At 64.6% G+C, this 45,750-nt stretch carries 48 protein-coding genes; 27 read left to right on the forward strand and 21 right to left on the reverse strand.

The features are described from left to right. Together pdxR and PMI42_RS03780 are read left to right on the forward strand one after the other, a co-directional pair. On the forward strand, positions 1-1,157 hold a 1,157-nt coding region (gene pdxR / locus PMI42_RS03775; protein WP_035964421.1), incomplete at its 5' end, for a MocR-like pyridoxine biosynthesis transcription factor PdxR. Between the two features lie 74 nt (positions 1,158-1,231). After that, on the forward strand, positions 1,232-1,861 hold the full coding sequence (locus tag PMI42_RS03780) for an FMN-binding negative transcriptional regulator (RefSeq protein ID WP_008130735.1): 630 nt from the start codon (positions 1,232-1,234) through the stop codon (positions 1,859-1,861). Here PMI42_RS03780 and nhaA read toward each other — a convergent pair. Next, the gene (gene nhaA / locus PMI42_RS03785; RefSeq protein ID WP_035964429.1) at positions 1,858-3,093 is read right to left on the reverse strand and encodes a Na+/H+ antiporter NhaA; all 1,236 of its coding nucleotides are present in this window, start codon (positions 3,091-3,093) and stop codon (positions 1,858-1,860) included. The two genes, PMI42_RS03780 and nhaA, sit on opposite strands and share 4 nt — an antisense overlap. A gap of 196 nt (positions 3,094-3,289) precedes the next feature. Between nhaA and PMI42_RS03790 the strand changes: the two genes are divergently transcribed. From PMI42_RS03790 to PMI42_RS03805, 4 genes are all read left to right on the forward strand, one after another. Then, positions 3,290-4,117: a class II glutamine amidotransferase gene (locus PMI42_RS03790; RefSeq protein WP_008130737.1), complete on the forward strand. Its 828-nt coding sequence runs from the start codon at positions 3,290-3,292 to the stop codon at positions 4,115-4,117. 17 nt (positions 4,118-4,134) lie between these two features. After that, the gene (locus PMI42_RS03795) at positions 4,135-5,364 is read left to right on the forward strand and encodes a carboxylate-amine ligase (RefSeq protein WP_008130742.1); all 1,230 of its coding nucleotides are present in this window, start codon (positions 4,135-4,137) and stop codon (positions 5,362-5,364) included. Between the two features lie 62 nt (positions 5,365-5,426). Continuing rightward, entirely contained in the window at positions 5,427-5,612 is a 186-nt protein-coding gene (locus PMI42_RS03800) for a hypothetical protein (protein WP_008130743.1), read from the forward strand. Between the two features lie 349 nt (positions 5,613-5,961). Further along, complete coding sequence (locus PMI42_RS03805) at positions 5,962-7,101, forward strand: hypothetical protein (RefSeq protein ID WP_008130744.1); 1,140 nt, start codon at positions 5,962-5,964, stop codon at positions 7,099-7,101. 57 nt (positions 7,102-7,158) lie between these two features. Here the strand turns inward: PMI42_RS03805 and PMI42_RS03810 are convergent, their stop codons facing one another. From PMI42_RS03810 to PMI42_RS39950, 3 genes are all read right to left on the reverse strand, one after another. Continuing rightward, on the reverse strand, positions 7,159-7,779 hold the full coding sequence (locus PMI42_RS03810) for a general stress protein (protein ID WP_008130745.1): 621 nt from the start codon (positions 7,777-7,779) through the stop codon (positions 7,159-7,161). A gap of 36 nt (positions 7,780-7,815) precedes the next feature. After that, on the reverse strand, positions 7,816-8,151 hold the full coding sequence (locus PMI42_RS03815; protein WP_008130746.1) for a hypothetical protein: 336 nt from the start codon (positions 8,149-8,151) through the stop codon (positions 7,816-7,818). 72 nt (positions 8,152-8,223) lie between these two features. Beyond that, a complete protein-coding gene (locus PMI42_RS39950) occupies positions 8,224-8,382 on the reverse strand; it encodes a hypothetical protein (protein ID WP_008130748.1) in 159 nt (52 codons plus the stop codon). Between the two features lie 348 nt (positions 8,383-8,730). On the opposite strand from PMI42_RS39950, the gene PMI42_RS03820 reads away from it, so the two are divergent. Together PMI42_RS03820 and PMI42_RS03825 are read left to right on the forward strand one after the other, a co-directional pair. Beyond that, positions 8,731-9,738: an alpha/beta fold hydrolase gene (locus tag PMI42_RS03820; protein ID WP_008130749.1), complete on the forward strand. Its 1,008-nt coding sequence runs from the start codon at positions 8,731-8,733 to the stop codon at positions 9,736-9,738. A 109-nt stretch (positions 9,739-9,847) separates the two neighbouring features. Next, a complete protein-coding gene (locus tag PMI42_RS03825; RefSeq protein ID WP_008130750.1) occupies positions 9,848-11,140 on the forward strand; it encodes a DUF892 family protein in 1,293 nt (430 codons plus the stop codon). 272 nt (positions 11,141-11,412) lie between these two features. Here the strand turns inward: PMI42_RS03825 and PMI42_RS03830 are convergent, their stop codons facing one another. Further along, complete coding sequence (locus PMI42_RS03830; protein WP_008130752.1) at positions 11,413-11,643, reverse strand: DUF6894 family protein; 231 nt, start codon at positions 11,641-11,643, stop codon at positions 11,413-11,415. Positions 11,644-11,833: 190 nt separating this feature from the next. On the opposite strand from PMI42_RS03830, the gene PMI42_RS03835 reads away from it, so the two are divergent. Continuing rightward, positions 11,834-12,082, forward strand: a complete 249-nt coding sequence (locus tag PMI42_RS03835) for a hypothetical protein (protein WP_008130753.1) — start codon at positions 11,834-11,836, stop codon at positions 12,080-12,082. A gap of 27 nt (positions 12,083-12,109) precedes the next feature. Here the strand turns inward: PMI42_RS03835 and gor are convergent, their stop codons facing one another. From gor to rpiA, 3 genes are read right to left on the reverse strand one after another with little or no spacing between them, the layout of a single operon-like run. Then, positions 12,110-13,498, reverse strand: a complete 1,389-nt coding sequence (gene gor / locus PMI42_RS03840) for a glutathione-disulfide reductase (protein WP_008130754.1) — start codon at positions 13,496-13,498, stop codon at positions 12,110-12,112. A 52-nt stretch (positions 13,499-13,550) separates the two neighbouring features. Then, entirely contained in the window at positions 13,551-14,099 is a 549-nt protein-coding gene (locus PMI42_RS03845) for a DUF2059 domain-containing protein (protein ID WP_008130755.1), read from the reverse strand. Next, positions 14,096-14,827: a ribose-5-phosphate isomerase RpiA gene (rpiA, locus tag PMI42_RS03850; RefSeq protein WP_035964422.1), complete on the reverse strand. Its 732-nt coding sequence runs from the start codon at positions 14,825-14,827 to the stop codon at positions 14,096-14,098. Before rpiA ends, PMI42_RS03845 begins: the two co-directional genes overlap by 4 nt. A 154-nt stretch (positions 14,828-14,981) precedes the next feature. Between rpiA and PMI42_RS03855 the strand changes: the two genes are divergently transcribed. The 4 genes from PMI42_RS03855 (at position 14,982) to PMI42_RS03870 (ending at position 17,697) form a co-directional block, all read left to right on the forward strand. After that, positions 14,982-15,656 carry an HAD-IA family hydrolase gene (locus tag PMI42_RS03855; protein ID WP_008130757.1) on the forward strand — a complete coding sequence of 225 codons (675 nt, stop codon included), beginning with the start codon at positions 14,982-14,984 and terminating at the stop codon, positions 15,654-15,656. 153 nt (positions 15,657-15,809) lie between these two features. Beyond that, positions 15,810-16,283 (forward strand): hypothetical protein, encoded by a 474-nt coding sequence (locus PMI42_RS03860; RefSeq protein WP_008130758.1) that lies wholly within the window; start codon positions 15,810-15,812, stop codon positions 16,281-16,283. Between the two features lie 130 nt (positions 16,284-16,413). Then, positions 16,414-17,466: a GTP 3',8-cyclase MoaA gene (moaA, locus tag PMI42_RS03865; protein ID WP_008130760.1), complete on the forward strand. Its 1,053-nt coding sequence runs from the start codon at positions 16,414-16,416 to the stop codon at positions 17,464-17,466. A 48-nt stretch (positions 17,467-17,514) separates the two neighbouring features. After that, positions 17,515-17,697, forward strand: a complete 183-nt coding sequence (locus PMI42_RS03870; RefSeq protein WP_008130762.1) for a hypothetical protein — start codon at positions 17,515-17,517, stop codon at positions 17,695-17,697. A gap of 18 nt (positions 17,698-17,715) precedes the next feature. On the opposite strand, the gene PMI42_RS03875 is transcribed toward PMI42_RS03870, so the two are convergent. From PMI42_RS03875 to PMI42_RS03885, 3 genes are all read right to left on the reverse strand, one after another. Beyond that, the gene (locus tag PMI42_RS03875; protein ID WP_008130763.1) at positions 17,716-18,021 is read right to left on the reverse strand and encodes a hypothetical protein; all 306 of its coding nucleotides are present in this window, start codon (positions 18,019-18,021) and stop codon (positions 17,716-17,718) included. 268 nt (positions 18,022-18,289) lie between these two features. Then, a complete protein-coding gene (locus PMI42_RS03880; RefSeq protein ID WP_008130767.1) occupies positions 18,290-19,819 on the reverse strand; it encodes an aldehyde dehydrogenase family protein in 1,530 nt (509 codons plus the stop codon). 8 nt (positions 19,820-19,827) lie between these two features. Continuing rightward, positions 19,828-20,700: an NAD(P)-dependent oxidoreductase gene (locus PMI42_RS03885; protein ID WP_008130769.1), complete on the reverse strand. Its 873-nt coding sequence runs from the start codon at positions 20,698-20,700 to the stop codon at positions 19,828-19,830. Positions 20,701-20,807: 107 nt separating this feature from the next. Here PMI42_RS03885 and PMI42_RS03890 point away from each other — a divergent pair, with 107 nt between their 5' ends. The 4 genes from PMI42_RS03890 to PMI42_RS03905 all read left to right on the forward strand — a co-directional run bounded on the left by PMI42_RS03890 (position 20,808) and on the right by PMI42_RS03905 (position 25,549). After that, a complete protein-coding gene (locus PMI42_RS03890; RefSeq protein WP_008130771.1) occupies positions 20,808-21,752 on the forward strand; it encodes a LysR family transcriptional regulator in 945 nt (314 codons plus the stop codon). A 263-nt stretch (positions 21,753-22,015) separates the two neighbouring features. Continuing rightward, positions 22,016-22,555 (forward strand): TRAP transporter small permease subunit, encoded by a 540-nt coding sequence (locus PMI42_RS03895; RefSeq protein WP_008130773.1) that lies wholly within the window; start codon positions 22,016-22,018, stop codon positions 22,553-22,555. Continuing rightward, a complete protein-coding gene (locus tag PMI42_RS03900) occupies positions 22,552-24,153 on the forward strand; it encodes a TRAP transporter large permease (RefSeq protein WP_008130775.1) in 1,602 nt (533 codons plus the stop codon). Before PMI42_RS03895 ends, PMI42_RS03900 begins: the two co-directional genes overlap by 4 nt. Before the next feature lie 121 nt (positions 24,154-24,274). Then, positions 24,275-25,549 (forward strand): M20/M25/M40 family metallo-hydrolase, encoded by a 1,275-nt coding sequence (locus tag PMI42_RS03905; RefSeq protein WP_008130776.1) that lies wholly within the window; start codon positions 24,275-24,277, stop codon positions 25,547-25,549. Positions 25,550-25,663: 114 nt separating this feature from the next. Here the strand turns inward: PMI42_RS03905 and PMI42_RS03910 are convergent, their stop codons facing one another. Both PMI42_RS03910 and PMI42_RS03915 read right to left on the reverse strand, forming a co-directional pair. After that, on the reverse strand, positions 25,664-27,127 hold the full coding sequence (locus PMI42_RS03910; RefSeq protein ID WP_008130778.1) for a sensor histidine kinase: 1,464 nt from the start codon (positions 27,125-27,127) through the stop codon (positions 25,664-25,666). Between the two features lies 1 nt (position 27,128). Next, complete coding sequence (locus PMI42_RS03915; protein WP_008130781.1) at positions 27,129-27,803, reverse strand: response regulator transcription factor; 675 nt, start codon at positions 27,801-27,803, stop codon at positions 27,129-27,131. 413 nt (positions 27,804-28,216) lie between these two features. Between PMI42_RS03915 and PMI42_RS03920 the strand changes: the two genes are divergently transcribed. Then, the gene (locus PMI42_RS03920) at positions 28,217-29,746 is read left to right on the forward strand and encodes an FAD-dependent monooxygenase (protein ID WP_008130783.1); all 1,530 of its coding nucleotides are present in this window, start codon (positions 28,217-28,219) and stop codon (positions 29,744-29,746) included. Here the strand turns inward: PMI42_RS03920 and PMI42_RS03925 are convergent. Beyond that, positions 29,743-30,066: a hypothetical protein gene (locus PMI42_RS03925; protein ID WP_008130784.1), complete on the reverse strand. Its 324-nt coding sequence runs from the start codon at positions 30,064-30,066 to the stop codon at positions 29,743-29,745. The two genes, PMI42_RS03920 and PMI42_RS03925, sit on opposite strands and share 4 nt — an antisense overlap. A gap of 117 nt (positions 30,067-30,183) precedes the next feature. Here PMI42_RS03925 and plsY point away from each other — a divergent pair, with 117 nt between their 5' ends. Together plsY and PMI42_RS03935 are read left to right on the forward strand one after the other, a co-directional pair. Next, complete coding sequence (gene plsY / locus PMI42_RS03930) at positions 30,184-30,858, forward strand: glycerol-3-phosphate 1-O-acyltransferase PlsY (protein ID WP_008130785.1); 675 nt, start codon at positions 30,184-30,186, stop codon at positions 30,856-30,858. 124 nt (positions 30,859-30,982) lie between these two features. After that, entirely contained in the window at positions 30,983-32,143 is a 1,161-nt protein-coding gene (locus tag PMI42_RS03935; RefSeq protein WP_008130786.1) for an acyl-CoA dehydrogenase family protein, read from the forward strand. Positions 32,144-32,271: 128 nt separating this feature from the next. On the opposite strand, the gene PMI42_RS03940 is transcribed toward PMI42_RS03935, so the two are convergent. The 5 genes from PMI42_RS03940 to PMI42_RS03960 all read right to left on the reverse strand — a co-directional run bounded on the left by PMI42_RS03940 (position 32,272) and on the right by PMI42_RS03960 (position 37,068). After that, positions 32,272-32,898: a glyoxalase superfamily protein gene (locus PMI42_RS03940; protein ID WP_008130787.1), complete on the reverse strand. Its 627-nt coding sequence runs from the start codon at positions 32,896-32,898 to the stop codon at positions 32,272-32,274. Positions 32,899-33,252: 354 nt separating this feature from the next. Next, positions 33,253-33,603 (reverse strand): YunG family protein, encoded by a 351-nt coding sequence (locus PMI42_RS03945; RefSeq protein WP_008130789.1) that lies wholly within the window; start codon positions 33,601-33,603, stop codon positions 33,253-33,255. Between the two features lie 531 nt (positions 33,604-34,134). Then, complete coding sequence (locus tag PMI42_RS03950; protein WP_008130790.1) at positions 34,135-35,226, reverse strand: TRAP transporter substrate-binding protein; 1,092 nt, start codon at positions 35,224-35,226, stop codon at positions 34,135-34,137. 196 nt (positions 35,227-35,422) lie between these two features. Then, positions 35,423-36,565 (reverse strand): Mrp/NBP35 family ATP-binding protein, encoded by a 1,143-nt coding sequence (locus tag PMI42_RS03955; RefSeq protein ID WP_008130796.1) that lies wholly within the window; start codon positions 36,563-36,565, stop codon positions 35,423-35,425. A gap of 53 nt (positions 36,566-36,618) precedes the next feature. Continuing rightward, positions 36,619-37,068, reverse strand: a complete 450-nt coding sequence (locus PMI42_RS03960; RefSeq protein ID WP_008130799.1) for a VOC family protein — start codon at positions 37,066-37,068, stop codon at positions 36,619-36,621. A 185-nt stretch (positions 37,069-37,253) separates the two neighbouring features. Here PMI42_RS03960 and PMI42_RS03965 point away from each other — a divergent pair, with 185 nt between their 5' ends. The 5 genes from PMI42_RS03965 (at position 37,254) to PMI42_RS03985 (ending at position 41,983) form a co-directional block, all read left to right on the forward strand. Continuing rightward, positions 37,254-38,126, forward strand: coding sequence for an NAD(P)-dependent oxidoreductase (locus tag PMI42_RS03965; RefSeq protein WP_008130800.1), 873 nt, complete (start codon positions 37,254-37,256; stop codon positions 38,124-38,126). A gap of 22 nt (positions 38,127-38,148) precedes the next feature. Next, complete coding sequence (gene nhaD / locus PMI42_RS03970) at positions 38,149-39,426, forward strand: sodium:proton antiporter NhaD (RefSeq protein WP_008130801.1); 1,278 nt, start codon at positions 38,149-38,151, stop codon at positions 39,424-39,426. A 139-nt stretch (positions 39,427-39,565) separates the two neighbouring features. After that, complete coding sequence (locus PMI42_RS03975; RefSeq protein WP_008130802.1) at positions 39,566-41,152, forward strand: sensor histidine kinase; 1,587 nt, start codon at positions 39,566-39,568, stop codon at positions 41,150-41,152. A gap of 44 nt (positions 41,153-41,196) precedes the next feature. Further along, positions 41,197-41,400 carry a DUF1289 domain-containing protein gene (locus PMI42_RS03980; protein WP_008130803.1) on the forward strand — a complete coding sequence of 68 codons (204 nt, stop codon included), beginning with the start codon at positions 41,197-41,199 and terminating at the stop codon, positions 41,398-41,400. A 28-nt stretch (positions 41,401-41,428) separates the two neighbouring features. After that, positions 41,429-41,983: a TIGR02281 family clan AA aspartic protease gene (locus PMI42_RS03985; protein WP_008130804.1), complete on the forward strand. Its 555-nt coding sequence runs from the start codon at positions 41,429-41,431 to the stop codon at positions 41,981-41,983. A gap of 4 nt (positions 41,984-41,987) precedes the next feature. Here PMI42_RS03985 and speB read toward each other — a convergent pair whose 3' ends face one another. Next, a complete protein-coding gene (gene speB, locus PMI42_RS03990) occupies positions 41,988-42,950 on the reverse strand; it encodes an agmatinase (protein ID WP_008130805.1) in 963 nt (320 codons plus the stop codon). Between the two features lie 187 nt (positions 42,951-43,137). Between speB and PMI42_RS03995 the strand changes: the two genes are divergently transcribed. After that, a complete protein-coding gene (locus PMI42_RS03995; protein ID WP_008130807.1) occupies positions 43,138-44,052 on the forward strand; it encodes a polysaccharide deacetylase family protein in 915 nt (304 codons plus the stop codon). A gap of 124 nt (positions 44,053-44,176) precedes the next feature. Further along, on the forward strand, positions 44,177-44,839 hold the full coding sequence (locus PMI42_RS04000) for an outer membrane protein (RefSeq protein WP_008130808.1): 663 nt from the start codon (positions 44,177-44,179) through the stop codon (positions 44,837-44,839). Between the two features lie 54 nt (positions 44,840-44,893). On the opposite strand, the gene dusA is transcribed toward PMI42_RS04000, so the two are convergent. Beyond that, a partial coding sequence (dusA, locus tag PMI42_RS04005; RefSeq protein ID WP_008130809.1) for a tRNA dihydrouridine(20/20a) synthase DusA occupies positions 44,894-45,750 on the reverse strand: 857 nt, incomplete at its 5' end.

Genomic DNA, 45,750 nt, shown 5'->3' on the forward strand with positions numbered 1-45,750 from the left:
GGCTGCGGCAGAACCCGCCGCAATGGACCGGGCCGCCGCGCGGCCTCGTTGCGAATTTCCGTTATGGCGAGCTCTCGCCCTCGGATTTCCCGGTGCAGGCCTGGAAGAAGGCGGTGACGGGCGCCATGGCGCGCAAGCCCGAGCGTCTCGCCTATGACGATCCGTGCGGCTCGCAGCGGCTGCGCACCGCGCTCCAGGCCTATCTGTGGCGATCACGCAGCGTCCGCTGCGACACGGACCAGATCGTCGTCGTGAACGGCTCGCAGCAGGGTCTCGATATCTGCGCCCGCCTGCTGCTCGATTCCGGCGACCGCTTTGTCATGGAAGATCCCGGCTACCAGATGGCGCGGCATAATTTTGCTGCGACGGGAGCCGAAACTGTGCCGATCCCGGTCGACGCAGAAGGCCTGCAGACCGAGCGGCTCGACGGCGTCGCGGCCCGCCTCGCTTATGTGACGCCGTCGCATCAATATCCACTCGGCGGCGTCATGCCGATCGGACGCCGGCACCAATTGCTGGCCTGGGCGCGCAAGGCCGACGCCTATGTGATCGAGGACGATTACGACAGCGAGTATCGCTACGACACAAAACCGATCCCGCCGCTTCATGCGCTGGAAGGCGGCGACAACGTGATCTATCTCGGCACCGTTTCCAAGACACTCTCCCCGACCTTACGGATCGGCTATCTCGTGGTGCCGTCCGAGCTCCGATCCCTGTTCGCTGCCGCCAAGCAGATCATGGATCGGCACACCCCGCTGGCCGAGCAGGAGGCGCTTGCCGCGATGCTGGAGAGCGGCGCCTATGACAGACATGTCAGGCGCGTGCGCCGGCGCAACGCCGAGCGCCAGGAGGCGCTGCTCGACGCCCTGCATCGCCGGTTCGGCGATCGTATCAGGATCGAGGGCACGGCCGCCGGCCTGCACGTGGTGGCGTGGTTCGACGGCCTGCCGCAGAAGCGCGAGGCCGCCTTGATCGACGCGGCCCGCGCCAGGGGCGTCGGCATCCATCCCGTCTCCGCGCTGTTCGACAGCCGCCCGACCGGCCGCGATCGACCGCGGAAGACGGTGGGCCTCGTCATGGGCTATTCGGCGCTGGAGGTCGCGCAGATCGAACGCGGCTGCAAGCTTCTCGCCCAGGCCATCGACGAACTGGACTGATCAAATCGCCGAAAACTGGCAGTTTCTGACAGGCCAGATTCCGGCTATCTCCTGTCCCGAAACGGAGACACGCCATGTACATTCCCCCCGCCTTCAGGGACGACGACATCGAGAGCATCCGGGCGACCATTCGCGGCGCCCGGCTCGCCAGCCTGGTCACCGCCACCACCGACGGGCCGGTCGCGACGCCGCTGCCGCTCTTCCTTGACGAGAGCGAAGGCGAGCGCGGCGTGCTGTACGGGCATGTGGCGAAGGCCAATCCGCAATGGAAACTGCCGCCGATCGGCGACGCGCTCGCCATCTTCAACGGGCCCGACGCCTATGTGACGCCGTCCTGGTATGCGACCAAGCAGGAAACGGGCAAGGTCGTGCCGACCTGGAACTACGTCGCCGTGCATGCCTATGGCCCGGTCGAATTCTTCCAGGAGCCGGAGCGGCTGCTCGACGCGGTCACACGGCTCACCAACAGGCATGAAGGCGCGCGCGCAAAGCCCTGGGCCGTGGATGACGCACCAGCCGATTTCATCGCCGCGCAGCTGCGCGGGATCGTCGGCGTGCGCATTCCCGTCACGCGGTTCGAAAGCAAGCGGAAGATGAGCCAGAACCGCCCCGAGGCCGACCGCGTCGGTGTCGCGGCCGGGCTTGCGGCGAGCGACAACGCTGGCGATCGCGAGGCCGCGGTCCTGATTCCGATTCCGGTCTAGTTTTCGGTCGCCTTGCGCCGACGCTGGGTATACTCCGCCCCAAAGCCGAGGCCGAGCGTCACGGAGATCAGCGAGCCGAACAGCACGCCGAGCTTGGCCGCATCCAGCAGCTCGTCGTCGGTGAACGCAAGCATGGCGATGAAGATCGCCATGGTGAAGCCGATGCCGGCCAGCAACCCGATGAGACAGACACCGGCCCATGAGACATCAGGAGCCAAGCGGCACCAGCCGGTGCGCACCGCAAACCACGTCGCGCCGATCACGCCGATCGGCTTCCCTGCACAAAGCGCTAGCGCAACGCCAAGCGTCACCAGCTGAGTGCCGCCTGATAGCTCCATGCCTTTGAAGCTGACACCCGCATTCGCCAGCGCAAAGAGCGGCATGATCCCGTAGGCGACCCAGGGATGCAGCGCCGTCTCGACCCGGATGACGGGCGGAACGATGGCGGGATTGGCCGACCGCACCGGCGTCATCAGGCCAAGCACGACGCCCGCGAGCGTCGGATGGACGCCCGCCATGAGGAAGCCCGCCCAGACGATGAACGCCGGTGCGACGTAGGCGTAGGCGGAGCCAAATCCGAGCCGCTGAAAACCGAGCGCGACGAGAACACCGAGCGCCGCGACGGCAAAGCCGCTGGGGTCGAGCCCGCTGGTGTAGAACAGCGCGATGATCAGGACTGCGATGATGTCGTCGATGATGGCAAGCGCCAGCAGAAAGACCCGAACGTTGCTCGGAATGGATTTCCCGAGCAGCGCCAGCACGCCGACGGCGAAGGCAATGTCCGTTGCTGTCGGAATCGCCCAGCCCCGATCGTGCCCCGCAGCGGCGTTGAAGCCTAGATAGATCAGCGCGGGCACAACGACACCGCCCAGAGCTGCCAGCACCGGCAGCACCGCTTGATCGAACCTGCTGAGTGCACCCTCGTGACTCTCGCGGCGGATCTCCATGCCGACGACGAGGAAAAACACGGTCATCAAGGCATCGTTGATCCAGAAGTGCAGCGACCGGGCAAAGACGAACTCGCCGATGCCGAGCGGAACCGGCAGGTTCCAGACATCGTGATACGAGTGGGCGAAGGGCGAGTTGGCCCACAGCAATGCGGCAGCCGCCGCCGCAAGCAGCACCACGCCGCTGACGGCCTCGATATGCAGGAAATGCTGGAGCGTCGAGAGCGCTCGTTCGACGAAAAACGGGGATTTCGGCAGATCCCTGCCGGGCAGCTGATCGTTCACGGGCGCACGCTTTCCGCGTGGCGGCCCGACCATCGCTTGACCTGTCGCTGCACACATGCAGCGAGCACCCGGGAGCTGTTCTACACGGCAACGGCCGCAAGGCAACCCCGGCCCACGGGACAGGGCCTGCGCCTGGAACTCCGATGCGCCGAGGATCGTTGGTGACCCTCAGGACATATCCCCGACAGGAACTCTCATGTGCCGCTGGATCGCATACCGGGGCGAGACCACCTCGTTCGAACCTTACGTCACCGAGCCCGAGCATTCGCTGATCGCGCAGAGCATCCGCTCGCTGCAATCCACTGCGGGCTCGAACGGCGACGGCTTTGGTCTCGGCTGGTATGGCGAGCATCCGGAGCCCGGCCTCTACCGGGAAACGCGCCCCGCCTGGTCGGATGAGAACTTGCGCTACCTCTGCCGCCATTTGCGCTCGCATCTGTTCTTTGCCCACGTGCGTGCCGCGACCGGCACCGCGGTGACGCGGCAGAACTGTCATCCTTTCGCCTGCGGCCAGTGGATGTTCATGCACAACGGATTTGTCGGCAGCTGGAACCGGCTGCGCCGCAAGGTCGAGGCGCTGATCCCCGATGCCTATTATCCCTCGCGGCTGGGCACGACCGATTCCGAAGCCGTGTTCCTGGCCATGATGGGGGCCGGGCTCGACAGCGATCCGCTTCAGGCAACGCAAACCGTGCTGCAAGCGCTCGTCGGCCTCGTCAACGAAGGCGAGCTTCGCGAAAAGCTGCGCTTCACCAGCGCTATCGCCAACGGCCGGGATCTCTACGCGTTTCGCGTCTCGGTCAACGACGCCGCCAACACGCTCTATTTCCGCGAGGCCGGCGGCCAGGTCATCGTCGTCTCCGAACCGTTCGACAAGGAATCAGACTGGACCGAAGTGCCGGCGAATCACGCCCTGATCGCGCGCGCGTCCGAAAGCGTGAAAATTGTTCCGTTCGACGTTGCAATTTCCAGTGGGTCCGGCGCGGAACCCGCCCCTGTCAGACGGATTATTGCCCGCAGGTAACCACTGCCGGGTGGCTCATGACATTTGCTTCGGACGTTCTGAAACTGCTGCGCCTTGATTCATCCGACGACAAGCAGCACCTCGTCATTCGCTCCGCCGGCGGCGGCGGCAAGGCGGCGGAATATTCGTTCGGCATCGAGGAGGAATATTTCCTCGCCGATCGCCGGACATTCGAGGTCGCGATCGAAACGCCCAACGCGCTGTTCGAATCCGCGAACTGGTCCACCGGCGGTCAGGCCATGCGGGAAATGCTGCAATCCCAGCTGGAGGTCGCGACCAACGTCCATATCGACGTCAATGACGCGCGCGAGGAGCTGCGCTTCCTCCGCCGCGAGGTCGCCAACGTCGCCGCGCAATATGGCTTCGTCATCATGGCCTGCGGCACGCATCCGACCGCCGTGTGGCGCATGTCGCAGCCGAGCCCGAAGCCGCGCTACGAGGAGATGATCGAGGATCTGCGAAGCATCGGCCACCGCAACATGATGTGCGGCATGCATGTGCACGTCCAGCTGCCCGATCCCGAGAAACGCATGGCGGTGATGCGGGCAATGCTGCCGCATCTGCCGCTGTTCATCGCGCTGTCGGCGTCCTCCCCGTTCTGGAACGGCCACAAGACCGGCCTGAAGGGCTACCGGCTCGCCGCCTATTCCGAGCTGCCGCGCACCGGCCTGCCCGAACTGTTCGAGAACCGGCAGGATTACGACGAATATATCGGCGCGTTGCAGCGTTCCGGCGTGATCCCCGACGAGAGCCACATCTGGTGGGCGATGCGCCCGTCCATGAAGCATCCGACGCTCGAGCTTCGCGCACCCGACACCTGCACCCTGGTCGATGACGCCGTCGCGATCGCCTCGCTCTACCGCTGCCTGACACGCCACCTCTATTTGCGGCCTCATTTGTCCAGGGAGGTCACCGTCGTCGAACGCGCGCTTGCGGTGGAGAACAAATGGCGCGCCCAGCGCTACGGCACCGACTGCATTTTTGCCTCCAGGAACGGGCCGGTCACGATCTCGGAGATGCTCACCCGCGTGATCGACGACACCGCCGCGGATGCTGCCGCGCTGAATTGCGTCGCCGAGGTCGAGCATTGCCGCACCATCGTGGAGCGGGGCAGCTCGGCCGAATTCCAGCTTCGCGCCTACCGCGAAAACGGCGACGACATCGCAGCCGTGTCACGATGGATTGCTACATCGACGATATCAGGGACCAGCGCTCCCGTCGCACGCAGCGCCCAAGCGCCGTCATAGCGCCCGCGCAAGCTTCGCCGGCGAAGGTGCCGGCCCTCAATTCGATGTTCTCGGAGAAACGCATGAATCACGTCACGTCCTGCACCGGCTGCGGCCACGCGCTTGTCCCGATGCTGACGGCCAAGGGCCGCACCGAGCCGAGCTGCCTCTGGTGCGAAGGCATCGACGCGCGCGCGGTGGACATGGCGAAGTGGGCGGACAGCCCGTCCGGCAAGCCCGAGCGGATCGCCCGTCACTCGTTCGAATGAGCGGTATCGGGCGCTCAGGCTGCCGGCATTTGCCCGGCCGGGCGGCCTCTGCGGTTGCATGTCCTTTGCAGGACATGCCGACAAATTAGACAAGATACCCCCCTCCACCGGACTTGCAGGCACTGCGACGGCGGCACGCAAGCGGGTGAGACGGGTCATCTAACCTCAGGCACAACCTCGATTTTTCTCTCGCCGCGAGCGGCCTCCGAGCCCTCGCGCCGCGCCGCGCGCCGACTGGCCCGGAATTCGCAAGACGGCAACAGGCCTGACGTCCCTGCCCTCCACGACAAGGAGCAGCCAGTTGCGTGCACCCGGCTCCGGGATGAACGGCCCAGAATCGGAGAATGCCATGAACGTGCATGCCGCGGGCGATCTCAAATTCACCGGCCTCACCCGCCCGGATGGTTCACCCCTTCGCCTGAATGACCAGGACTTCGTCGCGATCGATCGCGACAAGAATGCGAAATATGAAGCGACCTATCGGCCGCAGGCGCTCTACAACCGTGCCAACGAAGGCTTCCACGCCAACAACGAAACCTTCCTGCTGCACGAGGTCGCGACCAACCTGCCGATCTACCGCCCCGACACCGGCCCGACCGATTTCCATCTGCATCTGCCGCCGGGCGGCTTCCAGCTCGTGCTGGTCACCTCGGGCGCCTTCACCTTCGACTATGACGGGCGCTGGTACAATGTGGGCCCGGGCGCGGTGATGCTGCAAAGCGCGATCGTGCATCGCCAGCTGTTCTACACCTGGTCGGGACTGTCGACCGAAGAGAATCTGAAGACGCCGCAGACGGTGGTGCCCGATCCGATCTCGATGGGCTATTCCGGCAAATTCCTCGAAGCCTTCATCACCGATCCCACCACCTTTCCGAACCCGACCATCGTCGGCCCGGAGCAGATCAATGAGGACGAAACGCCGCGCGTGGCCTGGAGCCATCCGCTGCATGACCGCCCGGCCGATGCCGGCTTCTGGCTTCAGGATCCGCTCGCGCTGGACGCGCTGTTCAAGCCGCTGGTCGACAGCCCCTTCAAATCGGCCTCGCCCGTTTACGTCCGCGATATCGGCATCGAGATTCCGAGCGGGCATCTCGTTACCGGCCACCTCATTGCGACCGACCCGCGTGGCCACGCGCTCTTGCCGAAGAGCACGTCTGCCGCAGCCGACCCGACCTGCTTTGCCAAGGGCGAAGTCGTGATCTATCGCGTCATTCGCGGCACGGCCGAGTTCAAGAAGAAGTCCGGCGAGAGCTTTGAACTCTCCGCCGGCGACGTGGTGACGGCCGGCAAGAACTCGATCAGCCTCGTCGGCATCGGCGAGAATACCCAGGTCCTCCGCCTCGGCCTGCTCAAGGGCATGAACGATCTTCGGGGCTGGACCCCGACGCAGCGCGACGAGATCGACGGCCTCGCCGGCCAGATCATCACCCACAAGGACGTCCGCCCGGTGCGCACCGAAGGCAAACCGGTCGGATATCTGTACGGGTAGCCGCACAAAAAAGACGGCCCGCCGAAGCGGGCCGTCGCGATCTCATCTCACGCGATGTTAGCGCAGTGATCCACCGTAGAGCTGACGCTCCTTGCGAACCTCTTCGGCGCCGTAAGGCTTGCTGGCGGGATCGAACGACTTCCAGCCGGTCTTTTGCCAGGCCGCGCTGCGATCCCGCAGGTTGACGGACGACTCGTCCAGGACCGCGTCAAGACGGGATCGATCGGCATCCGCGACCCGTGCCGACACGAGCGTGCCGCCGCGACGGACGCCCTCGGCGTAGGAGTCCGCATCCTCCCGCGAAATACCGGCTTCCGTCAGCGCTCCGACCACTCCGCCCGTGGCGGCTCCAGCAGCAGCACCAACCGCAGTCGCGGCAAGCCAGCCGGCGGCGACGACGGGGCCGAGACCCGGGATTGCGAGCAGGCCCAGACCGGCAAGAAGGCCGGCCGTGCCACCCACGCCCGCACCGATGCCGGCGCCCTTCCCGGCGCCTTCGGCGCGATCGTCGACGCCGTCGCGGTCACGATCAACCTTCTTGTCGGTGCCGAACCAGCTGTCCGAATTGTTGGCGACGATGCTGATGTCCGAATGCGGCACGCCGGCCGCCTCGAGACGCTGAACCGCCTGCTGCGCATTGGTGTAGTTGTCGTAGAGGCGAGAAATTGTAACGGTCATTGTGTGTCCTTCTTGCTTATTGGCTTGCTTGTTCGCTTACTTGGCCGAATTGACGTTGCCCTGGAAGTCGACGCTGACTGCGGTGGCCGAACCACCCTTGCTGGCCTGGCCGCGCCAGACGCCCTTGTCGTCCTTCTTCAGTTCGGTGACGTTGGCGTAGCCGGCGTCCTCGATCTTCGACTTGGCTTGTCCTTCGGTGAAACTGTTGCGACCCGCGACAGGCGCGTCGGAGTTGTTCTGGCCGGTCGTATTGACTGCGTTGTTGTTCGGCCCGGACTGCGCCGGCGGATTCTGCGCCGAGGCCGGGGCAGCTGCGAATGCCGTGGCCGCCGCGAACAAGGAAATGCAAACGAGGATCGATGGGCGCTTCATGATGGTCTCCAGTGTGTAAGGAGTGACCCAAGCGCCCGTCAGAGCTTTCGTTCCTATGTCTCGGTCTCTCCTTCAAACGCCGGCTCTGAAGAAAATCATCCACGTGATCGTCAGGATGAGCACTGCAAGTCCAAGACTGACACCCAGCAGCATCAGGACGCTGGGACCGAGCTCGCCTTGGCGCGCTTCGACTGCAGTTTCGACGACGCGTCCGCGCTTGTCGTTGTCCATGACCTTGCTCCCGTGTTCCGAGTGATCAGTTTGACTGCTTGCTTGCGCCATGAGCGCAAGGCGCCACTGCGCGAGCGCCGCAGGCGGGTTGATGCAACTGAAGTCCCAATTGGACCCCGGGAGGTTCGTTCCTATCCGCCTGGAAGCGAGCGAGGCAGGCGGGAACGGGGAATAGGAACATATCTCCGCCGGTCCTGTTGCGTCTGCACGACATGACCCGTGAACGCGCATGCCGTACGGGACATTTTGCGACGGAGCAGCCGGCGTCATCCCGAACGTGACGAGACCGTAACGCTGGACTTCCCTTCCTGCTCTCCAACAGCTGGCTCCGGTCAGCGAAAGCGTGACATGCGCATATTGAAGAAACGTTCGCCGTCGCTGGCGACCACGACCCTCCGTGCTCTTGCAGAACATTCGCTCGTTTCCGCCATCGCCGCCACTGCCGCCTTGATGGCCGTCGCTGCTGTCGTCAATCGGCGACTTGCCGACAAGGCACAGCGCGATAACCCGCCGCAAGGACGCTTCATCGACGTCGACGGCGTTCGCCTGCACTATGTCGAGCGTGGATCCGGACGCCCCCTGGTCCTGCTCCACGGCAACGGCAGCATGATCCAGGACTTCGAATCGAGTGGCCTGATCGACCTCGCGGCCAAGGACTATCGCGTCATCGTCTTCGACCGTCCCGGCTTCGGGCACAGCCAGAGGCCCCGCAATGTCGTGTGGACACCTGCAGCCCAGGCCGACCTCTTCAAGGACGCGCTCGCCCATCTCGGCGTCGACAAGGCGATCGTGCTCGGACATTCCTGGGGCGCATCGGTTGCGGTTGCCCTGGCAAGCAGGCACCCCTCGACGGTCGAGGCGTTGGTACTCGCGTCGGGCTATTATTTCCCGACAGCGCGCACCGACGCGATGATGGCGATGGCCGGGCCGGCGATCCCGGGATTTGGCGACATCCTCAGCCACACGATCTCCCCGATCCTCAGCCGCCTGATGTGGCCGGCAATGTTGCGGCAGCTGTTCGGACCCAAATCCGTCCCGCAGAAGTTCGACGGCTTCCCGAAAGCACTGGCCGTGCGTCCGTCGCAGCTTCGCGCCGGCGCGGCCGAGGCAGCGTTGATGGTCCCTGCGGCAATGATGTCTGCGAAGACCTATGGCGAGCTGGCCATGCCGGTCACCATCCTGGCCGGCGAGGACGATCGCCTCATCGACATCGACGAGCAGTCCGGCCGGCTGCATGACGAGATCAAGCACAGCAAGATGCGCCGCGTCCCCAATGCGGGTCATATGATCCAGCAGTCGGACACCGCCGACCTCATGGCCGCCGTCGACGAGGCCGCCGCGGGAACGCTGCACTAACAGCCCTGATGACGCCGGGACAATCTGAGCGCGGCACGATCCGAATTAGGAACGTCCGATACAAAGCTCCGTTGGCCCGACGTATCTCCTGCCATCAAAGGTCTTTCCCATGTATCATCACGTCAAGAAGCTCATGTTCACAGTCCGGGTCGACGAGCCCGATCCGCGGTTCGGCAACATGCTGCTGGAGCAGTTCGGCGGCGCCAATGGCGAGCTTGCGGCCGCCATGCAGTACTCCATCCAGGGACTCAATTGCGAGGATCCGGACCGCAAGGATCTTCTGATGGACATCGGGACCGAGGAGCTGAGCCACCTCGAGGTTGTCGGATCGCTCGCGCGCCTGCACTTGAAGCCCATGAAGTTCGATCGCGAAGCGGCAGAAGCCGATCCGTTGATCGCGATCGCCGGCGGCGGCGTCAACCTGTTCAACTCGCAGGGCAGCGCCTGGACGGCGGACTATCTCAAGATCACCGGCGAACTCGACGTCGATCTGCGCAGCAACATCGCCGCGGAAGCCCGCGCCAAGATCGTCTACGAGCGGCTGATCAATTTCTGCGATGACGCCGGCACCAAGGACGCCCTGCAGTTCCTGATGACGCGCGAAATCACCCACATGAAGGCGTTCTCGCGTGCCCTCGAAAGCATGAACAAGCCTGCCTTCAGCATCGGCCGCATCGCGCCGACGCCTGGTCTCGTCGACCAGTTCTTCAACGATTCGACGGGCTCCGGCGACAACGGAGAAATCGACACCAGAGGTCCCTGGAACGAAGGCGAAGACTGGATTTTCACGGAATCGCCGGCACTCCAGGGCAGCGAGCCCGGTGCGGCGCCTTCGATCGTTGCCGAGAGTTCGCCGTCCGAGCCTGTCGTCGGCCTTGACGATCTGCTGATCGATCAGCTGCGCGACCTGCTGCATGCGGAGAAGCAGCTGACCAAGGCGCTGCCTCAGATGATCGAGGCTGCACGGTACGACCAGCTCTGCGAACTCTTCACCGTTCATCTGGCCGAAACCGAAGCGCAGATCGAGCGTCTCAACGAGTGCTTCGAACTGCTCGGCAAGAAGCCGCGCGCCAAGGCCTGCAAGGGCATGCAGGGACTCGTCGAAGAAGGCGATGAAGTGATCAAGGAAAGCGCCAAGAAGGACGACGCGGCCGCGGATCTCGCATTGATCGGTGCGGCACAGCGGGTTGAGCATTACGAGATTTCGGGCTACACCACTGCCCGCAATCTGGCGCAGCAGTTGCGTCACGGCGCCGTCGTCGCACTTCTGTCAAAGAACCTGGCCGAGGAAGAGAACGCCGATCAGCTGCTCAATCAGGTCGCGCGCTCCTTGATGTCGGTTGCGAAAATGCCCGCCGCGATCGAGCAGACCTTCGTCGAGGATGAGCCCGCCGGAGGTTAGGTCAGCGCAGACGTATCGACCAACAATTATCACGGTGGCCCCTGTGGGGCCGCCTCTGCGGCACGAAAGGACCCAACATGCCCCCGAAGATCAAAGAGCATACCTGCCCGCTGTGCAAAGGCACAGGCTTCCCCAAATCCATGCAGCCGACCAGGCCGGGCCGCAAGATCTATCCCGTGAAATGCGAGTCCTGCCAGGGCAAAGGCAAGATTTCAGAAAGCGCGTGAGCCTACAATACCAGCTTCCCTGACAGAAGCCGCGATCTAGCGGCCTTACTTCGGTTTCTCGGCACTGATGTGCAAGACGAAGAGTGGGTTCTGAAACTCGTCCGTAACTTCCATCCGCCATTCTCTGTCCGGTTTGAGCCTGCCGTCCAGACCTTGAAGAATCTGCCCTGCTGTAATCGTGGCCTCCTGCCAAGCGGCATGCTTGTCCGGCAATTCCTCGCCCTCATGGTCGAGTTCCTTGCGATCATGAAAGATGTGAAAAAAATACCTGGGCATTGAGGGTAAGCTGCAGCGGTGCAGCTTGTTCCAGCGAAAAACCGTCCGCTCCGACCGGCGATGATGCATCGATCGAGACAGATCATCCCAAGACTCTGACCTGGCTTCTCCTGCTCCGGGCGCGCAGCGATCTGTAGGAACGCAGCTTCTTACGCCACGTTGGTCCCGGGATTCTTACCCCGGAGCATACTTGTCCATTTTGCAACTGAACCCAGCCATTCCAGTCGTGACGCCAAAGGGCGACGGCTACGCTCATGTCCTCATCGACTATGGAGCGGAGTTCAATCTGCTTTGGGTCGTCTTTCTCGACGATTCCGGAGAATGTTGGACCTACGACAATTCGCAAATCCGTGCCCAGAAGAATGTCACGATGGGACGAACTTTCGTTTCGATGCACAAGACGCCTTTGGCGCCTTCCGATGGACTCGCCGGGCGATGAAGCCGGACGGCGCAGAAGGCCCTGTCCCTATTCCGCCGCCTGCCGCACATGGCGCGCGGTCGGCGTGCGCATGGTGACGAGCTCTTCGGCCGCAGTCGGATGCAGCGCGATGGTCGCGTCGAAATCGGCCTTGGTCGCCTTCATCTTCACCGCGATCGCCACCACCTGGGTGACCTCGGCGGCGCAATCGCCGACGATGTGGCAGCCGAGCACGCGGTCGGTCGAACCGTCGACGACGAGCTTCATCAGCACGCGCGTATCGCGGCCCGACATCGTCGCCTTGATCGGACGGAAATTCGTCTTGTAGATGTCGACGTGGCTGAATTGCGCGCGCGCCTCGGTTTCCGTCAGACCGACCGTACCGACCTCCGGCTGCGAGAACACCGCAGTCGGAATATAGGAATGGTCGACCTGCACCTCGCGCTTGCCGAACACGGTGTCGGCGAATGCATGGCCCTCCCGAATCGCGACCGGCGTCAGATTGTGGCGATGAGTGACGTCGCCGATCGCATAGATGCTGTCGACCGAGCTCTTGGAGAAATGGTTGACCGCGATGCCGCCGTTGTTCGGGTTGATGGCAACGCCGGCATTCTCGAGGCCGAGATTGGCGACGGCCGGATGGCGGCCGATCGCGAACATCACCTGGTCGGAGGCAATGCTCGATCCGTTCGACAGATGCGTGGTGAACTCCTCGCCATGGCGATCGACCTTCGCCACCGTGCAGCCGGTGAGGATGGTGATGCCCTGCTTCTCCATCTCGCTGCGGACATGGGCGCGAACGTCCTCGTCGAACCCGCGCAAAATGTTGTCGCCGCGATAGATCACGGTGACGTCGGAGCCGAAGCCGGCAAAAATGCCGGCGAATTCCAGCGCGATGTAGCCGCCGCCCTGGATCACGATCCGCTTCGGCAGCTTCTTGAGGTGAAACGCTTCGTTGGAGGAGATGACGTGCTCGATGCCGGGGATCGCTGCGCCGTGATTGGGCGCGCCGCCGGTCGCGATCAAAATGTATTTCGCCGTGATCTTCCTGTCGTCAGAGAGCAGCCGGACGGTGTGCTTGTCCTCGATCACCGCGCGGCTCTTGACGATCTGCGCGCCCGACTTCTCGACATTGGTCGTGTAGGCCGCCTCCAGCCGCGCGATCTCCTTGTCCTTGTTGGCGATCAGCGTCGGCCAGTCGAAGGTCGCAGGCGGAACGGTCCAGCCGAAACCGGCGGCATCTTCCAGCTCGTGCCGGAAATGCGAGCCGATCACGAACAGCTTCTTCGGCACGCAGCCGCGGATCACGCAGGTGCCGCCCATGCGGTACTCTTCCGCGATCATGACGCGCGCACCGTAGCCCGCCGCGATCCGGCCGGCGCGCACGCCGCCCGAACCGCCACCGATGACAAAGAGGTCGACGTCGAATTCAGCCATTGTCCACTCCGACCCCTAGAGCCTGATCCGGATTCTGATCAGATAGGTACTGTCAGATTTCCTTGCCACGCTTGCGCATCTCGGCGCGGAAGGCCCCCATCACGGTCTCCGAGAAGTTCTGGGCCCAGGAGTTCATGAAGGCCATGCTGAGGCCGATGGCGCGCGGCTCGGCGTCGATCAGCTTCTTGCCGAGCGGCGACTTGTAGAAGGTGACGAGGTCCTTGAGCTCCTGCTCGGTGAACTCGCTGGCATAGATCTGCGCCATGCCGTCGCCGATCTCGTTCTGGCGGCCATTGAGCTGCTGGGCAACGATCTGGGCGACCTCGCCGAGGTCCTTCTGGTAGTTGAGGTTCTGCTGGATCAGCGCGATCTTGGTCTTCTCGACCAGGCCCGGCACGGCGCCTTGATACATCGCGGTGGCGTTCTTGATCTGCAGGATTTCCTTGGCCGCAGCGACAGCCGCGGGCGAGGCCTTCGGCTGGGCCGGCGCGGGAGCAGCCTTCTGGGCCGGTGCCGGCTGCTGCGCGATGGCCGGAGCGGCCGAAAGCGCCACGCCCACAGCGAGGGTCGCGGCCGGCAACAATCTCAAAACACTCTTCATTCCTGGTCTCCTTTCGGCTTACGCCGTTCAATCACGCGAATTCCCTCGCCGCCCGCCAGAACGGCGGAGCTGGCCAAGCCGATGAACAAGCCATGCTCGACGACGCCGGGGATCGTGCTCAACGCCCTGGCGAGGCCGGGCGGGTCCACAATACGTCCGAGCTGGGCATCGAGGATCCAGTGGCCGCCATCGGTGACGAAAACGTGGCCATCCTTGTCCCCGCCCTTGGCTTTGCGGACCGCCATTGGCCCGGAAACGCCGCACGCCGCAAACGCCGTCTCGATCGCCCGGCGCGTCGCGCCAAGCCCGAACGGGATGACCTCGATCGGCAGTGGAAACTTGCCGAGCGTCGGCACCCATTTGCTGTCGTCGGCAATCACGATCATGCGATCCGACGCGGCCGCCACGATCTTCTCGCGCAGCAATGCCCCGCCGCCGCCCTTGATCAGGTTGAAGTCGGGATCGATCTCGTCGGCGCCGTCGACGGTGAGGTCGAGATGGTCGATCTCGTCCAGCGTGGTCAGCTTCACGCCGCAGCGTATCGCATCGAGGCGCGTGGCCTCGGAGGTCGGCACGCCGATCACGTTGAGCCCGGCGGCGACGCGCTCGCCGAGCAGTTCGACGAAATGTTTTGCGGTCGAGCCGGTGCCGAGCCCGAGCTGCATGCCCTCACGGACCTCCTCGAGGGCGCGCGCCGCAGCCTGCCGCTTCAACTGGTCCATGTTCAATTTGCGCCCGCCTCTGAATTCACGACTGTGCCGCCGACAATGGCCGCTTGCGGCGGCCTATGTAGCCTCGTTTTCCGTGCGGGAACAGGCCTATAAGCTGATCTTATGGCGCCACCCCTTGCGTCGATAGGGCCGGGCCGGTAGCGCTTGGGGCATGACCCTCCCCTACACCCTCGTCTTCGATCTCGACGGCACGCTTGTGGATACGGCGCCCGACCTGATCACCGCGCTGAATTACGTGCTCGACCGCGAAGGCCTGCCGCCCGTGCCGATGGCCTCGGCACGCAACATGATCGGCGCCGGCGCCCGCAAGCTGATCGAGCGGGGCCTGGAGGCCGAGGGCCGCAGCGTCACGCCCGCCGACATGGACCGGATGACGGCGGATTTCATCGCCTATTACGCCGAGAACATCGCGGTCGAGTCCCGCCCCTTCGAGGGGCTCCTGGACGCGCTCGACCTGTTTGCGGCGCAGGGCCATCGGCTGGCGGTCTGTACCAACAAGCTGGAATGGCTGTCCAAGCGGCTGCTGGACCAGCTGGACCTGACCCGGCGGTTCGCCGCGATCTGCGGCGCCGATACGTTTGGTGTCCAGAAGCCCGATCCGACCATCTTCCGCGAGACCGTGGCGCGGGCGGGCGGCGAGGTGAAGGCCAGCATCATGGTCGGCGACGCCGGAACCGATGTCGGCGTGGCCCGGCGGGCCGGCGTGCCCGTGATCGGGGTCAGCTTCGGCTACACGGACGTGCCGATCGCCGAGCTGAAGCCGGACCGGCTGATCCACCACATGCGCGACCTGCCGGCCGCGGCGCACAGCCTGATGTCGGCTTAGCGCCGCAAGCCATTGACTGATCTATGTTTTTCTACGGAACCCTGCGTTAACCATCTATTATCTATGCGCCCCGCGCCGGTTGCCTGCCTCCAACGACGCTCCTAAGGTCCGCCCGGGGTATGTGGCGGTTCGTCGCAGTAAAAGTGGATGGTCATGCGTCGTGTCATCGCGATTGCGCTAGCGGGGATGAGCCTGGGTGGCTGCTCCTCGATGTCTTGGGATATGTTCAAATCGGCGCCGCCGACCGTCCAGGTCCGGCTCGAATCCAATCCTCCGGGGGCTGACGCCACGACCTCGCTCGGTCAGGGCTGCAAGACCCCCTGCTCGGTCTCGGTTCCCGCCCCCGACGCGCCGTTCACGGTCGCTTTCGCGCTGCCCAAATACCAAGCGACCAGCGTGCCGGTGAACGTGATCAAGAATCCCGGCGATTTCACCACGCCTGCCTCGGTCACCACCGATCCGAATCCGGTGTTTGCGGAACTCCAGCCGGCGGTGCCGCCCAAGCCGGTGAAGAAGAAGCCGCACCGGCCGAAGAAGCCGAAACCGGCCGCTGCCGCCACGGCGCCCGCCGATGCTGCGCCTGCCGCCGGCTCGCCGTTCCCCGATCCGAACGCAGGAAAGCGCTGATCCAGCGCTGACTTACGTATACCACCCGATTGTCCTGACCGCGTCCGATGCTTAGATTGCTTCCAGAGCACCACTGAAGCAAAGGTGCGCTGTCGCCGTAAGTGACAAGGCATTTGGCAAGGCTGTTGGTATGAACGGATCTTCTGCGAGCCCTCTCGCGCCGGCGAGCCCCCGCGCCGCACTGTCGAGCGCGATGACCGATCCGTTCGGGCGGACCATCTCTTACTTGCGCGTCTCCGTCACCGATCGCTGTGACCTGCGCTGCTTCTACTGCATGTCGGAAGACATGACGTTCCTGCCCAAGGCGGACCTGCTGACGCTGGAGGAGCTCGACCGCCTCTGCTCCGCCTTCATCGCCAAGGGCGTGAAGAAGCTGCGACTCACCGGCGGCGAGCCGCTGGTCCGCCGCAACGTGATGTCGCTGGTGCGCTCGCTGTCGCGGCATCTGACGAGCGGCGCCCTGAACGAGCTGACGCTGACCACCAACGGCACCCAGCTGGCAAAGCATGCGCAAGAGCTTGCCGATTGCGGCGTCCGCCGCATCAACGTCTCGCTCGACACGCTCGATCCGAAGAAATTCCGCGAGATCACCCGCTGGGGCGAGATCGACAAGGTGCTGGAAGGCATCGAGGCCGCGCGCACGGCTGGCCTCGCCGTGAAGATCAACGCCGTGGCGCTCAAGAACCTCAACGAGGACGAGCTTCCCGATTTGATGCGCTGGGCCCACGGCAAGGGCATGGGCCTGACCTTGATCGAGGTCATGCCGATGGGCGAGATCGGCTCGGGCCGCATCGACCAATACCTGCCGCTGTCGTTGGTGCGCGCGCGCCTGTCCCAGCAATTCACGCTGACCGATCTCGCCGACAACACCGGCGGGCCGGCGCGCTATGTGAGCGTCGCCGAAACCGGCGGCAAGCTCGGCTTCATCACGCCGATGACCCACAATTTCTGCGAATCCTGCAACCGTGTCCGCATCACCTGCACCGGCACGCTGCATACCTGCCTCGGCCACGAGGACGCGTCCGATTTGCGCAAGCCGCTGCGCGCCTCCGATGACGACATGTTGCTTGCGGACGCGATCGACCGCGCCATCGGGCTCAAGCCCAAGGGCCACGATTTCATCATCGACCGCCGCCACAACCGGCCCAGCGTCTCCAGGCACATGAGCGTCACCGGCGGCTAAGGCATGCTCCGGCAGCGGCCGAAGAGCGGATATTGTCTGAGATCGCAGATGGGCCAGAAGCGGTCAATCGGATTGCGCAAGTGGGGAGACGACGGCATTCAGTCGTCGAGACAACCGAGCCAATCCGATGGACGCGTGGTCGACATGCAGGTGGGCCTCTTGAATGGCCCGCCGAAGCACGATCTGCAAGGCGTGGTTCAGCGCATCAATTTGCCAACGGCCATGTTTTGAGCGGAATACCGAGGTGGCCTATCGCCTGCAATGCTCATCCAACCAGTCCTTTACCAGATAATAGCCCGGCCTGATTGCGACCTCGCCCAGTTCGTCCGTCGCGAATGTTGGCCGAAGAAGATCCTGCAACACCAACATGTCGGCATAGAACCGAAGTGGCCTATTAAGTCCGCGTATGCGGGTCCAAGCAACGCCGTCGATGAACTCGCGCAGCAACGACATGCACTCTGCATGCTTGGCCTCCTTCGAGATTGGCCGCTCGACAATCAACCGCCACTGATTGACCAACTCGGAGTATGCGCGGACCATTCGCGCTACGGCCATTGATCTCCTCCAAACGACCGGCCTTAAGCCAAACCCTATGCCGCCGATTGCATAATCGTAAAACATCAACCTGCTGCATAGCAGAAGGCAATAATTTTATGCATCCCTACAAGGTCTCCTTCGGGTCATTTGCGGGCCTTCCCAGCCGGGAATGTCACGCCGGCTATGCCTCCGAAAGCGGACAGTCCGGGATTTATGAGTAAACGCCCCGGCGCAAAGTGGGCAGCGATCTTCCGGAAAGATCGTCCTCAGACGACAACCAAAGACATTACTCCCGAATCCCCGGTGCATAGCCGAAGCCCGCGGCCGGCTCGGCCGCGGTCTCGACCCAGACGCTTTTGACCTGGGTGTACTCGAACAGCGTTTCGACACCGCTCGAACGGCCATAGCCGCTCATGCCGAAGCCGCCGAAGGGCGAAGCGACGCTGATCGTCTTGTAGGAATTGATCCAGAACGTCCCGGCCCTCACCTGAGCGGCAACCCGGTGCGCACGCGCGACGTCGCCGGTCCAGACCGCGCCGGCGAGACCAAAATCGCTGTCATTGGCGAGTGCGATCGCCTCCTCCTCGGTATCGAACGGGATCGCGACGACGACGGGTCCAAATATCTCGTCGCGGGCCACCGCCATGCTGTTGCTGACGTCGCGCAGGATTGTCGGCGCGACGAAGTATCCGCCCGGCCTGGAGCTGCCGTCGGTGCCGGTGGCAAGCGTTGCCCCCTCCGCGAGCCCCTGCTTCACCATGGCAAGCACGCGGGCGTGCTGCCGGGCATTGTTGATCGGCCCGACCTCGGTCTCCGCCGCACCGGGCGGGCCGATCTTCAGCTTCGCCGCACCATCGGCCACCATCTTGACGAAGCGGTCATAGACGGAGCGCTCAACCAGCAGCCGCGAGCCCGCGACGCAGCTCTGGCCAGCGCCTGCGAAGATCGCCGACTGCGCGCCGATCGCCGCGCGCGGAAGATCCGCATCGGCGAACACGATATTGGCGGACTTGCCGCCAAGCTCGAGCACGCAGGGCAGCAGCCGCTTGGCGGCGGCTTCCGCGATCAGCCGGCCCGTCGGCACCGACCCGACGAACACGACTTTCTTCACCGCGGGCTGGCCGAGCGCGGCCTGCCCCGTGGTGTGACCGTAACCCGCGAGCACGTTGACGAGACCGACCGGCAATCCGGCTTGTTCTGCGAGCAGCGCCACCGCCATCGAGGTGAGCGGCGTCAATTCCGATGGTTTCAGCAGCACGCCGTTGCCCATGGCGATGGCGGGCGCGACCTGCCAGCCGCAGGTGAAGATTGGCGCATTCCAGGGCGTGATCTGGAGCACGATGCCCATAGCTTCGCGCCGCGTGTAGTTGAGATGGCTCGACGGCACCGGAATGACGTCGCCGTGGAATTTGTCGGCCCAGCCCGCATAGTACTCGAACATCTCGGCGACCTTGGCGACCTCGACGCGGGTGTCGCGGATCGGCTTGCCCGCCGAGAGCGATTCCAGACCCGCCAGCTCCTCCGCCTTGCCTTGAATCGCTCGTGCGATCGCCTGCATGATGCGGCCACGCGCAGCCCCCGTGAGCCGCGACCAGCCGGCTTGCGCCGTGACTGCCGCGGCAGCCGCCTCGGCAACCACGGCCGCGCCGGCATCAGGATAGGCGTAGAGCGGCGCGCCGGTTGCGGGATCGTCGATCGTGATGAGCTCGCCCGTACCGAGAACGATACGTCCCGCGACGTGAGAGCCGATCGCCGCACAGTCTGGCCAGAACGGTGCGAGCGCATCGCGCAGCCGCGTGTCGATGAAGGGGGTCATGGTGTCGCTCACATCCTGCCGAGCTGAGTCTCGACGATCCTGTTGAAATCTTCGCCATCGCCGATCGAAGCGGCGCTGTCCGACCAGATCCGCGCGGCCTCCGCGGCGATCGGCAGATCGAGGCCGAGCCCGGCGATAAGCTGAGTGGCGAGGCGCACGTCCTTGCGCATCAGGGCCATGGTGAAGCCGGAATCGAAGGCGCCGTTCAGCACCCAATTCGGCAGATTGACCTGCGTGACGCCGGAGCGGCCGGAGCCGGCGTTGAGGCCTTCGAGCAGCCGGGCCGGATCGACCTCGGCCGCGCGCGCGATCCGCATCGCCTCGGCGGCCGTGAGCAAATGCGCTGCGCAAAGCAGATTGTTGATGAGTTTGCAGACATGCCCCGCACCAACCGATCCGACATGGACGCGCTTCGCGCTCATGTCGCTAAGGACCGGCTCGACCGCGGCGACGTCGGCATCGGCGCCGCCGATCACCATGGTCATGGTCGCGGTGATGGCGCCCTTCGGACCGCCGCTGACGGGCGCGTCGATCATCGCCATACCGTGCGCGGCAAGCGCCGCGGCGAGGCGGCGGGTCGTATCAGGATTGGAGGTCGAAGTGTCGACCACGCGCAAGCCGGGCCTCGCATGGGCGATGATGCCGTCCTTGCCGGCCACCACGGCCTCGACGATCTCGGCAGTCGGCAGCGACAGGACGAGCAGATCGGCGCGGGCGCAGAGCGGCGCAACGCCCTCGAACACCGCGACGCCCTCCGATGCGAGCGCGCTGCGCGCCTTGTCCGACGCATCGGTCCCAAGCACCTCGTGCCCAGCCCGCTTCAGCGAGAGCGCCATGCCGCACCCCATATTGCCAAGCCCAACGACGCCGACGACCGCCATGTCCCTGCCCCTCGTCCTGATATTGCCGGGCGATCCTAGGGATCCGCACCCGGCCTGGGCATCAGCAGCGCGGTTGCCTAATGTTGCCTCATGGGCAACACTTCAGCATGAGCAATGCACTCGACGAGAACCGGCTGCGCTATCTGTTCGAGGCCACGCGCTACGGCGCCGTCCGCGCCGCGGCCGACGCGCTTGGGGTCAACCCGTCGGTGGTCAGCCGGCAGATCGCCCTGCTGGAGCGGGAGCTCGACACTGCCCTGCTCGACCGGCACAGCCGCGGCGTGCGGCCGACCGAGGCGGGCGCGCTGCTGATCGCGCATTATCGGCGCCACACGGTGGACCGCGACGACACTCTGGCCCGCTTGCGGGAGCTCCAGGGACTGCATCGCGGTCACATCGACCTCGTGCTCGGCGAAGGTTTTGTCGCCGATCTCATGGGCGGCGCGCTCGACGAGTTCTGGCGAAAGCACCCGCGGCTGACCATGTCGCTGGAGCTTGCGGGCACCAGCGAGGTCATGCGCGCCATTGCCGACGACCGCTGCCATATCGGGCTGGTCTATCACCCGCCGCAGGATCCACGCATCCGCTCCTGCGCCGCGATCCGGCAGCCGATTTGCCTGATCGCGCGCCCCGACCATGCGCTCGCGAAGCTGCGCCGCCCGGTCAGGCTGCGCGAGATCGCCGGGCACACGCTCGGGCTCATGCATGCCGGCTACGGCACGCGCCAGTTGCTGACGATGGCGGAAACATCCGAGAGGATCGGCCTGTCGCCCAAGCTGACCACGACCTCGATCAGCATCCTCCGGCATTTCGTCCGCTCCGACCTCGGCGTGACCTTGCTGCCGGCTTTCTCGGTGGCGGCCGACCTCGAGGACGGATCGCTGGTCGCCATTCCCGTCGACAATGTGCTGCTTTCCTCGGCAGAGGCGCACATCGTCACCCGATTGGGCCGCGAACTGCCGAACGCCGCCAGCCAGCTGCTCCGGTTCTTGGGCGGGCGGATGAAGGCGTTCCAGGCCGGCCGCCGCCGCCTCAAGCTTTTGCGCTCTTAAGCTTTTGACCCGGCGTCAATTTGTCCATTTTCCGATTGACGGCAGGTGAAGCCGCTGGTTTGGTGCGACCGCCTTTGCTTGCCCGGCAACATAAGCCGGCCCGCCCGTTGGCGGTCGCGGTCAAGACGGCAAGGCACGAGGGGAGGACTGACGCCGCAATCGCTCCGGACGACGAGCCGTGCGGTCGCGTGCATCTTGCACGCGGGCCGAGCGATGCGTGCTGATGCTCCCGTAAGTGTAGGCCGCGACGGAGAAAAAGTAAGATGCGTCCATTGCTGGCGGTGAGCAACGCCATCGACTTCCTCAATGAGAAGATCGGGTACGTCTGTAACCTGCTCGTACTCCTCGCATGTCTGGTCAGCGCGGCCAATGCCATGATCCGCTACGCCTTCAGCAACTCCTCCAACGGCTGGCTGGAGCTGCAATGGTACATGTTCGCGATCCTGGTGATGTTCGGCGCGTCCTATACGTTCAAGCGCAACGAGCATGTGCGGGTCGAGATCTTCTATCTGACCCTGTCCGAGCGCGGCCAGCTCTGGCTCGACATGATCGGCACGCTCTGCTTCCTGATTCCCTCCTGCCTGCTGCTGGCCTATCTGTCCTGGCCGTTCTTCATGCAGGCCTATAGCGTCGGCGAGATGTCCGGCAATGCCGGCGGCCTGATCCGCTGGCCGATCAAGTTCGTGATCCCCGCCGGCTTCGTCCTGCTGGCGCTCCAGGGTGTTTCCGAAGTCATCAAGCGTATCGCGGCTCTCCAGGGCTATGTGACGATCGACGCCAAGTACGAGAGGCCGACCCAATGATTACGCTGGAGATGATGCCGCCGTTGATGTTCGGCGGCCTGGTTCTGGCGATGCTGATCGGCTTCCCCGTCGCCTTCACGCTGGCGGCGGTCGGCCTGTCCTTCGGCTTCCTCGCCATCCATCTCGGATTCTTCGACCTCAACTTCCTCCAGGCGATCCCGGGCCGCGTGTTCGGCAGCGTGCTCTCCAACGAGCTGCTGCTCGCGATCCCGTTCTTCACCTTCATGGGCTCCATCCTGGAGAGATGCGGGCTCGCCGAGGACATGCTGGATTCGATGGGCCAGCTGTTCGGCCCGGTCCGCGGCGGCCTCGGCTATTCCGTCATCATCGTCGGCTTCATCCTCGGCGCCATCACCGGCACGGTGGCGGCGCAGGTGATCGCCATGGCGCTGATCTCGATGCCGGTGATGATCCGCTACGGCTACAACATGCGCTACATCACCGGCGTGCTGGCGGCCTCCGGCACCATCACGCAGCTAGTGCCGCCCTCGCTGGTGCTGATCGTGCTCGCCGACCAGCTCGGCAAGTCGGTCGGCGACATGTATCTCGGCGCCTGGGGCCCCTCGGTGTTCCAGATCATGCTGTTCGCCGGCTACACCTTCATCCTCGGCCTGATCAAGCCGGGCCACGTGCCGCCGGTGCCGCTGGAAGCGCGCACGCTGACCGGCTGGGCGCTGTGGAAGAAGTGCCTGATGGGCATCATCCCCTCGGCCGTGCTGATCTTCGTCGTGCTCGGCACCATGATGATGGGCCTTGCGACCCCGACCGAAGCCGGCGCCATGGGCGCGGTCGGAGCCATCGTGCTCGCCGCGATCCACCACAAGGACTTCACCTCGAAGGACCGCACGGTGCTGATCGTCGGGGTGATCGCCGCCGGCATCGGCACCATCGTCGCGATGCTGTTCACCGAGAACCTGGTGTTCAGGCTCTCGTTCGCCGTGTGCTATATCGCCGTCGCGTGGATCTGCATCCAGGCCGCCCGCATCCCCGAGCTGCGCGACCTGATCAAGCAGGGCTACGAATCGACCATGCGCCTCACCTGCATGGTCACCTTCATCCTGATCGGCTCGACCTGCTTCTCGGTGGTGTTCCTCGGCGTCTCCGGCGGCGTCTGGCTCGAGCACCTGCTGACCTCGCTGCCCGGCGGCGTCTGGGGCTTCCTGATCTTCATCAACCTCTTCATCTTCTTCCTGGCGTTCTTCCTCGACTTCTTCGAGATCGCCTTCATCATCCTGCCGATGATCGCGCCGATCGCGCAGAAGGTCCTCGCGCCCGTGGTCGGCCCGGACGCGGCACTGATCTGGTTCGGCGTGATGCTGTGCGTGAACATGCAGACCTCGTTCCTGCATCCGCCGTTCGGCTTCGCGCTGTTCTATCTGCGCGGCGTCGCGCCGAAGGAAGTGAAGAGCTCCGACATCTATTGGGGTGCGATCCCCTGGATCGGCCTCCAGCTGATCATGGTGCTGCTCGTCATCATCTTCCCGGTCACGGTGACGGGCCTGCTCGACAAGCCGCTCAACGTCGACCTCGACAAGGTCAAGATCGAGGTGCCGCAGATCGACCTGCCGCCACTGGATCTCGGACCGCCGTCGAAGTAGCGGCCATCGCACTCGCCGTCATGTTCCGCCTCGGCGGGACATGACGCGCGCGTCGGCACACGTGACAAGCGCGGGAAACACGGGCATACCGGGCCATCCTCCAACTGATGGACCGCCGCGCATGCCCCGATCGCATTTTGCTCCGCTGCTCGCCTCGCTCTGGCTGGCATGTGCCGCAACGATGGCGCATGCGGAACCGATGACCGATGTCCACGCGCTGGCGCAACAGGAGCAGCAGCCGCTGCTCGACACGCTGCGCGATCTCGTCGGCATCGAATCCGGCAGCAAGGACATCGACGGCCTGAACCGGATTGCCGAGCGCGTTGCCGGCCAGCTCAGGCAGCTCGGCGGCACGGTCGAGATCCTGCAAACCAGCGACGTCTATCGCCTCGACGACACGCCCGAGAAAATCGGCCCGGCCGTGCACGCCGTGTTCAAGGGCACCGGAGCTAAGAAGATCATGCTGATCGCCCACATGGACACGGTGTACCTGAAGGGCATGCTGAAGGACCAGCCGTTCCGCATCGACGGCGACAAGGCCTACGGCCTCGGCATTGCCGACGACAAGCAGGGCGTCGCGCTCATTCTCCATACCGTGGCGCTGCTGCAGAAGCTGAACTTCAGGGATTACGGCACGCTCACGGTGCTCACCAACAGCGACGAGGAGATCTCATCGCCCGGCTGGCGCAGCACCATCACCAGGCTCGCCGCCGATCAGGACGTGGTGTTCTCGTTCGAAGGCGGCGGCACCGACGGCACGCTGCGCCTCGCCACCTCCGGCATCGGCTCGGCCTATCTCACGGTGCAGGGCAAGTCGTCGCATGCGGGCTCGCGGCCCGAGGGCGGCGTCAACGCGCTGTACGAGCTCTCGCACCAGCTGCTCCAGATGAAGGACCTGTCCAAGCCCGAGCAGGGCCTGAAGCTGAACTGGACCGTCTCCAAGGCCGGCACCAACCGGAACGTCATCCCCGCCGACGCCACGGCCCAGGCCGACGCGCGTGCGCTCAAGGTGTCGGACTTCGACGAGCTGCAGAAGGCGCTGCAGGACAAGATCAAGAACCGCCTGCTGCCCGATTCCAAGGTCGACCTGAAATTCGAGGTGCGACGCCCGCCGCTGGAAGCCAACGACGCCTCGCGCCGCGTGGCCGCCTACGGCAAGACGATCTATGGGGAGATCGGCATGTCGCTCCGGGTCGACGAGAGGGCGACCGGCGGCGGCACCGACGCCGCGTTTGCCGCGCTCAAGACCCAGGGCGCCGTGGTGGAAGGCATGGGCTTGTCTGGCTTCGGCGCGCATTCCAACGATGCCGAATATGTGCAGCTGGGCAGCATCGTGCCGCGGCTTTATCTGACCACGCGCATGATCATGGACCTGTCCAGCGGCAAGCTGAAATAGCACGCGCGCCGCTTTCCTCCCTTCTCCCCTTGCGGGAGAAGGTGGCGCGAAGCGCCGGATGAGGGGTTGTTTCCGCATACACAACTGACAAACGGATTCGCGGAAAGAGACCCCTCACCCGTCTCGCCGCCATCGCGGCGAGCCACCCTCTCCCGCAAGGGGAGAGGGTGCAGCGTCAGTGACGCGCCAATTCTTCTCCGCGACCTTTGCGCCCTCCGCGAGCCGAAACCGCAGCGTGAACTCCGCGCCGCCGCCGGCGAGATTCTCCACCGCGACCGTCGCGGCATGATCGTCCGCCACGCCGCGCACGATCGAGAGCCCGAGGCCCGCGCCGTCGCTGCGCTGGCGGTCGGCGCGCCAGAAGCGCTGGAAGATCAATTCGCGCTCGGCCTCCGCAATCCCGGGCCCGCAATCGCGCACACGCACCGCGCCGTCCTCGCCGACCTCGACATCGACCGCAGTGTCCCTCGCGGTGAACTTGATGGCGTTTTCGGCGAGGTTGAAGATCGCGCGCTGGAGCATCTCGGAATTGCCGTGGATCATCACCGGCGCATCGGCGCCCTTGAGTGCGATATCCTTGTGCTGGGCGAGCGCCAACGGCGCGATCGAACCGACCACCTCGGCGCAGACGGCGCGCAGGTCCGCGGTCTCGCCGGGATCGAGCACCAGCGTGTCGAGCTCGGCGATCTCCAGCAGCTGGGCCACGATGCGGCTCATGCCCTCGATGTCGGCATGCAGCGCCTCTCTCGCCGCGCCGTCACCGAGCGTCTCGATCCGCGTGCGCAGGATCGCGAGCGGCGTGCGCAATTGATGGGCGGCATCGGCGGTGAACTGGCGTTGCACCCGAAAGCCGTCTTCGAGCCGGTCCAGCGCCTGGTTGACGGCGGTGACCAGCGGCATGATCTCGCGCGGGATCTGCTCGGTCGGCAGGCGGATGTCGGTGCGCGCCGGGCCGATATTGCTGGCCTCCTCCGAGGCCTTCCACAGCGGCGCGATCGCGCGGCGGAAGATGACGATGTCGATGCCGAGCAGGACCAGCAGGATCGGGATGGTGATCCACCCCACCCGCCGGAAGAAATTCGAGACGATGTCGTCGATGATGACGTCGCGATGCGAAAGGTCCTCGGCGACGCGGATGCGCACCGTCCTGCCCTCGATCACGCGGCTGACGCCGGCGCCTGAAATCGTCTCGGACAAGCGCGCCGGCGCGGTATCGCCGGTCTTTCGCCGCGACGAGAACAGCACGCGTCCGTCGGCATCGCGAATGTCGTACTGGTAGCGGCCATAGGCTTCCGAATAGAGGCCGCGCAAGCTGTCCGGCAGATTGAACGTCAGGGTGCCGTCGACTTGCGGGACGATGCGCTCGGCGAGCACTTCGGCCTGGGCGCGCATGGCGTCGCGATGCAGCTGGTCGATCTCGGAGTTGAGCAGCCAGAACAGCACCAGCGGCAGGAAGATCGCGACCACCGCGACCGCCACGATGTGCATGAACACGATGCGCCAGATCAGCGATTTGAACGTCGGCGATCTCGCCGATATCCCGGCGCGAAATCCGGCATGGGACCCGACCTGGGTCACGCTACTTCTCCTCGGCCATGAGATAGCCGACGCCGCGGATGGTGTGGATCACGACCTTGGCGCCGTGCTCGGCGAGCTGCTTGCGCAGCCGCGACACGTAGACCTCGACCGCGTTGGAGGCGACCTCGCCTTCGAGCCCGAAAATGTGGTCTTCGACGTTCTTCTTCGGTACCACCCGCCCCTGCCGGCGCAGCAGGATCTCCAGCACCGAGGTCTCGCGCGCCGAAATGATCCGCGGCTGGTCGTCGACGAAGATCTGGCGGCTCTCGGTGTCGTAGACGAGGTTGGCCAGACTCAGCGAGCGGCCGAGCAGCTGGCCGGGCCGGCGCAGGATCGCCTCCAGCCGCGCCACCAGCTCCTCCATCGCGAACGGCTTTGCGAGATAATCGTCGGCGCCGCTGCGCAGGCCGCTGACGCGGTCCTGCAGGCCGCCGCGCGCGGTCAGCACCAGCACCGGCAGCGGTTCCATCTGCCGGCGCAGCTCGCGCAGCACCGAGAGGCCGTCGCCGTCGGGCAGCCCGAGGTCGAGGATCATCGCGGCATAGCTGACGCTGCTCACCGCCTCGCGCGCCTCGGCAGCACTGCCCACGATGTCGCTCTGATAGCCGGCCGCCGACAGCCCGCCGGCCACGAGCCGCGACAGCTCGGCATTGTCCTCGACGATCAGAAGGCGCATCGCATGTCCGCAAGGCTGTCAAATCTTCACACGGCTCGCGCCGCATCATCGCTCTCTTCCACCATTCCGGGCGCCTCGGCCAGCGAAAAAGCACCCGGCGGGCAGATCGTTCCGACGTGTCAGGCTCATGTAAGCCAGTTGGGACACGCCTCACAAAGCTGAGATTGGTCTCCGTTCCGTTGACGAGGCCGCGACCCCACGGCTAAATTGGCCACGTCGGAAAAGGCAGACTTGGTCTGGTAAGCCCAAGTCCTTTTGGTAACAAAAGCTCTGGTCTTTGGCCTCAAGCCTGAGATCCCCACGACGAACACGGTCGCTGTTCTTGCGATCACACGTTCGTCCGTGAGGTCCTCAAGGTCTGGGAAACGCTCCGGTCGAACATCGACAGTCGATCCTCGACAACGGAGCATTCTATGCAGACCCCCGACACGATTCCCTATGACGTCATCATCGCCGGCGCCGGTCCCGTCGGCCTCTTTCTGGCTGGCGAGCTGCGGCTTGCCGGCTGTTCGGTGCTGGTGCTGGAAAAGGCGCAAGACCCGCACGCCCCGCTGAAGAGCCTGCCGTTTGGTTTGCGCGGTCTTTCGGTGCCGACCATCGAGAGCTTCGACCGCCGCGGCTTGCTGGATGGTCTGAAAGCTCGCGCGGCAAGCCGCGACACGCCGGCAGCTGCACACTGGATGCAGCAGCAGCGTCGCCCGGGCGGTCACTTCGCCGGGATCCAGTTCTTCCACGACCAGATCGACGCTACGCAATGGCCGTACCGCCTGCCCGGCCCGATCGCCAACATGGCCGCCGACATGGCGAGCATCGAAGACATCCTTGCGATCCGCGCCGGGGCGCTGGGTGCAGAGATCCGGCGCGGTTGCGCCGTCGAGGCGTTCACGCAGTCGAGCGATGGCGTGACCGTTGAGTTGGCCGGCGAAACGGTCCATGGCCGCTGGCTCGTCGGTTGCGACGGCGGACGCAGCAGCGTGCGAAAGGCGGCCGGTATCGGCTTCACCGGCACCGATCCGGAGTTCACCGGCTATTCGGTGCAGGTCGAGCTGGCCAATCCTGATACGCTCGAGCCGGGCCGCCATTACACGCCTGCGGGCATGTACACCTTTGCCGCACCCGGCACGATCGCGATGGTGGATTTCGACGGCGGCGCCGCGCACCGCAGCGAGCCGCAGCGCGACCAGGTCGAGACGGTGCTGCGCAAGGTCTCGGGTCTCGACGTGACGGTGACGGCCCTTCTGCTCGCCACGACCTGGACCGACCGTGCCTATCAGGCAACCGACTATCGCGAAGGCCGCGTCCTGCTGGCGGGCGACGCCGCGCACATCCATTCGCCGCTGGGCGGCCAGGGCCTCAATCTCGGCCTCGGCGATGCCATGAACCTCGGATGGAAGCTCGCGGCGACCGTTCGCGGCGATCCGCCGGCCGGTCTGCTCGACAGCTATGCGGCCGAGCGACATCCGGTGGGTGCAAAGATCCTCGACTGGTCGCGGGCCCAGGTCGCACTGATGCGCCCCAGCAGAAGCTCGCGCGCACTCGAAGCAATCGTTCGCGATCTGATCGACACGCGCGACGGCGCCACCTATTTCGCCGAGCGCGTGTGGGGCGTTTCTCTCCGCTATGACCTCGGCGAGAGCCATCCTCTGGTGGGACGGAGCGCGCCCGACTTCAAACTCGCCCACGGGACAAGGCTGAGCGAGCGCCTCCGGACCGGACAAGGGCTGCTCCTGGATTTCGACTCGGGGTCATCGCTTCAGGCGCTTGCGAGTCGGTGGAGCGGCCGCATCAATTATGTCGCAAGCAACGCCAGGGATCGACTCGGCCTGACCGCTCTGCTCGTGCGCCCCGACGGTGTCGTGGCCTGGGCGAGCGAAGAAGCTGCTGACGCTGAGGAAGCGTCTCTGGCAGCGGCGCGATGGTTCGGTGAGCCCGATGTCACCTAGGACTGCTCATCGGGACACCATCGCGCGATCAGGGTCGAACTACCGGCCGCAACAGCGAGCAGCAACGCCATGGCGAGAACGCTCGTGGGCGTCGAGATCAGACCGTGTTCTTGGGCGGCGATCACGGCCATGCCAAGCGTCAGCCAGCTCCCCGTCGCGACGACGTTCAACACGGCCTGCACGAGCGCGCACCGCGTCACCGGCCGATAGTTCAGGAACTTCCAAAGCAGCGGTCCGCCCGCGAATACGAGCGTGAATATCCACGCAATGACCAGCGTCGGAACGTGGAGAAGACTGGTGAAACTGGAGGACAAGATCATATCTCTGAGGCGTCCGGCGTTTGACGTCCCTGCCCGGCGTGGGGTTCAAGTGCCGGCCCATAGCCGTCGGGCAAAACCGGCGCTAAAACCTCGATTGCGGAATCTGGACATGGACCGATGGCATTTTGGACAGCGAGCACGCTTGGCCTCGTGATCGCCTATCTGCTGGGCGCCACGCCCACGGGGTATCTGGCGGGAAAGCTGCTTCGGGGCATCGACATCCGGGAGCACGGCTCCAGATCCACCGGAGCCACGAATGTGCTGCGAACGCTCGGCAAATGGCCGGCATTGGCGGTGCTCGTGATCGACGTGCTGAAAGGTGTCGCGGCCATTCTGGTCGCTCGCTCGGTCTGTCCCTGGCTCGCGACACAGCTTTCCTCTACGCCGCCGACAGCGCCCGATCCGCGAGCCTGGCTGGCATGGACGGTTTGCCTCGCCGGCATCGCCGCGCTGCTCGGCCACGGCCGTTCGATCTGGCTGAACTTTACCGGCGGCAAATCCGCCGCGACCGGGCTCGGCGTGTTGCTGGCGCTGTCGTGGCCGGTGGGATTGGGTGCCGCGGCGGCTTTCGGCATCGCGCTGGCTGCGACCCGGATCGTATCCCTTAGCTCGATCGTCGCAGCGCTGACGTCCATCGTGCTCGTCTGTGCTTTCGAGCATCCGTTGCCATACCGTTTGCTCGTGATCGCAGGCGCCCTCTACGTCATCGCTCGCCATCGCGCCAACATCGGGCGGCTGTTGGCGGGCACCGAGCCGCGTGTGGGCCAGAGCAGTCCGGAACCGAACATCTAGCAGGATGGGTAGAGCGCAGCGAAACCCATCCTACAGCCCCTCAGCAGTTGCTCATCTCCGGCCCATCCGTCTATAGGTGATCGAAAGCCAGCGCTCCGCCAAAGCGGGGACGACCGGAGTCATCATGTCCCATCAAGACGACAGCCTTGCCGCGAAGATCGAAGCGTTCATCCGCACCGATGTCATCCCCTACGAGAAGGATCCGCGGACAGGCCCACACGGCCCGAGCGACGAACTCGTTCAGGAACTGCGCGCCAAGGCGCGCAAGGCTGGCGTCCTGACGCCGCATATTCTGCCCGATGGATCCCATCTCACGCAACGCGAGACCGCAAAGGCTCTGATCAAGACCGGCCTCTCGCCGCTCGGGCCGCTGGCGTGCAACACCATGGCGCCTGACGAAGGCAACATGTATCTGCTCGGCAAGGTCGGCAGCAGCGAGCAGAAGACGCGCTTCCTCGAACCGCTTGTGTCGGGCAAGGCGCGCTCGGCGTTCTTCATGACCGAGCCCGCCGATACGGGCGGCGCCGGATCGGATCCGTCGATGATGCAGACGACGTGCCGTCTCGACGGCAATCACTGGGTCATCAACGGACGAAAGAAGTTCATCACCGGGGCCGAAGGCGCCAAGGTCGGGATCGTCATGGCGAAGTCGAACGACGGCGCGTGCATGTTCCTCGTCGATCTGCCGAACCCTGCGATCCGCACGGTGCGCGTGCTGGATACGATCGACAGCTCGATGCCCGGCGGACATGCCGAGATCGACATCGAAGACCTTCGCGTGCCGGCCGACCAGATGCTCGGCGCATCCGGCGAAGGCTTCAAATACGCGCAGATTCGCCTCAGCCCTGCGCGCCTGTCGCACTGCATGCGCTGGCTCGGCCTCGCGATCCGCGCCAACGAAATCGCCACCGACTATGCCTGCCGTCGCCAGGCGTTCGGAAAGCCGCTGATCGATCACGAAGGCGTCGGCTTCATGCTGGCGGAAAACCTGATCGATCTCCAGCAATCGGAGCTGATGATCGACTGGTGCGCAGGCGTGCTCGACTCCGGCTCGCTCGGGACGAGCGAGAGCTCCATGGCAAAGGTCGCCGTGTCGGAAGCGCTGATGCGCGTCGCCGATCGCTGCGTCCAGGTGATGGGCGGCACCGGGGTCTCGACGGAAACGATCGTCGAGCAGGCCTTCCGCGAAATCCGCGCATTCCGGATCTACGACGGCCCGACCGAAGTTCACAAATGGTCGCTGGCCAAGAAGATCAAGCGCGACTGGAAGGCAGCGCAGCATTGACGGGCTGTCGGTGCGTAGGATGGGTAGAGCGAAGCGAAACCAATCGCGCCGTCTGCACGAGGTGATAACGCGCTTCATCACCGGGGCGAGATGATGGATTTTGTTTCGCTCTACCCGTACTGCGAGGTCTATTTGATAGCAAAGCTTTGCGCGATACGGCCGAACAAATCGCTCATGTTGCTCCAGTTCGTGCTGCCGAAGCCCAACACATAGGCGAGCGTGGACCTGTCGATCATGAAGTAGTGACGACAGCGCCAGGTCGCGGCTTCCAAGGCCTTCTCGAAATCAAGCGTGACCACCGTCCTTGATCCGATGTTTGCTGTCCCGCTGGCGAAGTTTGCGTATCCATCCTTCTCCAGGACCTCTTGAACCACTTTCGAATGTTCTGCCGGGCTCTGTTTGGGATCATAGGGTTCGCGGAAGACGATGAGATTATGAAAGCCTTCCTCATGCGAAGCGAACCGGGCGACTTCCCACGGACTGTTTGTCAACACGACGGGAAAGTTGTTCCAGCGTACGGGAATGTCGAGACCAAAGCCCCATTCGCCATTCTTGTAGCGCGCCATCTCAACCTGAATGAGCGCGGAATCTGCCGAGGCGTCCGGAAAGGCTGCGACGCACGCACGCCAGCCATTGTAGCCGTGTCTCCTGGCAACTTCCTCCAGTGCTGCGCTGTGCTTGATCGAATTCCCTGAAGCGCGCGCTTCCGCTTCGAGCGCGGCGGCTTCTGCCCTCAACCTGTGAAGCATAGACATGGCAACCATCCTTTGAGCGCGACAATCAAGGGCGTGGTTCCATTCGTCCTTCGCGACCAAGGGGTTGGCGCTGGAAGATCAAGTGCCGCTGTTCGCCATGCCGTGTTGAACGGCGGAACCGGGAGGCCAGCGGCGGCCTTGCGATATCTAGGAGTAAGACAAATCCGATGTCAATTGGGCTTTCCTTCGCAACGGAAGCGAAGCTTCGGCTTACAGCTGCGCGCTGAGCGTGACAGCATGCAGGATGGTAGAGCGCAGCGAAACCAATCGCTCGGCCTCCCCAAACAACAAAGCTTATAGAAAGCGCTCGATTAATCGCGGCGAGAGGATGGGTTTCGCTGCGCTCTACCCATCCTACGGTCGACCAATGCGCCGCTCCTGAAAAGCCGCTCTGAGTGCAGACAACTGCTCGCTCGTCGCACCCTGCTCCGCGTCGGCCCGGTCCGTCAGCACGTCCATGTAAGCGATCGGCCGATCGAACTGGCTCGCCGTGAAGTCGTACCGCGTGCCCTCGATCCGATTATAGAAATGATCGCCGGCAGGCAGCGGCGTCTTCAGCAGGTCGCCGCCGAGAAGTTCGTGGATCAGCAGCGATGTGACGTTACATTGCCCTGCTGCTGGGTTGCTCGCCGTCCATTGGCTCGACGTCGACAGCGACCAGGCCTTGCGCAGAGCACGTTGAACCTCATCGGGATCGAAGTTCATCGTCACTCCAAACAACCAGCGCCGCACGCTGACTTCGGATTTTTCGATTGTTGCATAATGCCCCTGTTTTGCCCGACGAGTCAACCGGGCTTTGAACGGTGATCGCAGCGGTCGCGAAGCGACGAGGCCGCCCCTGCTGCATCCGCCCGTCATTGCGAGCGCAGTGACTTGCCCGCCGAAGCCTCGGCGAAGGCGAAAGCAATCCAGAATCTTTCCGCGGAGGGACTCTGGATTGCTTCGCTGCGCTCGCAATGACGATGTAGAGACAGATGCGCATCACATGGCTGCGCAGCTCGCCGTTAGAAATCCTATTTCAGCCTTAATTGCACGATGATTGCGGCCGCCGCCCAATTTGCGCTGTCCCGTCAAGTTGTTGGCCGCATCGCGCAGCAGCGCTGTCCGCATCCCGTTTCTACTGTGCATGGGGTTGTTTTCGCATTTTTTGTCTCGCCCCCCGAACGCACGCCTCAAACAAAAAACCCGGCCTCTTCTCGAGGCCGGGCTTTCCGGTCTTGCAACCTGTTCGAAAGATCAGCCGCGGGTGCGCGAGCGGATCATGAAGCTGTCGTAGGTGTATTCGGCGACCTGCCACCACAGATACTCGTCGGAGCGGTAGGCCTGCATGGCGTCGATCGACTTCTTGAAGTCGGCGTTCTTGGCCGAGATCTCGCCCCACAGCTCGTTGGTCGCCTTGAGGCAGGCTTCCAGCACCTCGTTGGTGAACGGACGCAGCTGGGTGCCGCCGGCAACCAGACGCTTCAGCGCCGACGGGTTCTGCATGTCGTAACGCGCGGCCATCCAGCTGTTGGCATTGGCCATCGCGTTGGTGAGGATCGCCTGGTAGTTCTTCGGCAGCGCATTCCACTTGTCCAGGTTGGTGAAGGCGTGGACGGTCGGACCGCCCTCCCAGAAGCCCGGATAATAGTAGTACTTGGCGACCTTGGCGAAGCCGAGCTTCTCGTCATCGTAGGGACCGACCCACTCGGCCGCGTCGATGGTGCCCTTTTCCAGCGCCGGATAGATGTCGCCGCCGGCGAGCTGCTGCGGTACCACGCCGACCTTCTGGAGCACCTGGCCGGCGATGCCGCCGATGCGCATCTTCAGGCCGGAGAGATCGGCAACGGTCTTGATCTCCTTGCGGAACCAGCCGCCCATCTGGGTGCCGGTGTTGCCGCAGGGGAAGCCGATCACGTTCGACTTCTTGAAGAACTCGTTGCCGAGCTCCATGCCACCGCCCTGGTACCACCAGGAGTTCTGCTGGCGGGCGTTGAGGCCGAACGGCACCGAGGCGTAGATCGCGAAGGTCGGGTCCTTGCCGACATAGTAGTACGACACGGTGTGGCACATCTCGACCGTGCCGTTGGAGGTCGCATCGAGCGCCTGGAGGCCGGGGACGATTTCGCCGGCGGCGAACACCTGGATCTGGAACTTGTTGTCGGTCATCTCGGCGACGTATTTCGCCACCTGCTCGCCGCCGCCATAGATGGTGTCGAGCGACTTCGGGAAGCTCGAGGTCAGGCGCCACTTGATCTCGGGCGAGTTCTGCGCGATCGCCGGCGAGGCCACCGCGGCGGTCGCCGCCGCGCCTGCTGCCGACACTTTCAGGAAATCACGACGCTTCATCTTCAGGTCTCTCCTTGTTGGGGCGTTTCCCCGAACTTCCTCTTTTGCCGCCGCTCATTACGGCGACGCGTTGTTTAGCCGCGTCGAACCGAAGGGGCTTGACTGCCGTGGGCCTTTAACACGGACGGCCCGGTTTCGGAACGCGACAATGGCATGACGGGGCTCTACGAAAGTCGCATGTCCCCGGAAGACCGGCTCAGGCCGCGGCGATGATGCCCTTGAGCTGGTCCCGGACCTGTCCCGCAATGGCGCGATAGATCGCCGCATGGGGGCCGTCAGGCTCGCTGTCGACGACGGGATTGCCGGCGTCCGAGGTGGCGCGAATCGCCATGTGCAGCGGGATTTCCCCCAGGAACGGTACGCCGAGCTTCTCGGCCTCGTGCCGCGCCCCGCCATGACCGAAGATGTCGGATTTCGTGCCGCAATGCGGGCACTGGAAATAGCTCATGTTCTCGACGATGCCGAGCACGGGCACGTTGACCTTCCTGAACATCGCCAGACCCCGCCGTGCGTCGATCAGCGACAGGTCCTGCGGGGTCGAGACGATCACGGCGCCCTTCAGCGGCACGTTCTGCGCCAGCGTGAGCTGGGCATCGCCGGTGCCCGGCGGCATGTCGACCACCAGCACGTCGAGCGTGCCCCAGGCAACGTCGCGCAGCATCTGCGTCACCGCCGACATCACCATTGGCCCACGCCAGATCATCGCGGTCTCCTCCTCGACGAGGAATCCGATCGACATGATGGCAAGGCCGAAACGCCTGAGCGGAATCATCTTGCGCTCGCCGTCCAGCTCCGGCTTCTCGTGCAGGCCGGTCAGGCGCGGCACCGAGGGCCCGTAGATGTCGGCATCGAGCAGCCCGACCTTGAGGCCGAGGTCGCGCAGGCCCAGCGCCAGATTGAGCGCGGTGGTCGATTTGCCGACACCGCCCTTGCCCGAGGCCACCGCGATCACGGCGGCGACGCCCGGAATCTCCGACTGCCGCGCCATCGGCGATTGGGCTCCGCCCTGAGGCGGCGGCTTGTGGGCATGAACCGGCTGCACGCCCGGCGTGCCGCGGCTCGGCGTGGGCGGCGGAGGCGGTGCGGCGCCGGCCTTGCGCTCGGCGGTCAGTGCCACCATCACGGTGGTGACGCCGGGAATGGCGCGCACGGCGGCCTCGGCCTCGGCCCGGACGGATTCCCAGGCCCGCGCCTCGGCGGCATCGACGTTGATCGAGAAGAACACCTTGCCGTCAGCGGCGCTGATCGCGCTCAGCACATTGGCATTGGTGAGCGCGACCCCGCGCGGCGACTTGATCCGGGCGAGGCTGTCGAGAACCTGTTGCTGCGTCACGCTCAAAGCGCATCTCCTAGAGTTCAGGATGCCCCATTAGAGCGGAAACGGCCAAAAGGCTACTGCCTGCCGATATCGTCAGCCATCTCCGCGGGGGCAGCCCCCTGCTCCGCAGCGGCCTCGTAATTGAGCTCGATCATGACCCCGTTGGGGTCGTGGACGAAGATCTGCCAGAGGTCACCGCCGGGCACCTGGCGGGAGTCGAATTTCATGCCCTTGGAGGCCAGGCGCTGCTTCATGCCGTCGAACCCGCGGCTGACGAAGGCGACGTGGTGGACCACGCCGGAATCCGGCTTTTGCGGCTCCGAGGTCGGCGAAATATCGACGAGGTGCACCACCGGCTTGCCCTCGCTGTACATCCAGGCCCCCGGGAAGGCGAAATTCGGCCGGGCGCCGTTTTCCAGGCCCAGCACCTCCTCGTAGAAGCGGACCGTCTCGGCCAGATTCCGGGTCCGGATGTTGAAATGATCGAGGACGCCAACGCTCACGCCGCCCAAGCCCACACCCATGCTTTCGCTCCCTTGTTTTGAAGTCCTTGAGGACCGCCATCCTAGCACAGGGGGCCGCCAAACGAAGCCGTTGCCCTCCCGGCTTAACGGTTTATGGTGCGCCTCCAATCCGCCGCAACGGCGGAACCGGCGCCCCTCGCCCGGCAAGAACCCGTAAAACCCAAACTACGGACAAGGTACCACACATGGCTAAAGTCGCTTTCCTCGGTCTCGGCGTGATGGGCTTCCCCATGGCCGGACACCTCGTGAAAAAAGGGGGCCATGAGGTCACCGTCTACAACCGCACCGCGGCCAAGGCGAAGGAGTGGGCGGACAAGTTCGGCGGCAAGACCGCGGCGACCCCGAAGGCCGCAGCCGAAGGCCAGGATTTCGTGATGTGCTGCGTCGGCAACGACAACGATCTGCGCGCGGTCACGATCGGCCCCGACGGCGCCTTCGCCGGCATGAAGAAGGGCGCGACCTTCGTCGACCACACCACCGCCTCCGCCGAAGTCGCGCGCGAGCTCGACGCGGCCGCGACCAAGGCCGGCTTCAAGTTCATCGACGCGCCCGTCTCCGGCGGCCAGGCCGGCGCCGAGAACGGCGTGCTGACGGTGATGTGCGGCGGCGCGCAGGATGTTTATGCCGGCGCGGAGCCGATCATCATGGGCGCCTATGCGCGGATGTGCAAACTGCTCGGGCCCGCCGGAAGCGGCCAGCTGACCAAGATGGTCAACCAGATCTGCATCGCCGGCCTCGTGCAGGGCCTGTCCGAGGGCATCCATTTCGCCAAAAAAAGCGGCCTCGACGTCGCCGCCGTGATCGAGACCATCTCCAAGGGCGCGGCGCAGTCCTGGCAGATGGAGAACCGCTACAAGACCATGAACGAGGACAAGTACGATTTCGGCTTCGCGGTCGAATGGATGCGCAAGGATCTCTCGATCGCGCTCGCCGAGGCCCGCCGTAACGGCGCCAACCTGCCCGTCACCGCGCTGGTCGACCAGTTCTACGCCGAGGTCGAGAAGATGGGCGGCAAGCGCTGGGATACGTCCAGCCTGCTCGCGCGCCTCAATCGCTGACACCTGACGGACTGATCCTGCCTTGCTCATCGCACTCGCCGCAATCTTCGTTCTGGCCTATGCGGCGATTGCCCTCGAGCATCCGATCGGGGTCAACAAGAGCGCGTCCGCGCTGTTAGGTGCGGGCCTGCTGTGGACCATCTACGCCATGGCGACGGGCGACCATGCGCTGGTCGGCCGTCAGCTCGACGAATCCGTCGCCTCCACCGCGCAGATCGTGTTTTTCCTGATCGGTGCGATGACCATCGTTGAGGTGATCGACGCTCATGACGGTTTTGAGGTCATCACCTCCCGCATCGGCACGACGAGCCAGGTCAAGCTGATATGGCTGGTCGGCTTCGTCACGTTTTTCCTCAGCGCGATCCTGGACAATCTCACCACCACGATCGTGATGATCTCGCTGATCCAGCGGCTGATCGCAAGGCGCGAGGACCGCCTGCTGTTCGCCTCCCTCATCGTCATCGCGGCCAATGCCGGCGGTGCGTGGACCGTGATCGGCGATGTCACCACGACCATGCTGTGGATCGGCGGGCAGATCACGCCGCTCAAGATCATGGGCGCGGTTTTCCTGCCCTCGCTGCTCAATCTGCTGGTGCCGCTTGCCTTCATCAGCCTTTCGCTCAGAGGCAAGACCATCGCGGCGCCACCGAAGGACGACGGGCTGCTCGCCGTCGAGCGGTTCGAGCGCAACACCATGTTCTATCTCGGGCTGGGCGTGCTGATCGCGGTGCCCGCCTTCAAGACCGTCACCCATCTGCCGCCATTCATGGGCGTCTTGCTCGGGCTCGGCATCGTCTGGCTGGCCGGCGAACTCGTCCACCGCAACAAGGACGAGCACGTGAGACGTCCGCTGTCGCTCGCTCATGCGCTAACACAGATCGACATGGGCTCGATCGTGTTCTTCGTCGGCATTCTGCTCGCGGTCGCCAGCCTCGAACATGCCGGGCTGCTCTCGATGCTGGCCAAATGGCTCGATGCCGCGATCGGCCGCCAGGACGTCATCGTCGTCGTGCTCGGCCTGCTCAGCGCCATGATCGACAACGTGCCGCTGGTGGCCGCGACCATGGGCATGTACGACCTTGCGCATTATCCGGCCGACAGCTTCCTCTGGGAATTCATCGCCTATTGCGCCGGCACCGGCGGGTCGATCCTGATCATCGGCTCGGCCGCCGGCGTCGCCGCCATGGGGCTCGAGCGGATCGAGTTCCTCTGGTACGCCCGCCGTATTGCCGGCCCCGCGCTCGCGGGCTATCTGGCCGGCGCGGTGGTCTATGTCGCGCAGCACGCGGCGCTGCATTGAGCGGCACGGCGCGGCCTGAAAATTAACGCGCAGTTAACGTAATTCTTTAGCTCCTTAAGTCACCTCTTAAGGATTTCTTGCCAGAGATAGACAATGCAGAAGGCCCGCGTCCGGCGTGGGCAGGAATCGTTGTTGCTTGATGAGTAACCCCGCTGAAAAGCCTGAAGTTGTGCAGCTTCCGGCCGAGCCGGCAAGCGCTCCATCGGCGAGCAGCCGACGGGCTGCGGCGCAGCGGGTGCGCGAGGCGCGCGACAAGTTAACGTCGACCAGTGGAACCCGCCCCGCCTTCGACGCCGAGATGCTGCGCCAATATGCGCAGACGCGGCTGTCCGCCTCCTATGTCGTGATGCTGCTGGTGGTGGCCACCGGCCTGCTGTTCGGGCTCTGGATGCAGCCGATCCCGGCTGCGGCCTGGACCGCCGGCATGCTCTGCATCCACGCCGCGCTGATCCGCAGCTGTCACCGTTTCCTGGCCGAGCCCGCCTCGCCCGCGGCAACGCGCGCCTGGCGCACGCGCTTCGTCGTGCTCGACCTGCTCTATGGCCTGTGCTGGATGGCAATCCTGATCCATCCCGTGCTCGACATGGTCACGGAAACGCTGATGATGTTCCTGATGCTGCTGGTGATCGCAGTGTCGAGCATGCTCGCCGCCAATCTGCCGATTGCAGCCCTTGCCGCCACCGCGCCGGTCGCCGTCGCCATGGCGCTGAGCTTCGCGATGACCGGATCGCTGGACAATTACATCCTGGCTGCGCTGGCACTCGCCGCCGAAGGCTATTTCGTGCTGCTGGCGCACCGCTCGCACTCCTCGACCTTTGCGACGCTCGAGGCGCGCGCCGAGAAGGACGCGCTGATCGGCGAGCTGGAACAGGCAAAGGCGATCTCGGACGAAGCGCGTCACCGCGCCGAATCCGCCAACGTCGCAAAATCGCGCTTCCTCGCGCAGATGAGCCACGAGCTGCGCACGCCGCTGAACGCCATCCTCGGCTTCTCCGAGGTGATGAAGAGCGAAATTTTCGGCGCGCACGCGGTGCCGGTCTACAAGGAGTACTCGGCGGACATCCATAATTCCGGCGTGCATCTGCTCAACCTCATCAACGAGATCCTCGATCTCTCACGGATCGAGGCCGGCCGTTACGAATTGAACGAAGAAGCGGTGTCGCTGGTCGGTATCGTCGCCGACTGTCATCACCTGATGAAGCTGCGCGCCTCGAGCCGCGGCATCACCATCCACGAGGTGTTCGAGCAGGCCATGCCGCGCCTGTGGGCCGACGAGCGCGCGATCCGCCAGGTCGTGCTCAACCTGATTTCCAACTCGATCAAGTTCACCCCGCAAGGCGGTGAGATCTGGCTCAAGGCCGGCTGGACCGCCTCGGGCGGACAATATCTGTCCGTGAAGGATACCGGCTCCGGCATCCCCGAGGACGAAATCCCGGTCGTGCTGGCTTCCTTCGGCCAGGGCTCCAACTCGATCAAATCGGCCGAACAGGGCGCAGGGCTGGGCCTGCCCATTGCCAAGAACCTGATCGACCTGCATGGCGGCACGTTCACGCTGAAATCGAAGCTGCGCATCGGTACCGAGGTGATCGTGACCTTCCCGCCGGAGCGCGTGATGAGCGCGCTGGCGCCGATGTCGGACGAGTCCCCGCCGCTCCAGCCGGAGGTCCCCGACGAGAAGCGCCGTCCGCGCCACAAGCCGATCATGAGCGCAGGTACGGGCTCTTAACGAGATGCTTGCAGAAATGCCCGACGATCCTCCACTATGTCGAAATGAGCAAAGAAACGCCGTGTGTCGCCGTCTGCATGATCGATCCCAAGACCAAGCTGTGCTTCGGCTGCGGCCGCACCTTGCCGGAGATCGCACGCTGGCACGCCATGGAAAGCGCGGAACGGCTCTCGGTCATGGCGCAGCTCGCGGCACGCATGACGGAGGCCGGCTTGCAGCCGATCGCGGGATCGCCGAAACGAGCCTGACCGGCCTGCGTGGCTTCGGAGCCGCGCGATGATCCGCTTCCTGCTCGTCCTCATCATGCTCGCCGGCACGGCCGGTGCCGTCGTCGCCTATGGCGATCCCGACCAGATCGCGCGCGCAAGCCATAAGGTTTCGCACATGTTCCGCGGACCGGCTGCATCGCCCGCCCCCGCCGTGCAGATCCCGCGCGGCCAGGGCGGCGAATTCGCGCTCCGTGCGAAGATCAACGGCGTCGCGGCCCCGATGGTGATCGACACCGGCGCGACCTCGGTGGTGCTGACCTGGGAAACCGCGAAAGCGATCGGGCTGCCGCTCGAGATGCTCGAATACAACGTCGATCTCGAGACCGCCGGCGGCCACACCAAGGCGGCCCGCCTCACGCTCGACCGTCTCTCCGTCGGCCAGCTCGTCGAGAAATCGGTGCCGGCCCTCGTCGTGCAGCGCGGCCAGATGAAGACCAACCTGCTCGGCATGAGTTTCCTCGATCGCCTGGAGAGCTGGGGCGTTCGTTCCGACACGCTGATGCTCACCGGCTATCCGGAGCTCCAGAACAGCCACCGCCGTTCGCGCACGGCGGTGGACTAGCACATCACGATCGCCGCGAACGCTCCTCGAAGATATAGCCGAGGAAGTTCATCAGCACCTGCGCCGCAAGAATGCTGGTCACGCCGGCCGGATCGTAGGCGGGCGCGACCTCGACGAGGTCGACCCCGGCGATCTCGCCTCGCTTCGTGAGGCCCTGAAGTATCTCCATCACGTCGTAATACTGAAAGCCGCCGTGACTCGGCGTTCCCGTTCCCGGTGCGATCGAGGGGTCGAAGCCGTCGATGTCGATCGTCACGTAGTAGCGGGCGCCGTGCGGAATCCGGTCCAGGACGCCCTCGGCGCCGAGCTTGCGTGCCTGCCGAACCGAGAGGATGGTGGAGCCCCGCGCGCGGGCATCGTCATAACCTTCCCGGGCGGTCGACGACACGTTGCGGATGCCGATCTGGGTCAGGCCCGTGACATGATCCTGCTCGGCTGCGCGGCGCATCGGATTGCCATGGCCCTCGCGGACGCCATGCCTCACGTCGACGAAATCGAGATGCGCATCGATCTGGACGATATGGATCGGGCCATGCGCGCTGAAAGCCCTGACGCAGGGAATGTTGACGGCGTGGTCGCCACCGAGCACCACGGGCAGTGCACCGCGTTCGAGAATCTTCCGCACGGCTGCTTCTGCATTGGCATGGCTCCTTGCCGTATCGGTATGGACGATGTCGACGTCGCCGACGTCGACGATGCGCACCTTGTCGAGCGGCAAATAGGTGACGTCGTCCTCATGGTCATAGGCGCCGCCATGGCCGAAGGAGAAAAGGGTCGAGGCCTCGCGGATCGCGCGCGGCCCGAACCTTGCGCCCGAGCGGTATTGCGTGCCCATGTCGAAGGGCACGCCGAGCACGGCGACGTCGGCGTCGAGCTTGTCCCACTCCAGGCAAACCGGCCGCTTGCCGAAGGTGCAATGCCCGACAAATGGCAGGTCCAGTCTGCCGCCTTCGTATCCGTGTGCCATGTTTCCTCCGATCCGCAAGTGTCACCGCCGGCAGAAGCAGATTCCGTTCCAATCGCTATGACGATTCAGCCGTGGCGATCGGCATCGCCGGTCGGCGCGCCAACAAGCCATGGCACGCCCGATGCATGGACCCGAAACCGCCGCCGCAGCGCGCTTGAGCGGGAGACGGAGTCCGGAGACCACACGCATGATCGCCAATCCCGTCCGCTGGCCCAACGGCGCGAAGTGCGCCTGCTGCCTGACATTCGACATGGATGCCGACAGCCTGATCCATGTCGAACATCCCCGTGACGGCAATCAGCGCGTCTCCGGCATCTCCATGCTGCGCTATGGGCCGACCGTCGCGGTCCCGCGCATCGTCGAGACCTATCGGCAGCTCGGCATCCGGCAGACCTTCTTCGTTCCGGCCTGGTGCATCGAGCAGTATCCCGCCGCCGTCGAGGCGATGCTCTCGGGCGGCCATGAGATCGGGCATCACAGCTATATTCACGAGAACCCGCTCGACCAGACCCCGGACGAGGAAGCCCATTGGCTGGATCTCGGCATAGACTTCATCCGCAAGGCGACGGGACAGGCGCCACGCGGGTGGCGGGCGCCGCTCTACAATTTCTCGCATCGCTCGCTCGACCTGCTGCTGGCGCGAGGCTTCACCTATGACGCTTCGCTGATGGGCGATGACGTGCCCTATGTCATCAAGAGCAGGGCGAACGGCGGCGAGCTGATCGAGCTGCCGACGCATTGGGGGCTGGACGACTGGCCGCAATATGTCCAGTCCTTCGACCTCGACTATTTCATGCCGATACGCAGCCCCAGCAACGGCTTTGCGGCTTTCCTGGAAGAGTTCCAGGCAGCCTACGCCTATGGCGGACTGTGGATCCCCACGCTGCACCCCTTCGCGACGGGACGGCTGGCGCGTTGGCACGTGTTCGCCCGCTTCCTCGAGCGGATGGTCGCGCAAGGCGATGTCTGGTTCGCGCCGATGGAAGAGATCGCGGCGCATGTCCGCCGCGAAATCGACGAGGGGCGCTACCTGCCCCGCGTCGAGCTTCTTCCGCAATATCCCGCCCCCGTCGGCCGGGTCTTTCCACGACGCCAGCGCTAGACCGCGGGTGTGGCATTTCCGCTATTTACAAACCGCCCGGTCGGTTTATAAAGATCGCATTCCCGGATCGGGGTTGGACGAGCGCTGCTCCGTGAAGGGGCGGCCAAGTGGGAGATTCAGAGTCATGACTGCCAGAGCCGCCATACGCTGCACGATGCGCGCCCTGCCCTATGCCTTGGCGTTCGCCGCAGGCGGCGCCAGCGCTGCAGACCTTTCGCCGCGTTACGCAGCACCTTCCGCCGCCTACACGGCCCCGCAGCCGGTCTATTCCTGGACCGGCCTCTATGCGGGTTTCAACGCCGGCTATGCCGAGAGCGGCGACAACGCCTTCAACAATCTGGTCGGCGGCAGCAAGGTCAAGGGCGCTTTCGGCGGCGTGCAGATTGGCTACAACTACCAGCTCTCGCCCATGTTCGTCGTCGGCATCGAGAACGACTTCGAAGGCGGAGACATCAAGAACCACGACGCGCTCAACAGCGCGGCGGTCAGCCTGCCCTGGTATATGACCGGTCGCGCCCGCGCCGGCATTGCCACGATGGATTCACGGCTGCTGTTCTTCGGGACCGCGGGTCTTGCTGCCGGCGAATTGAAGGACGGTCCGATCAACAAGATGAAGATGGGCTGGACCGCCGGCGGCGGCGTCGAATGGGCATTCCTGCCGAAATGGTCGGCCAAGGCCGAGTATCTCTACACCGAGTTCAAGCACGACGATCTGCCGGACTGGAATGCTCCGAAATTCCACACGTTCCGAGTCGGCGTGAACTATCACTTCGACCTGTTCCGCTGAGGCGGATCGACGAAGAGCCGGATTTCATGATCCGGCTCTTCCTCGTGACGGCGCCTAGGCAGCCGCCTCCGCCGGCGCACGTGCACCAACACGTGCGATCGCATCGCGCAACACCTCAAGACCGGCGCCGGGCTTCACCCCCTGCTCGGCAAGATGGCGGCGGAAGGCACGCGCGCCGGGCACGGCGTGGAATGCGCCGACGAAATGCCGCGTGATGGCGTGCAGTCGCATGTCGCGCGCGAGTTGCGCCTCGATATAGGGCATCATCGCCTCGAACGCCTCCTGCATGGTCGCATGCGGCGCCGCCTCGCCGAAAACATCCGAATCCACGGAGAGCAGCCGCCACGGCTCCTGATAGGCGGCGCGGCCGAGCATCACGCCGTCGACGTGCGCGAGATGCGCTCTCGCCTCGTCGAGACCCGCGATGCCGCCATTGATGATCACGGGCACATCAGGCATCGCGCGCTTGAGGCGATAGACGCGATCGTAGTCGAGCGGCGGGATATCGCGGTTCTCCTTCGGCGACAGACCGTTGAGCCAGGCTTTTCGGGCGTGCACGATCAGCGCGTCGCAGCCGGACGCGACAACTGCGCGCGCGAGCGTATCGAGCGCCACTTCCGGATCCTGGTCGTCGATGCCGATGCGGCATTTTACCGTGACGGGCACCGAGACCGCTGCCTTCATCGCATCGACGCACCGAGCCACGAGCTCGGGCTCCGCCATCAGGCAAGCGCCGAAGCGGCCGTCCTTCACACGATCGGACGGACAGCCGACATTCAGGTTGATCTCGTCATAGCCGAACTCTTCGCCGATCCGCGCCGCCTGCGCGAGGTCGCGCGGATCCGAGCCGCCAAGCTGAAGCGCAACCGGATGCTCCGACGCGTCGAACCCGAGCAGCCGCTCCCCCCCCC

This window comes from Bradyrhizobium sp. YR681, from assembly GCF_000282615.1.
GTDB lineage: Bacteria > Pseudomonadota > Alphaproteobacteria > Rhizobiales > Xanthobacteraceae > Bradyrhizobium.

Excerpts from the sequence above, each read along its gene's own strand:
- PMI42_RS03780 (WP_008130735.1), top strand. The coding sequence starts at position 1,232 with ATGTACATTCCCCCCGCCTTCAGGGACGACGACATCGAGAGCATCCGG.
- PMI42_RS03790 (WP_008130737.1), top strand. The coding sequence starts at position 3,290 with ATGTGCCGCTGGATCGCATACCGGGGCGAGACCACCTCGTTCGAACCT.
- PMI42_RS03795 (WP_008130742.1), top strand. The coding sequence starts at position 4,135 with ATGACATTTGCTTCGGACGTTCTGAAACTGCTGCGCCTTGATTCATCC.
- PMI42_RS03800 (WP_008130743.1), top strand. The coding sequence starts at position 5,427 with ATGAATCACGTCACGTCCTGCACCGGCTGCGGCCACGCGCTTGTCCCG.
- PMI42_RS03805 (WP_008130744.1), top strand. The coding sequence starts at position 5,962 with ATGAACGTGCATGCCGCGGGCGATCTCAAATTCACCGGCCTCACCCGC.
- PMI42_RS03810 (WP_008130745.1), bottom strand. The coding sequence starts at position 7,779 with ATGACCGTTACAATTTCTCGCCTCTACGACAACTACACCAATGCGCAG.
- PMI42_RS03815 (WP_008130746.1), bottom strand. The coding sequence starts at position 8,151 with ATGAAGCGCCCATCGATCCTCGTTTGCATTTCCTTGTTCGCGGCGGCC.
- PMI42_RS39950 (WP_008130748.1), bottom strand. The coding sequence starts at position 8,382 with ATGGACAACGACAAGCGCGGACGCGTCGTCGAAACTGCAGTCGAAGCG.
- PMI42_RS03820 (WP_008130749.1), top strand. The coding sequence starts at position 8,731 with ATGCGCATATTGAAGAAACGTTCGCCGTCGCTGGCGACCACGACCCTC.
- PMI42_RS03825 (WP_008130750.1), top strand. The coding sequence starts at position 9,848 with ATGTATCATCACGTCAAGAAGCTCATGTTCACAGTCCGGGTCGACGAG.
- PMI42_RS03830 (WP_008130752.1), bottom strand. The coding sequence starts at position 11,643 with ATGCCCAGGTATTTTTTTCACATCTTTCATGATCGCAAGGAACTCGAC.
- gor (WP_008130754.1), bottom strand. The coding sequence starts at position 13,498 with ATGGCTGAATTCGACGTCGACCTCTTTGTCATCGGTGGCGGTTCGGGC.
- PMI42_RS03845 (WP_008130755.1), bottom strand. The coding sequence starts at position 14,099 with ATGAAGAGTGTTTTGAGATTGTTGCCGGCCGCGACCCTCGCTGTGGGC.
- PMI42_RS03855 (WP_008130757.1), top strand. The coding sequence starts at position 14,982 with ATGACCCTCCCCTACACCCTCGTCTTCGATCTCGACGGCACGCTTGTG.
- PMI42_RS03860 (WP_008130758.1), top strand. The coding sequence starts at position 15,810 with ATGCGTCGTGTCATCGCGATTGCGCTAGCGGGGATGAGCCTGGGTGGC.
- moaA (WP_008130760.1), top strand. The coding sequence starts at position 16,414 with ATGAACGGATCTTCTGCGAGCCCTCTCGCGCCGGCGAGCCCCCGCGCC.
- PMI42_RS03870 (WP_008130762.1), top strand. The coding sequence starts at position 17,515 with ATGGGCCAGAAGCGGTCAATCGGATTGCGCAAGTGGGGAGACGACGGC.
- PMI42_RS03875 (WP_008130763.1), bottom strand. The coding sequence starts at position 18,021 with ATGGCCGTAGCGCGAATGGTCCGCGCATACTCCGAGTTGGTCAATCAG.
- PMI42_RS03880 (WP_008130767.1), bottom strand. The coding sequence starts at position 19,819 with ATGACCCCCTTCATCGACACGCGGCTGCGCGATGCGCTCGCACCGTTC.
- PMI42_RS03885 (WP_008130769.1), bottom strand. The coding sequence starts at position 20,700 with ATGGCGGTCGTCGGCGTCGTTGGGCTTGGCAATATGGGGTGCGGCATG.
- PMI42_RS03890 (WP_008130771.1), top strand. The coding sequence starts at position 20,808 with ATGAGCAATGCACTCGACGAGAACCGGCTGCGCTATCTGTTCGAGGCC.
- PMI42_RS03895 (WP_008130773.1), top strand. The coding sequence starts at position 22,016 with ATGCGTCCATTGCTGGCGGTGAGCAACGCCATCGACTTCCTCAATGAG.
- PMI42_RS03900 (WP_008130775.1), top strand. The coding sequence starts at position 22,552 with ATGATTACGCTGGAGATGATGCCGCCGTTGATGTTCGGCGGCCTGGTT.
- PMI42_RS03905 (WP_008130776.1), top strand. The coding sequence starts at position 24,275 with ATGCCCCGATCGCATTTTGCTCCGCTGCTCGCCTCGCTCTGGCTGGCA.
- PMI42_RS03915 (WP_008130781.1), bottom strand. The coding sequence starts at position 27,803 with ATGCGCCTTCTGATCGTCGAGGACAATGCCGAGCTGTCGCGGCTCGTG.
- PMI42_RS03920 (WP_008130783.1), top strand. The coding sequence starts at position 28,217 with ATGCAGACCCCCGACACGATTCCCTATGACGTCATCATCGCCGGCGCC.
- PMI42_RS03925 (WP_008130784.1), bottom strand. The coding sequence starts at position 30,066 with ATGATCTTGTCCTCCAGTTTCACCAGTCTTCTCCACGTTCCGACGCTG.
- plsY (WP_008130785.1), top strand. The coding sequence starts at position 30,184 with ATGGCATTTTGGACAGCGAGCACGCTTGGCCTCGTGATCGCCTATCTG.
- PMI42_RS03935 (WP_008130786.1), top strand. The coding sequence starts at position 30,983 with ATGTCCCATCAAGACGACAGCCTTGCCGCGAAGATCGAAGCGTTCATC.
- PMI42_RS03940 (WP_008130787.1), bottom strand. The coding sequence starts at position 32,898 with ATGTCTATGCTTCACAGGTTGAGGGCAGAAGCCGCCGCGCTCGAAGCG.
- PMI42_RS03945 (WP_008130789.1), bottom strand. The coding sequence starts at position 33,603 with ATGAACTTCGATCCCGATGAGGTTCAACGTGCTCTGCGCAAGGCCTGG.
- PMI42_RS03950 (WP_008130790.1), bottom strand. The coding sequence starts at position 35,226 with ATGAAGCGTCGTGATTTCCTGAAAGTGTCGGCAGCAGGCGCGGCGGCG.
- PMI42_RS03960 (WP_008130799.1), bottom strand. The coding sequence starts at position 37,068 with ATGGGTGTGGGCTTGGGCGGCGTGAGCGTTGGCGTCCTCGATCATTTC.
- PMI42_RS03965 (WP_008130800.1), top strand. The coding sequence starts at position 37,254 with ATGGCTAAAGTCGCTTTCCTCGGTCTCGGCGTGATGGGCTTCCCCATG.
- PMI42_RS03975 (WP_008130802.1), top strand. The coding sequence starts at position 39,566 with ATGAGTAACCCCGCTGAAAAGCCTGAAGTTGTGCAGCTTCCGGCCGAG.
- PMI42_RS03980 (WP_008130803.1), top strand. The coding sequence starts at position 41,197 with ATGAGCAAAGAAACGCCGTGTGTCGCCGTCTGCATGATCGATCCCAAG.
- PMI42_RS03985 (WP_008130804.1), top strand. The coding sequence starts at position 41,429 with ATGATCCGCTTCCTGCTCGTCCTCATCATGCTCGCCGGCACGGCCGGT.
- speB (WP_008130805.1), bottom strand. The coding sequence starts at position 42,950 with ATGGCACACGGATACGAAGGCGGCAGACTGGACCTGCCATTTGTCGGG.
- PMI42_RS03995 (WP_008130807.1), top strand. The coding sequence starts at position 43,138 with ATGATCGCCAATCCCGTCCGCTGGCCCAACGGCGCGAAGTGCGCCTGC.
- PMI42_RS04000 (WP_008130808.1), top strand. The coding sequence starts at position 44,177 with ATGACTGCCAGAGCCGCCATACGCTGCACGATGCGCGCCCTGCCCTAT.